The sequence below is a fragment of the Bifidobacterium sp. KRGSERBCFTRI genome, assembly GCF_025908335.1.
On record NZ_CP109653.1, the window covers coordinates 1,249,497 to 1,290,942 of the forward strand.

At 59.7% G+C, this 41,446-nt stretch carries 38 protein-coding genes and 2 tRNA genes (1 of these 40 running past the window's edge); 38 read left to right on the plus strand and 2 right to left on the minus strand.

The window, feature by feature from the left end:
* The 6 genes from argB to argH all read left to right on the plus strand — a co-directional run.
* Positions 1 to 179 carry the 3' portion of an acetylglutamate kinase gene (gene argB, locus OGI63_RS05235; RefSeq protein WP_004218079.1) on the plus strand. 778 nt of this gene lie to the left of the window's left edge, so 179 of the gene's 957 nt are visible here — the last part of the coding sequence; its start codon lies beyond the left edge, outside the window; it ends in the stop codon at positions 177 to 179.
* Complete coding sequence (locus OGI63_RS05240) at positions 169 to 1,422, plus strand: acetylornithine transaminase (protein WP_004218078.1); 1,254 nt, start codon at positions 169 to 171, stop codon at positions 1,420 to 1,422. The genes argB and OGI63_RS05240 overlap by 11 nt, the downstream gene beginning before the upstream one ends.
* An 83-nt stretch (positions 1,423 to 1,505) precedes the next feature.
* Positions 1,506 to 2,468, plus strand: coding sequence for an ornithine carbamoyltransferase (gene argF, locus OGI63_RS05245; protein ID WP_004218077.1), 963 nt, complete (start codon positions 1,506 to 1,508; stop codon positions 2,466 to 2,468).
* 19 nt (positions 2,469 to 2,487) lie between these two features.
* On the plus strand, positions 2,488 to 3,033 hold the full coding sequence (locus OGI63_RS05250) for an arginine repressor (RefSeq protein WP_004218074.1): 546 nt from the start codon (positions 2,488 to 2,490) through the stop codon (positions 3,031 to 3,033).
* A 79-nt stretch (positions 3,034 to 3,112) separates the two neighbouring features.
* On the plus strand, positions 3,113 to 4,351 hold the full coding sequence (locus OGI63_RS05255; RefSeq protein WP_004218073.1) for an argininosuccinate synthase: 1,239 nt from the start codon (positions 3,113 to 3,115) through the stop codon (positions 4,349 to 4,351).
* 114 nt (positions 4,352 to 4,465) lie between these two features.
* The gene (argH, locus tag OGI63_RS05260) at positions 4,466 to 5,962 is read left to right on the plus strand and encodes an argininosuccinate lyase (protein WP_004218072.1); all 1,497 of its coding nucleotides are present in this window, start codon (positions 4,466 to 4,468) and stop codon (positions 5,960 to 5,962) included.
* An 83-nt stretch (positions 5,963 to 6,045) separates the two neighbouring features.
* Here argH and OGI63_RS05265 read toward each other — a convergent pair whose 3' ends face one another.
* The gene (locus OGI63_RS05265) at positions 6,046 to 6,831 is read right to left on the minus strand and encodes an acetoin reductase (protein ID WP_004218071.1); all 786 of its coding nucleotides are present in this window, start codon (positions 6,829 to 6,831) and stop codon (positions 6,046 to 6,048) included.
* A 52-nt stretch (positions 6,832 to 6,883) separates the two neighbouring features.
* On the opposite strand from OGI63_RS05265, the gene OGI63_RS05270 reads away from it, so the two are divergent.
* From OGI63_RS05270 to OGI63_RS05315, 10 genes are all read left to right on the plus strand, one after another.
* Positions 6,884 to 7,471 carry an HD domain-containing protein gene (locus OGI63_RS05270; RefSeq protein WP_004218070.1) on the plus strand — a complete coding sequence of 196 codons (588 nt, stop codon included), beginning with the start codon at positions 6,884 to 6,886 and terminating at the stop codon, positions 7,469 to 7,471.
* A gap of 88 nt (positions 7,472 to 7,559) precedes the next feature.
* A complete protein-coding gene (tyrS, locus tag OGI63_RS05275; protein WP_004218069.1) occupies positions 7,560 to 8,882 on the plus strand; it encodes a tyrosine--tRNA ligase in 1,323 nt (440 codons plus the stop codon).
* 135 nt (positions 8,883 to 9,017) lie between these two features.
* A complete protein-coding gene (locus OGI63_RS05280; protein WP_004218067.1) occupies positions 9,018 to 10,685 on the plus strand; it encodes a hypothetical protein in 1,668 nt (555 codons plus the stop codon).
* A complete protein-coding gene (locus tag OGI63_RS05285; RefSeq protein ID WP_004218065.1) occupies positions 10,682 to 11,722 on the plus strand; it encodes an HAD-IIA family hydrolase in 1,041 nt (346 codons plus the stop codon). The genes OGI63_RS05280 and OGI63_RS05285 overlap by 4 nt, the downstream gene beginning before the upstream one ends.
* Positions 11,723 to 11,751: 29 nt before the next feature.
* Positions 11,752 to 12,540 carry a TlyA family RNA methyltransferase gene (locus OGI63_RS05290; RefSeq protein WP_004218063.1) on the plus strand — a complete coding sequence of 263 codons (789 nt, stop codon included), beginning with the start codon at positions 11,752 to 11,754 and terminating at the stop codon, positions 12,538 to 12,540.
* A 257-nt stretch (positions 12,541 to 12,797) separates the two neighbouring features.
* Positions 12,798 to 14,261 (plus strand): TrkH family potassium uptake protein, encoded by a 1,464-nt coding sequence (locus OGI63_RS05295; protein ID WP_004218062.1) that lies wholly within the window; start codon positions 12,798 to 12,800, stop codon positions 14,259 to 14,261.
* A gap of 90 nt (positions 14,262 to 14,351) precedes the next feature.
* Positions 14,352 to 15,002: a potassium channel family protein gene (locus OGI63_RS05300; protein WP_004218061.1), complete on the plus strand. Its 651-nt coding sequence runs from the start codon at positions 14,352 to 14,354 to the stop codon at positions 15,000 to 15,002.
* 95 nt (positions 15,003 to 15,097) lie between these two features.
* Positions 15,098 to 16,066 (plus strand): NAD kinase, encoded by a 969-nt coding sequence (locus OGI63_RS05305; RefSeq protein WP_004218060.1) that lies wholly within the window; start codon positions 15,098 to 15,100, stop codon positions 16,064 to 16,066.
* 133 nt (positions 16,067 to 16,199) lie between these two features.
* A complete protein-coding gene (gene recN / locus OGI63_RS05310; RefSeq protein ID WP_012619984.1) occupies positions 16,200 to 17,921 on the plus strand; it encodes a DNA repair protein RecN in 1,722 nt (573 codons plus the stop codon).
* Positions 17,922 to 17,932: 11 nt separating this feature from the next.
* Positions 17,933 to 18,616 (plus strand): HAD family hydrolase, encoded by a 684-nt coding sequence (locus OGI63_RS05315; protein ID WP_004218058.1) that lies wholly within the window; start codon positions 17,933 to 17,935, stop codon positions 18,614 to 18,616.
* A gap of 93 nt (positions 18,617 to 18,709) precedes the next feature.
* Here the strand turns inward: OGI63_RS05315 and thrC are convergent, their stop codons facing one another.
* Complete coding sequence (thrC, locus tag OGI63_RS05320) at positions 18,710 to 20,197, minus strand: threonine synthase (protein ID WP_004218056.1); 1,488 nt, start codon at positions 20,195 to 20,197, stop codon at positions 18,710 to 18,712.
* 136 nt (positions 20,198 to 20,333) lie between these two features.
* On the opposite strand from thrC, the gene OGI63_RS05325 reads away from it, so the two are divergent.
* From OGI63_RS05325 to tsaD, 22 genes are all read left to right on the plus strand, one after another.
* Positions 20,334 to 21,647 carry a glutamate-5-semialdehyde dehydrogenase gene (locus OGI63_RS05325; protein ID WP_004269080.1) on the plus strand — a complete coding sequence of 438 codons (1,314 nt, stop codon included), beginning with the start codon at positions 20,334 to 20,336 and terminating at the stop codon, positions 21,645 to 21,647.
* 17 nt (positions 21,648 to 21,664) lie between these two features.
* Positions 21,665 to 22,282, plus strand: coding sequence for a hypothetical protein (locus OGI63_RS05330; protein ID WP_004218053.1), 618 nt, complete (start codon positions 21,665 to 21,667; stop codon positions 22,280 to 22,282).
* Positions 22,279 to 22,983, plus strand: a complete 705-nt coding sequence (gene nadD / locus OGI63_RS05335) for a nicotinate-nucleotide adenylyltransferase (RefSeq protein WP_004269081.1) — start codon at positions 22,279 to 22,281, stop codon at positions 22,981 to 22,983. Before OGI63_RS05330 ends, nadD begins: the two co-directional genes overlap by 4 nt.
* A gap of 91 nt (positions 22,984 to 23,074) precedes the next feature.
* Entirely contained in the window at positions 23,075 to 24,094 is a 1,020-nt protein-coding gene (locus OGI63_RS05340; RefSeq protein ID WP_004218051.1) for a ribose-phosphate diphosphokinase, read from the plus strand.
* Positions 24,095 to 24,181: 87 nt separating this feature from the next.
* Positions 24,182 to 24,252, plus strand: a tRNA-Gln gene (locus tag OGI63_RS05345).
* Positions 24,253 to 24,317: 65 nt separating this feature from the next.
* Positions 24,318 to 25,700 (plus strand): bifunctional UDP-N-acetylglucosamine diphosphorylase/glucosamine-1-phosphate N-acetyltransferase GlmU, encoded by a 1,383-nt coding sequence (glmU, locus tag OGI63_RS05350; RefSeq protein WP_004218050.1) that lies wholly within the window; start codon positions 24,318 to 24,320, stop codon positions 25,698 to 25,700.
* 1 nt (position 25,701) lies between these two features.
* Positions 25,702 to 26,115 (plus strand): ribosome silencing factor, encoded by a 414-nt coding sequence (gene rsfS, locus OGI63_RS05355; RefSeq protein WP_012619987.1) that lies wholly within the window; start codon positions 25,702 to 25,704, stop codon positions 26,113 to 26,115.
* Positions 26,116 to 26,178: 63 nt separating this feature from the next.
* Positions 26,179 to 26,811 carry a histidine phosphatase family protein gene (locus OGI63_RS05360; protein WP_004218048.1) on the plus strand — a complete coding sequence of 211 codons (633 nt, stop codon included), beginning with the start codon at positions 26,179 to 26,181 and terminating at the stop codon, positions 26,809 to 26,811.
* Positions 26,812 to 26,910: 99 nt separating this feature from the next.
* Entirely contained in the window at positions 26,911 to 27,840 is a 930-nt protein-coding gene (locus OGI63_RS05365; protein WP_004218047.1) for a hypothetical protein, read from the plus strand.
* A 139-nt stretch (positions 27,841 to 27,979) separates the two neighbouring features.
* Positions 27,980 to 28,055 (plus strand) — tRNA-Ala (locus OGI63_RS05370).
* Positions 28,056 to 28,189: 134 nt separating this feature from the next.
* On the plus strand, positions 28,190 to 28,594 hold the full coding sequence (locus OGI63_RS05375) for a pyridoxamine 5'-phosphate oxidase family protein (protein WP_004218046.1): 405 nt from the start codon (positions 28,190 to 28,192) through the stop codon (positions 28,592 to 28,594).
* A gap of 98 nt (positions 28,595 to 28,692) precedes the next feature.
* The gene (locus OGI63_RS05380) at positions 28,693 to 29,517 is read left to right on the plus strand and encodes a histidine phosphatase family protein (RefSeq protein ID WP_004218045.1); all 825 of its coding nucleotides are present in this window, start codon (positions 28,693 to 28,695) and stop codon (positions 29,515 to 29,517) included.
* A gap of 140 nt (positions 29,518 to 29,657) precedes the next feature.
* Positions 29,658 to 30,608, plus strand: coding sequence for a magnesium transporter CorA family protein (locus tag OGI63_RS05385; RefSeq protein ID WP_004269082.1), 951 nt, complete (start codon positions 29,658 to 29,660; stop codon positions 30,606 to 30,608).
* 8 nt (positions 30,609 to 30,616) lie between these two features.
* Positions 30,617 to 31,507, plus strand: a complete 891-nt coding sequence (locus OGI63_RS05390; RefSeq protein WP_004269083.1) for a transporter substrate-binding domain-containing protein — start codon at positions 30,617 to 30,619, stop codon at positions 31,505 to 31,507.
* Between the two features lie 85 nt (positions 31,508 to 31,592).
* A complete protein-coding gene (gene leuS, locus OGI63_RS05395) occupies positions 31,593 to 34,559 on the plus strand; it encodes a leucine--tRNA ligase (protein ID WP_004269084.1) in 2,967 nt (988 codons plus the stop codon).
* 111 nt (positions 34,560 to 34,670) lie between these two features.
* Positions 34,671 to 35,447 (plus strand): ComEA family DNA-binding protein, encoded by a 777-nt coding sequence (locus OGI63_RS05400; protein ID WP_004218039.1) that lies wholly within the window; start codon positions 34,671 to 34,673, stop codon positions 35,445 to 35,447.
* Positions 35,429 to 37,195: a ComEC/Rec2 family competence protein gene (locus OGI63_RS05405; protein ID WP_004218037.1), complete on the plus strand. Its 1,767-nt coding sequence runs from the start codon at positions 35,429 to 35,431 to the stop codon at positions 37,193 to 37,195. The genes OGI63_RS05400 and OGI63_RS05405 overlap by 19 nt, the downstream gene beginning before the upstream one ends.
* 65 nt (positions 37,196 to 37,260) lie before the next feature.
* Positions 37,261 to 38,223, plus strand: coding sequence for a DNA polymerase III subunit delta (gene holA, locus OGI63_RS05410; protein ID WP_004269085.1), 963 nt, complete (start codon positions 37,261 to 37,263; stop codon positions 38,221 to 38,223).
* A complete protein-coding gene (tsaE, locus tag OGI63_RS05415) occupies positions 38,220 to 38,849 on the plus strand; it encodes a tRNA (adenosine(37)-N6)-threonylcarbamoyltransferase complex ATPase subunit type 1 TsaE (protein WP_004218035.1) in 630 nt (209 codons plus the stop codon). The genes holA and tsaE overlap by 4 nt, the downstream gene beginning before the upstream one ends.
* Positions 38,850 to 38,924: 75 nt before the next feature.
* A complete protein-coding gene (tsaB, locus tag OGI63_RS05420; RefSeq protein WP_004218034.1) occupies positions 38,925 to 39,767 on the plus strand; it encodes a tRNA (adenosine(37)-N6)-threonylcarbamoyltransferase complex dimerization subunit type 1 TsaB in 843 nt (280 codons plus the stop codon).
* Positions 39,764 to 40,261, plus strand: coding sequence for a ribosomal protein S18-alanine N-acetyltransferase (gene rimI / locus OGI63_RS05425; protein ID WP_004218033.1), 498 nt, complete (start codon positions 39,764 to 39,766; stop codon positions 40,259 to 40,261). The genes tsaB and rimI overlap by 4 nt, the downstream gene beginning before the upstream one ends.
* 40 nt (positions 40,262 to 40,301) lie before the next feature.
* Positions 40,302 to 41,345 (plus strand): tRNA (adenosine(37)-N6)-threonylcarbamoyltransferase complex transferase subunit TsaD, encoded by a 1,044-nt coding sequence (tsaD, locus tag OGI63_RS05430; protein WP_004218031.1) that lies wholly within the window; start codon positions 40,302 to 40,304, stop codon positions 41,343 to 41,345.
* The last annotated feature ends 101 nt before the right edge of the window (positions 41,346 to 41,446 follow it).

Below are 41,446 nucleotides of genomic sequence, written 5' to 3' on the forward strand. Positions count from 1 at the left end.
GCATGCGTCCCAAGATGGAGGCCTGTGTACGGGCCATCGATGGAGGCGTGCAGCAGGCCCATATCATCGACGGCCGTAAGCCGCACTCCATTCTCAATGAGATTTTCACCACCGCCGGTGTGGGCACCATGGTGGAGCCCGGCGAGGGCATGGAATTAAGGAGCTCCTATGACCTCTGAACAAATTGATCTGACGCATGACACCGAACTGATCGGCGAATACGAGCAAGTGCATATGCATGTGTTCGGCACGCCGCTTCGAGTGCTCGATCATGGCCAGGGCACCCATGTTTGGGACGTCGATGGCAACGAGTACCTTGATTTCCTTGCCGGAATAGCCGTCAACTCCATTGGGTACGCACACCCCGCGTGGATCGAGGCCGTGTCCGCTCAGGCCGCCCAGGTCGCCCATGTGAGCAACTATTTCGCCACGAGACCACAAATCTCCTTGGCTGCCAAGCTTGTCGAACTCGCCGGTGCGCCACAGGGCTCCCATGTGTATTTCGGCAATTCGGGGGCGGAGGCGAATGAAGCGGCGTTGAAGCTCGCCAAGCTCTATGGCCGCAGTCTGGGTGCCGATAAGCCGTACCGTATTATCGCCCTGGAACACGGATTCCATGGGCGCACCATGGGCGCGCTTTCGGCGACCTGGAAGCCGGCGATTCGAGAACCGTTCCAACCGTTGGTGCCAAATTTCGAATTCGTGCCGGCCAATGATCTCGATGCGATGCGTGCTGCGTTCGAGGCGACAGATTCGGGTCCGGTGGCGTCCGTGATCATGGAGCTCATTCAAGGCGAGGCCGGCGTGCTGCCGCTGGATCCTGAATTCGTACGCGGTGTGAGGAGTCTGTGCGATGAACATCACGCCAAGCTTATCGTGGATGAAGTCCAGACCGGCATGGGGCGCACCGGCAAGTGGTTCGCCTTCCAACGCGACGATCTCGGAGGCATTACGCCGGACATGGTCACGTTCGCGAAAGGTGTGGCCGGCGGATTCCCGATGGGAGGCATGATTGCCTTTGGCGAGGAGCTCAGCAACCTGTTCTCGCCAGGCACCCACGGTTCCACCTTCGCGGGCAATCCGTTGGGGGCAGCTGCCGGACTGGCGACGATCGGTGTAATCGAACGTGAGGATTTGCTCGTCAACGCCGAGGCGCGCGGGGAACAGTTGCGGCGGCAGATTCGCGCATGCGGCAATCCGCTGTTCGAATCCGTGCGTGGCCGTGGGCTGCTCAACGCGATCGTGCTCACACATCCCTGCGCGCATGCGGCAATGGATTGGGCACTGGAGCACGGGCTCATCATCAATGCCGTGGCACCTAACGCCCTACGTCTCGCACCGCCGCTCGTGGTGAGCGAGAACGATGTTGACGAGGCGGTCCACGTACTGGCTGCGATCCCCTCCGACCTGCCCAATGACTGAAATACGCTAGCGACCCACGCCAGTGGGCGCATACGATTATCTGAGCATCGGTAACCAATCTCTATAGCAAAGGAAGTGTTGCAATGGGCGAACTGCGTCATATGCTGCGCGACGACGACGTGAACCATGAGGAGCAGAAGCAGATTCTCGAACTCGGCATGAAATTCCGTGCCGATCGGTTCTACCATCGACCCTTCGAGGGCCCTCAGGGTGTGGCGGTGATCTTCGACAAGCCAAGCACCCGTACGCGTTCCAGCTTCTCCATCGGCGTGGCTGAGTTGGGTGGTTACCCCCTGGTCATCGACAAGTCCGGTTCGCAACTTGGCCGCGGAGAGCCGGTTGCCGACACCGCCGAAGTGCTGACACGCATGGCCTACGGCATCGTGTGGCGCACGTTCGAGCAGTCCCGTGTCGAACAGATGGCACGTGTCGCCACTGTGCCGGTGGTGAATGCGCTGACCGACGAGTTCCATCCCTGCCAGGTGCTCGCGGATTTCCTCACGCTGGCGCAGTTCAAGGGCGGCGTGGACAATCTGGAGAATCTGAAGATCGCCTATGTGGGCGATGCCGCGAATAACATGTCGAATTCATACCTGCTTGCGGGCGCGGTCGCCGGCATGGATGTGCGTGTCGCAGGGCCGAACGGCTACCTGCCGGACCAGAAGATCGTCGAGGATGCCCAGGCCATCGCCGAGACCACGGGTGGCAGCATCATGGTGACCGTGGATCCAGAGCAGGCGGTCGACGGTGTGGATTGCATCTTCACCGATACCTGGGTCTCGATGGGAGAGGAAGCCGAATACGCGATTCGCTCGAAGCCGTTCTGGCCATATCAGGTGAACGAACGTCTCATGGGTCTGGCCAAGCCGGATGCGCTCTTCCAGCACTGCCTGCCTGCATATCGCGGCAAGGAGGTCACCACTGGTGTCATCGACGGACCGCAGTCGGTGGTCTGGGATGAGGCGGAAAACCGTCTGCATGCGCAGAAAGCACTGCTGACATGGCTCATCGGCAAGCAGCGTGGTGATGAGAGTCTGCTGAGCTGAAAGATTAAGGAGTACGCAGTTGAGTGAACAGACCGGATCGGAGTCAAGCAACGGCGCAAGTGGTGTCGGCCGACCGAGCACGCGTGCAGCGCGTCTGCAGATGGTGCGTCAGCTTTTGGCCGACAATGTGGTGACGTCACAGGCGCAGTTGTCGGAACTGCTTGCACGGGAGGGCTTCCCCGTCACACAGGCGACAATGAGCCGTGATCTCGATGAGGTGAACGCCGCCAAGACCAGACTCGCCGACGGTACCATTGCCTACGCTGTGGCCGATCAGGTCCCCCTGGCCACCGTGCCTGAATCGAATGGTCAGGGACGGGGTGAGCAACAGCTTGCCAAGATTCTCACCGGTCTTGTCGTCTCCGTGGCCCACGCCTCGAATTTCGTGATCGTGCACACGCCGGCCGGCGCAGCACAGTATGTGGCCAGCGGCATCGACAAGCATTCGATTGACGGGGTGCTGGGAACGATCGCCGGCGACGATACGATACTCATCATCTGTTCGGATGACACCACAGCTGGTCGCCGAGCCGAATGGATGCTCAGAATCTCATCTCGATCGTGAGATTGCGTGTCGAAAATGAATAAATATACAGTAGACCGTATATAGTTGTAATATCAACTGCAATCGTGAAAGGCTGAATATGAGCGACAAGAACCGTATTGTGCTGGCATATTCGGGAGGTCTCGACACCTCCGTGGCAATCCCATACCTCAAAGACCGCACAGGCAAAGATGTAGTGGCAGTGTCTCTGGACGTCGGACAGGGTGGTGAGAGTCTTGAGACGATCAAGGAGCGCGCTCTGGCATGCGGTGCCGTCGAGGCATATATTGTCGATGCCCGCGACGAATTCGCCAATGAATACTGCATGCAGGCCCTGAAGGCCAATGCCATGTATGAGGGCGTCTATCCGCTGGTCTCCGCCATCTCCCGCCCGTTGATCACCAAGCATCTGGTTCGTGCGGCGCACCAGTTCGGTGCAGACACGATCGCCCATGGCTGCACGGGCAAGGGCAACGATCAGGTTCGTTTCGAGGTGTCGATTCAGTCCATAGACCCGGAGCTCAAGGCCATCAGCCCGATTCGCGATCTTTCGCTCACCCGTGATGTCGAGATCGCCTATGCGAATGAGCATGACCTGCCGATTGTGCAGACCGAGAAGAGCCCGTTCTCGATTGACCAGAATGTGTGGGGTCGCGCCATCGAGACCGGTTTCCTTGAGGACCCGTGGAATGCGCCCACCAAGGATTGCTATTCCTACACCGATGATCCGGACTTCCCGCCTGTCGAAGACGAAGTGGTCATCGAATTCAAGGAAGGTGTGCCGGTCAAGATCGATGGTCGCGAGGTGACGCCGTTGCAGGCCATCGAGGAGATGAACCGCCGCGCCGGTGCTCAGGGCATCGGCCGTGTCGATCTGATCGAGGATCGCCTGGTGGGCATCAAGTCCCGTGAGCTCTACGAGGCACCTGGTGCCATCGCCCTCATCACGGCCCACGAGGAACTCGAGAACATGTGTCTCGAACGTGAGCAGCATCGCATCAAGCGCGGCATCGATAAGCGCTGGGCCGAACTGGTCTATGATGCGCAATGGTTCTCCCCGGCCGTGCATTCGCTCAACGCGTTCATCAATGACACCCAGCGGTATGTGTCCGGTGAGATTCGCATGGTCATGCACGGCGGCCGTGCCGTGGTGGTGGGACGCCGTTCCGACAGCTCGTTGTATGACTACAACCTCGCCACCTACGATTCCGGTGACACCTTCGACCAGAATGCCTCGAACGGTTTCATCGAGATCTACGGACTGCCGACGAAGGTCGCTGCAGCCCGGGATGTTCGCTTCGGCAACGGCATCGAAGTTCCGCAGAACGACGTAGAGTAGTCTCACGGCGCAGTTCCCATGGAATGCTTATGCGGGGAAGAGGCGTGAAAACGCCTCTTCTTTCGTATTCCAAGCCAACACGGACGGCATGGCCGTCTTCGCAAAAGGAGAGATATGAGCGACGATCACAAGCCCGAATCCCAGGATCACCTGGCTTTGTGGGGAGGGCGATTCTCGTCCGGCCCCTCGCCCGAGCTCGCATTGCTGAGCAAGTCGACTCAGTTCGATTGGCGTCTCGCTGACGATGACATAGCCGGTTCCCGTGCCCATGCCCGCGCTCTGGGGCGTGCAGGCCTGCTCACCGCAGATGAGTTGCAGCGCATGGAAGCCGCATTGGATGAACTGCAGCGTCAGGTGGATTCCGGTGAATTCACGCCGATTGACGACGACGAGGACGAAGCCACCGCATTGGAGCGCGGCCTGCTGCAGATTGCCGGTGACGAATTGGGCGGCAAGCTTCGTGCCGGTCGCTCGCGCAACGACCAGATCGCCACGCTCATCCGCATGTGGATGCGCCGTCATGCCCGCGTGGTCGCAAACCAGCTGCTCAACCTTGCCGATGCGCTTATTGTGCAGGCCAAGGACGCCGGCCATACGGTGATGCCGGGCCGCACCCATATGCAGCATGCCCAGCCCGTGCTGCTTGCACATCAGCTCATAGCCCATGTCTGGCCGTTGCTGCGTGACGTGGAGCGTCTACGCGACTGGGATCAGCGCGTGGACGCCAGCCCATACGGTTCGGGAGCCCTCGCCGGTAACACGTTGGGATTGGAACCCGTGGCCGTGGCCCGGGAGCTCGGTTTCACCAACGTGACGGAGAATTCGATCGATGGCACCGCAAGTCGCGATCTCGTTGCCGAGTTCTCATTTGTCATGGCCATGGCAGGTGTCGACATCTCGCGTCTGTCAGAGGAGATCATCATCTGGAATACCCAGGAGTTCGGTTTCGTGAAGCTTGACGATGCCTATTCCACTGGCTCGTCGATCATGCCTCAGAAGAAGAATCCAGACATCGCCGAACTCGCCCGAGGCAAGGCCGGCCGTCTCATAGGCGACCTCACTGGCCTGCTTGCCACGCTCAAAGGTCTGCCCACAGCCTATACGCGCGACCTTCAGGAAGACAAGGAAGCCGTGTTCGATCAGGTCGACACGCTCGAAGTGCTGCTGCCCGCATTCACGGGCATGATTCGTACGATGCGCTTTGATGAGCAGCGGCTGGAGAAGGAGGCCCCCACCGGATTCGCGTTGGCCACCGACATTGCGGAATGGTTGGTGAAGAACGGTGTGCCCTTCCGCCATGCCCATGAGCTTTCCGGTGCGTGCGTCAAGGTGGCGGAAAACAGGGGGGTGGAGCTATGGGATCTTTCCGATGACGATTTCATTGAGATTTTCCGTGGCTTCGTCGAACCGGATGTCGCGGTGGAGGTTCGGGAAGTGCTCTCCACCGAAGGATCGGTATCGGCCCGAGCCGGCAAGGGCGGCACCGCGCCGAATCGTGTTCGCGAGCAGATCATGAGCGCCAAGACGCTCATCGAGCAGCTTCGCAGCTTCTTCCAGGTGAAGAGCGACGGCATGGCCTACAAGGCCTGCGGCTCGCTCAATAAGCAATGAGTGACCGATAGCATATGAAGCGGCGATGGGGTGCGGGCCGGATTGCCGGTCGCACCCCATCGCCGTATGCAGTGCTGAACCGGCTAGCGGTACTGCATGCCGCCATCGACAATGACGGTCTGACCTGTCACATAGCGGGCATTATCACTGACGAGGAATGAAACCACACCCGCCACGTCATCCGGAGTCTCACAGCGCTTCAATGCGATGGTGTCGACCATGTCCTTGAAATTCTGTCCGAGCGGTTTGCCGTTGAGCTTGCTCATCTCCTCGTCGATGAACGTCCACATCGGTGTGTCCACAATGCCCGGAGCATACCCGTTGACTGTGATGTTGTACGGGGCGAGCTCCTGCGCTGCGGCTTGCGTGAACCCGCGCACCGCGAACTTCGTCGAGCTGTATGCCGACAGGATGGGGAAGCCCTCGAACCCGGCGATCGAGGATGCGGAGACGATGTGCCCGGTCTTCTTGCCGAGCTTGATCATCTTCTTTGCCGCCGCCTGCACACCATAGACCATGCCGAACAGGTTGATGCGGTAAATCGTCTCAAGCTCCTCTTGCGTCACGTCGAGCATCGGCTTGATCTGGCATATGCCGGCGTTGTTGATCATGGCATCCAGCGTGCCGAGCTCATTTACGGTATCGTCAACCAAACCGAATACCTGATCACGCTGTGATACATCGGTGGGGCGGAAGAATGCCCGGCGTCCCTCCTGTTCGATCCGGTGGATCGTCTCCTCGGCCTCCTGCCGCTGACCCTCGAGGTCAGCCACGGCGACGTCGAAGCCGTCCTTAGCGAGTTTGACGGCGATGCCGCGTCCGATGCCGCGCGCCGCCCCAGTCACGATTGCAACCCTGATGTCAGTCATAGCGTCCTTTCCGTCCGGAAGCATGTGCAGACACCGTTGTCTGCGAACGAACATGCCGCCGACCTACATCGAATCCGATTATATTGGAAAAGCGCATGCATCGCATATGCAACTCGCCGCATATGCCGGCACATACCAGGGCGAAGGAGGCGGCATGCTTGATGACGGCGGAATCCATGCCATCGTAAACGCATATGGTGCCGATATTCTCTCCCATGAGCAGATGCAGATCGAGAGGGACTCGTTGCAGCATGGTGCCGTGACCACCTATGAGCATTCCATCGCCGTGGCCTGTCTGAGTGTGAAAATCGCAGATCGCCTCCACCTTTGGCATCATGTGAACCTGCGTTCGCTTGTCCGGGCAGCGCTGCTCCACGATTACTTCCTGTACGATTGGCATGAGAAAGACAACGGGTCGCACAGGCTGCATGGTTTCCGGCATCCGTATACTGCCGAACGCAACGCCCGTGCCGACTTCGAACTCGACGACATCGTGTCCAACTCGATTCGCACCCACATGTTCCCCCTCACACCCATTCCTCCGAAATACCTCGAAGGAGTCATCGTCAACATCGCCGACACCCTGTGCGCCATACGTGAGACCCTGTCGCCCTCCCGTTTCCATGCCGCTAAACCCTAAGCAAATAGAGGGTTCCAGGTGTCGTGAACCTATGACACACTAAGACTGCCCGTCAATCGCGGGATCACAACACACGAGGAGAATAGGTATGGCTCACGTCATCGATTTCAAGGAAGCCGGATTTGATTCCGTGCTCGATGAATTGGAATGGCGCGGCTTGATCTCTCAGTCCACAGATAGGGATCGGCTTGCGCACACACTCAACGGAGAGCCGGTCCACTATTATTGCGGTTTCGATCCGACAGCACCATCGCTGCACATCGGCAACCTCGTCCAGCTCATCATCATGCGCCACCTTCAGGAAGCCGGTCATCATCCGATCGCATTGGTGGGTGGTGCCACAGGTCTGATCGGCGATCCGCGTCAGTCCGGCGAACGCATCCTCAACCCCAAGGACATAGTGGAACAGTGGTGTGAGCGTTTGCGCATCCAGATTGGCGGCATCCTTGAACAGGAGGGCTCCAATCCCGTCACCTTCGTCTCGAACTACGATTGGACCGCCACGATGAACGTATTGGACTTCCTGCGTGACATCGGCAAGAACTTCCGCGTGGGAACGATGATCTCGAAGGACATCGTCGCCCGTCGCTTGAATTCCGAAGAGGGCATCTCCTTCACTGAATTCAGCTACCAGGTGTTGCAGGGCAACGACTATCTGTACCTGTACGATCATTACGACTGCGTGCTCGAGCTCGGCGGTTCCGACCAGTGGGGCAACCTGACCTCTGGTCTCGATCTCATTCACAAGGTTCGCGGCGTCAATGTCAACGTGATGGCCAGCCCGATCATCACCGACGCCAATGGCAAGAAGTTCGGAAAATCGGAAGGCAATGCGGTCTGGCTTGACCCCAACATGCTTTCCGTCTACAAGTTCTACCAGTTCTGGCTCAATCGTCCCGATGTCGAGATGGCCAGCCTGCTCAAGGCGTTCACGTTCCTGCCGAAGGCCGAGATCGAGCGCCTTGTCGAGGCCACCGACACGAATCCGGGCGCCCGTGAGGCGCAGCGGGTGCTTGCCTGGGAAGTCACGAGCTTGGTGCATGGCGATGAGCCCACCCGCAAGGCCATTGACGCTTCGGCTTCGTTGTTCGGCCGCGGCGGCGATCTCGCCGACATCGATTTGGAGACTCTGGAAAGTGTGCTTGACGGTCTCAAAGTCGAGAATGAGGCGGGGGAAAAGGTGTTCGCACAGGCCCTTCCCGGAGACCGGATCGCACAGGCCGGTGTGAGTGCCGGGCTGTTCAAGTCCATCTCGGAGGCGCGCAAGACGATCAAGTCCGGTGGCGTGTACGTGAACAATGTGCGTGTGGAAGATGAGGAGCAGTTGCTTGGCGATGGTGATTTCCTCAAGGGCAGGTTCGTGGTGCTGCGCCGTGGCAAGAAGGCCCTCGGTGTCGTGGCACGCAGCTGATGCCGTGCCTGACACCATTGGCCGCATCGCCTTTTGACGCATAGAAGAAAACAGGCTTGCATGGCCTGCATCAGTTAGACTTAGACCTAGAACACGAAGGCGGGCGAAGGCCCGTCTCTTACGCAGAGGTGCAACATGGCAGACGAACGTGGTTCGCGCAATTCGAATAACTCCCGTGGGCGTTCCTACGGTAACTCGAGGGGCAATTCCGGCTCCCGTGGCCGTGGCAATGGCGGTGGTTTCCACCGTGGCGGCAATTCCGGCTCCCGCTTCAACTCCCATAACCGCAATGATCGCGGCTACCGCCATGAAGGTGACGGTGAGTTCCGTCGGGATGGCAATGGCCGTTACAGCCGCGACGACCGTCGCGATTCCCGTGATGGCAGCCGTCGCGGCAACGGAGAGCGCCGCGGATTCCGCCGCGATGATGACCGCCGCGGTAATGGTGGTTTCAGGCGCCGCAACGATGGCGATCGTCGTTTTAATCGCGACGACAACCGCGGGGATGGTGAACATCGCGGATTCAGTCATGATAACGACCATCGTTCCAACGGGCGTCATGATGGCGAGCGTCGATATGACCGCTTCGACCATGCCGGCCATAACAATGACCGTCGTAACAACCCGCGCTATAACCGCGATGATGACCGCCGCGGCAACGACCGTCATGGCGACCGCAACAACCGCAACGAACGTCGCGAGTTCAACCGTGAGGATCGTCAGGCATATCACGATCGCAAGCGCGATGAGTACATGTCAAAATCGCGCAAGAACTCCGATGGGACGGTGAGCTTCCCCTCGCAGAACCCATACGACCATCTGCGCCCGGGAGAGCCAAAACTGCCGAAGGGACTCGAATGGAGCATGCTCAGCAAGGACGAGCGTGAGCGACTGCGCGGCCTGTCCAAGGAGCATGCCGAAAACATCGGCTTGCACATCCTGGCTGCCTATACCTTGGAGGGAAACGATCCCGACCGCGCCCTAGCCCATGCGAAGTGGGCCGCCAAGCAGGCGTCCCGTGTCGACATCGCCCGCGAAACGCTCGCCATGATCGCGTATCGTCAGGGTGACTACAAGCTTGCATTGCGCGAATTCCAGACGGCGTTCCGCATGAACGGCTACTTGGATTACCTGCCGTTCATGGCCGATTGCGAGCGTGGCCTCGGCAAGCCCAAGAAGGCCATCGAGCTGTGCATGGGTGATGACGCGAAGCATCTCACCGGTGAGGCGAAGGCCGAGATGTTCTTGGTCTACGCTGGTGCCTTGGCCGATCTCAAGTTGTGGAATCAGGCCATTGAGGTCGTGTCCAAGCTCGTGCATGCCAAGGGCCTTGCAGGCGAATACCGTATGCGCGCCGCTCAGGCCGAGCAGTACTTCCTCGAGGAATCGGGACGCAGTGACGAGGCCGTGGCGATGGATGAGCTCATTGACGATCTCGAGGATCGCTATGCCGACGTCGAACAGGATGAGACCGACGATGACTTCGTGGTGGACTACGACGTCGAGGATCTTCCCGAGGATCTGCAGGCCAAGCTGGGTGTCACCCCAGATGACGCCCAGTATGCGCCGTTCGACGATGAGGATGGTGTGAACATGGACGATGAGACGCGCATCCCCGCCGAGGAGCAGCGTGCAGGGGCCGAAATGGACATTGAACCAGCTGAAATGCAGGAGCGCAATACTCGTCGCGACGAGGAGGGTCTGATGGCAGATCCCGATCTGACGGATGCGCAGGACGACATCGACGAGGAGGACGCCGAGATCGGCGATTCCGAGGAGGAGATCAAGGAAGAGACGGAGTGACATTGTTGAAGGCCACCGAAGCACCGTTGAGCCAGACGTATTCCTTGGCACTGCTCGACCTCGACGGGGTCGTGTATCGAGGCAAGGATCCGGTGGCCTTTGCCTCCGAAAGCATTCGTCAGGCCGAACATCTCGGCATGACCATTGAATACACGACGAACAATTCATCGCGGATGCAGTCTGTCGTGGCCGACCAATTGCGTGGTTTCGGACTGGACGTGGAGCCCTGGCAGGTCATCACCTCGTCGGTCGTTGCTGCACGCATGGTGTCCAAGCATGTACCTCAGGGTGCCAAAGTGTTGGTGGTGGGCGCGGAACACCTGCAGGACGAGGTGGGCAAAGCCGGCCTGACACCAGTGCAATACGCCAGCGATCATCCGACGGCGGTCATTCAGGGATGGTTCCCGCAGATGACTTGGCAGATGCTGGCGGAGGCGTCATTCGCCGTCGAGAACGGCGCCATGTATTTCGTGACGAACCGAGACCTGACGATTCCACGCGAAGCTGGCATCGCACCAGGTTGCGGGTCAATGATTCAGGCAGTCATCAATGCCACCGGCGTGCAACCCATCGCCTCGGCGGGCAAACCGGAATCGGCCATGTATGACGAAGCACGCGAACTTGCCGCGCAAGGCGACACAGAACCGGTCTGCAAAGCAAGGAGCCTGGCAATCGGGGATCGTCTCGACACCGACATCGAGGCGGGCAACCGCGGTGGCTACGACTCACTGGCCGTGCTCACCGGTGTGACGAATCCGACCGAACTGATGTGCGCTCCGAAGCATCTGCGCCCCACCTACATTGTGCGTGATCTGCGCGGTCTCAATGAGGCATACCCACGAATCGACGTGGATGAAGCCGGCACTCGGGCAACCTGCGCGCAAGCGCAGGCCAGTCTGACCCATCGGCGACTCACCGTGAACGACCCCAACGATGTCAATGCGCTGCGGGCGGCCTGCGCTTTGACTTGGCAAGCTGCGGACAGCGGGCAGGATGTCGCTGCATTCGCATTGCCTGAATTCAGTCTCGGCGAGTGAGCCTGCCTGCGTGTCGTGGATGAATCAGCATGACCCATATGGAATATGAACACACGGGGATGCGCGAAGAGCGTCTCGACGTCGTGGTCGCCAATGCGACAGGTGAATCGCGATCCAAGGCACAACGTCTGATCAAAACAGGCAAGGTGCACGTCAACGGGCATCCACAGACAAAGCCGGCATACGCAGTGCAGCCGGAATCGACCATCAGTGTGCACATGGCCATGGAAGACGATTATGTGTCGCGTGGCGCACTCAAGCTGCTGGGAGCATTCAACGCGTTCGCGCCAGCGGGATTCACCTCGGTTGAAGGCAAGCATTGCCTGGATATCGGTGCCTCGACGGGAGGATTCTGCGATGTGCTGTTGCGTAGGGGAGCCGCACAGGTGATCGCGCTCGACGTCGGCCACGGGCAGCTTGATCCACGTATCGCCGACGATCCACGTGTCATCGAGATGAGCGGAGTGAACATGCGGTATGTGGGGGTCGACGACCTGCCATATCGGCCGGACGTCATCGTCTCCGACGTCTCGTTCATCTCCCTGACATATCTGATGGCCGCCATTGCCGAGGTGGCAGCCCCCGCCGCACAGATCGTGCTGCTGGTGAAACCGCAGTTCGAAGTGGGACAGAAGGGGAGACTGGGCAAGAACGGCATCGTCACCGATCCGTCGTTGCGAGAGCAGGCACTCGAACGGGTGGAACGCTGTGCGCGCGAACACGGTCTGCAGGTTGTGGCGAGTGCTCCCTCTCCGATCGAAGGTACCCATGGCAATGCTGAATATCTCCTCTATCTGCGTATGTCGCAATCGTCGTGATTCCATATGCTGCGTTATGGAATATAAAACGTGGCGAGCGTCGGCGGTGCGGGACTCCTGCGAGGAGTTGTGGCGACACCTCCTGACAGGCATCTGTTTCGATGAGCGGTGAATTCGCTTTTGGTCCCTTGTGTTCCTACAATGGCTTATGCAAACAGGTGCTGTCGCGTGCCGTTTTGCGGCATGGACCGCTGCGGGCGCGCCGCGACCCAGACCTGCCCGCAGACGAAATTGACCGGTGACGAACAGGAGGACGCATGGCCAATCTCTTGTTCGATGAATCGGCATCCAACTCCGAGACCTCCAAGGGATTCGGTTGGTGGTTCTCTGGTGACACCTTCGAACGCAACGCCTATGAGGAGCGCAATCCTCATAGCCGTTCGCTGTCCTATCGACTGAACTCGCATCCGGGTCGTCTCACCATCATCTACTTCCTCGCGCTCATCACAGTCTCGACTTCATTGCTGTGCCTGCCGATCGCCACCCAGCCCGGCAAAAAGACCTCGTTCTCGACTGCGTTCTTCACCGCGGTTTCCGCTCTTTCCACCTGCGGCATCTCGGTGGTGAACACGACGGACCATTGGACGATCTTCGGGCAGGTGGTGCTGATCTTCTCGGTGCAGATGGGAGGCTTGGGCGTCATGACCTTCGCCTCGCTCATTGCCCTGGCCGTCAACCACCATTTGAAAGCCATGCAACGGTTGCTGGCGGCGAATGAACTCGGCACCAACAAGCTGTCGGAGATCCGCGGCGTGCTGCAGGTGGTGCTCATGACCACGCTCGTCATCGAGGTCGTCACGTTCTTCGCACTGTTCCCGGGATTGCTCTCCGTAAACAAGGGGAACGTGGGGCGCACACTGTGGGAGTCGTTGTTCTTCGCTGTCATGTCATACAACAATGCGGGATTCACACCCGATGGTGCGGGTCTGTACGTGAACAATTGGGCCGTTGGTTTGCCGATCATGATGAGCGCCTTCTGCGGGACGCTCGGCTTCCCCGTGCTGCTCAACATTTTCCGTACGGCGCGCATGCACAAATCACCGAAGCACTGGTCGCTGCACACCAAGATCACGATGATCATGACCTTCGCCATCGTATTCATGTCACTGATATGGTTCCTTGCCGTCGAATGGGATAATCCGGTCCTATTCAAGGACGGTGATGTAGACACCCGCATGCGGCGTGCGATGGTGGCTGCCGTGATGCCTCGGAGCAGCGGCTTCGATCTGTCCTGGGTGCCGGGGGTGAAGGAGTGCACGAAGGTGTTCATGAGCATTGTCATGTTCATCGGGGGAGGCTCCACTTCGACGGCGGGTGGCATACGCGTCACGACCCTGGCTGTGATTCTGCTGGTGTGCAAGGCCGCGTTCACCGGCCATACCGATGTCAATGCATTCCACAAACGAATACCGCAGCATGTGATCATGACCGCCATCTCGATTACGGCCTCTTGCGTCGCCTTGGTGTTCATCGCCTCGGTGGCGCTCATGCTCATCACGGACTCTTCGTTGAGCCATGCCATGTTCGACACCTGCTCGGCTTTCGGTCTGGGTGGTTACACGGTGGGTGTGGCCCAGGAGAACAATCCTGCGTCGCTCTATGTGCTGGCTGCCGCCATGGTTGTGGGGCGGCTGGGTCCGATGACGCTGGCCTACGCCGTGAGCAGGCCGAAGGAACTCGACGTGGTCCGTTACCCAGAAGGCCAGATAGTCGTCGGCTGATGGATTCGATTCCGCGACGGGGGAGAGACCCCACCGGCGGATATAGTGGTGTGATGAGATAAGCGCGTGTTGCGCAGGAAAGGGAGGAACATGCCGGAAAACCGCAGTGTGCTTGTGGTGGGGCTTGGTCGATTCGGAAGTGCCGTCGCGACGACTCTCGATGCGCTTGGACAGGATGTTCTTGCCGTGGACAAGGATCCGGAGCTCGTCAACCGATGGTCATCGCAGATTCCCACCGTGCAGGCCGACATGACCGACGTGCTCGCCATTGAGCAGCTCAACGCCTCCGACTTCGACACCGCCGTCGTCGCCATCGGCGATTCGGTGGAGGCCTCCGTCATCACGGCAGGCAATCTGCTGGACGCGGGCATCTCCGACATCTGGGCCAAATCCGTGTCGAAGGAACATGCCCGTATTCTACAGCGCATCGGTGCCCGTCACATCATCAACGCCGAAACCGACGCCGGCAAGCGCGTCGGCCACCTCGTCTCAGGCAATTACCTCGATTACATCGAGCTCGAAGGCGCCTACAGCGTTGTCAAGATCCATACGCCACCGCAATTCGTCGGGTATACGATCGGTGAGGCGAAGATTCATGACAGGTACGGTGTGACGATTGTCGGCGTGAAATCACCGGGCCATGAATTCCAATATGCTTCGAACGATCTGCAATTGAAACGCAACGACGAACTGATCATCATGGGCAAACAGGACCAGATCGACCACTTCATTCGGGGCTGACTGAGAGCCTGTGTGACGGTTGCCGTTCCGATTCCACGGAACGGTGCCTAGCATGTATTGGGCTATGATATGCGAAGAGCGTTTGCGAGGTGAAGATGGCCAAGGTACGACATGCAGTTGTGGTGACCCATAAGAAATTGCGTGAGACCGGCACCATTGTGCAAGACACATTGCTGCAGCTCGAACGTGGCGGCTTCGATGTCACACTGGTAGACACGGACACCATTCCCGATTTCGGCACGCTGCCGCAGACCGTTCCTCCCGAAACCGAGATCGTCGTGGTGCTGGGCGGCGATGGAACCATTCTGCGTGCCGCGGAACTGGTGCATTGCACCGATGTGCCGATCATAGGCATCAACATGGGGCATGTTGGTTTCCTTGCGGAATTCGAAAGCTTCCAGCTCGAGGAGGCGATTCGGCGCATCTGCGACCATGATTACCGGATAGACGAACGTATGGTGGCCCACGTCGACGTGTGGTTGCCGGGGACCACCGAGGCTTTGAGCGACTGGGCCTTGAACGATGTGACGATAGAGCGTGCCGACCGCGGCAAGATGGTGGAGATGAGCATCGGCATCGATGGAGTGGCCATGAGCTCGTTCGGATGCGATGGTGTGATCGTCTCGACTCCCACCGGCTCGACCGCCTATGCGTTCTCTGCAGGAGGGCCGATCATCTGGCCGGATGTGCAGGCTCTTCTGATGGTGCCATTGGCCGCCCACGCGCTGTTCTCCCGGCCGATTGTGATCGGTTCCACATCGACACTGCAGTTCACGATCCATGACGACTCCACTTCAGGCGGCTGGATCTGCTGTGATGGGCGCCGTCAGCTGGCATTGGCGAAGGGGACGCGCGTGGAGATTCGCCAATCTGCAAGCAAACTCCGACTGGCGCGGCTCTCCGACGTGCCGTTCACAAACCGGCTGGTCACCAAATTCAATCTACCGGTGGAGGGCTGGCGTGAACAGAACGCCTCCAAACATGAGGACACCGACGGACGCCTCCTCACCGATCCGCAGGGAACCTCACTCAAAGGCGAAGGGGATGAGGTGGATGAGTGCTAGGAGCCGCTCGTCAGCCGCATCAGCCTGGCCAACTAAGAGGTGGCACGGTATACTGTGAAGCTGCAGATTTCAGCGATGCCGCGGCGGCGAAACCAACCGGCGGCAGTGTGAGTAGACGACATGGATGGTGAACATGCTTGAGGAGCTCGAACTTCGAGACCTGGGGCCGATTGATTCAGCGACAATCACTCCCGCGCCGTCGATGACGGCGATTACCGGAGAGACCGGTGCCGGAAAATCCATGCTACTCAACGCATTGCGCATGATTTCCGGAGGGACTGCGGATGCGAGTCGCGTGGCATCCGGAGCAGACCAGGCATGGGCCCAGGGGATTTTCGCGCTGGGGGAGCGGGATCCGTTGCGTGCCATGCTTGCCGAGGCGGGAATTCCGGTCGATGACGATGGGCTCTTCCTCTCGCGTAGTGTGCCGGCGAAGGGGCGTTCGCGTTCCGTGCTATGTGGCAAAAGCGTGCCGCGCTCATTACTCGGCGAAGTGGCGTCGAACCTGATCACCATTCATGGGCAAACCGATCAACTGCGCATCGCCTCGGTTGCCCGACAGCGTGAATTCATCGATGCCTATGCCCGCGATGACAAGGCCCGTGAATCGTTCAACCAATCCTATGAGAAATACCGCAGTGTGTGCGAGCGGCTGCGCAGGCTGCAGACGCAGGAGTCGTCCATGCGCCAGCAGGCGGACTATCTCAGGGATTCCATAGCACGCATCGACCATGTGGATCCGCACGATGGCGAGCTCGAGGAACTCATGGACCAGCGTGACCGCATCGAACATGCCGAGCAGATCACCAGCGGTGTCGAGCATGCGTTGGCATATTTGGATGCCTCGCAATTCGAGAGTGCGGAAGGCGCAGCCGGTGTTGGTCAGCTCATCGCCGGCGCGGTGCAGTCGTTGCGCGGCATCCATGCGGTGGGGGATTACGAACAATTGGCCGAACGTCTTGAATCGGCAGGCGCTGAAATAGACGACGTCGTGTTCTCCCTATCCCGTTCCCTCGATGCGGACGGTGAGACAGGTAATCTGGATTCAATCAACGGGCGCATCCATGATCTCAATGAGTTGGCACAGCGTTGGGGGCCCACGCTCGCCGACGTACTCCAATGGCGTGATCGCGCGAAGATCGACGTAGAGGATCTCGACGCGTCGCCGGAACAGTTGCATTCCCTGGAACAGGAACGTGACCGGCTGCGAGATGAGGCGATAGCCCGCGGGCGGGCGTTGTCGAAGGCGCGAACCGATGCGGCGAATGCATTGAGCGCCCAGGTGAACCGTGAGCTCGGACAGCTTGCCATGTCCGGAGCGAAACTCGACATCGTGGTCACACCCCGCAACGGGGAAGGGATGCTCGACGCCACCGGCATCGACGACATCGAATTCCTCTTCACCCCCTTCCCGGGATCGGCGTCCCTTCCCATGGGCAAAAGCGCATCCGGCGGTGAACTGAGCCGTCTTATGCTCGCCTTGGAGCTCTGTGCCGCGGATTCCTCACAGGAATCGGATTCGTCTCAGAATGCGAGCGCGGGCATGACGTTCATTTTCGATGAGGTGGATGCCGGTGTGGGAGGCAAGGCGGCAGTGGAACTTGGCAGACGTCTCGCCAAACTTGCACGCCGTAATCAGGTGATCGTCGTCACACATTTACCGCAGGTGGCATCGTGGGCCGAACGCCAGTATGTGGTGAGTAAGGAGACCGGTAAAGAGGGTACACACACCACCGTGCGTGAGGTGAGCGGCGGTGAACGTGTGCGCGAAATCGCACGCATGCTCGCCGGCAGCGAGTCGAAGACATCCCTGGAACATGCGCGCGAGCTACTGCACGAATCCGAGATTGAATAGGGGGGGGGCACATGGCGAATATGGTGAATGCAGCCGGAGTCAACAGTGGAAGGGCGGCGATCTTCGACCTCGACGGCACGCTGCTCGACTCGATGGGCGTATGGGACGCGGTGGATGTCGAATTCCTCGGCAGACGCGGATTCGACGTGCCGGCAGACTACATGCAGAAGGTGAGTGCGATGCAGTTCCACGACATCGCCGCATATACGATCCGCAGATTCGGTCTCGACGACACGCCCGAGGAACTCATGCGGGAGTGGAACGATCTCGCCTATGAGGCGTACACCACGACAGTCGAGCTCAAGCCGGGCGCGCGGGCATATCTGGAATGGCTGCGCGCAAGCGGGGCGCGGCTGGCGGTGGCCACGTCGATGCTCCCCTCACTGCGGGAGCCGGCGATGCGTCATGCGGGCATCTACGATCTGTTCGACGTGGTCGTGGGCACGGGTGATGACGGCAGCAGCGGCAAGGACAACCCGGTCATCTTCCTCCACACGGCGCAGTTGCTCGGCGTCAAGCCAGCACATTGCACCGTGTTCGAGGATCTGCTCACGGCGGTGGAATCTGCGAAACGCGCCGGCATGCATGTGTGGGGAGTGCAGGACGACTCCTCGGCCATGCACTGGGAACGCATCTGCGAAACCGCTGATGGCGTGCTGTTCGACTTCACCCAGGCACCGCGTCAGCTCACATGATTCAAGAAAAACACGACAGTCCGATTCTCGTTGACTAATATGATGGGGCCGGTCCCTCCGCGGAGGGACCGGCCCCATATGCATCGCGCATGACTATAGCCGGTCGGCGCATTCCTCGACGTAGTGGCCCATGTCGCTCACCTCGACGCAGTCGCGGAACCGCACCTCGGCATTCTCCAGATTCCGCAGCATCTGCGGAATCGGCGTGCCTGATTTGGCGTGCAATTCGTCCATGCATTCGAAATCGGTGCCATCCGCCTTCAGCCCAAGCGCCTCATTGACCACGCGCGGGAACTTGTACGGGCTGGCAGTGGACAGCAGCACACGAGGCACCTGCGGATCCGCTGGCATCTGCTGCATCACGAAATAACCGCATGCGGTATGCGGGTCGATCACATAGTGGTTGCGATCCCAGCAGTCGGCGATCATCTCGCGCACCTGATCCTCATCGGCCCAACCGGTGGCGAACACCTTGCGAATCTCCATGAGCATCTCCGGAGGCACCTCGTAGGTTCCCCATTCGGCGAGATCGTTCATGAGATAGGTGATCATACGCGGATCCCTCTCGCTCATGTAGTAGAGCATGCGCTCCAGATTCGAGGAGACGAGAATGTCCATGGACGGCGACGTGGTCTCGAAGAACGGCCGCTTGCTGTTGTAGGTGCCGGTGGTGAGGAAGTCGAAGAGCACATTGTTGCGGTCGGAGGCGACGACGAGTTGACGTACCGGCAGGCCCAGCAGTTTGGCGTAATATCCGGCAAGCACATTGCCGAAATTACCGGTGGGCACCACGAAGTCCACCTGGTCGCCCACATTGATCACCTGCTGTTCAAGCAGCTGTGCGTAAGCGGAGAAATAATAGACGACCTGCGGTACGAGACGCCCCACATTGATCGAATTCGCAGAGGAAAGGCGAACATGCGCGTCCGCCTCAAGGCGTGACGCGAGATCACGGTCGCCGAAGATGCGTTTGACCGTGGACTGGGCATCATCGAAATTGCCATCCACCGCGCATACGTTCACATTGGACCCCTGTTGCGTGGTCATCTGCAGTTCCTGAACGCGGGAGACCTTGCCCTGCGGATAGAACACCGTGATGCCGGTGCCCTGCGCATCCGCGAATCCGGCAAGCGCCGCCTTGCCGGTATCCCCAGAGGTAGCGGTGACAATCATGATCTTCTCATCGCAATCCCCGTCCGCCGGAGTGGTGCGGGCCATCAGCCGGGGAAGGATCTGCAACGCGACGTCCTTGAACGCACAGGTCGGCCCGTTGAACAATTCCATGATGAAGTCGTTGCCCAGCGGTTTGACCGGAGTGATGCGCTCATCGCTCCATTGGGAGCCGTATGCCTCGGCGATGCACTGGGAAAGCTCCTCCTCGGTGTAGTCGTCAAGCAGCACCGACAACACCGTCAAAGCAATCTGCTGGTAGCTTTTACCCGCAAGATCGCTGATGTCAATCTTCGTCTCCCCAAGGGCGTCGGTGACGAACAGGCCGCCATCGTCGGCGATGCCCTTGCGTATCGCCTGCTTGGATGTGAATGCCTCGTCGCTGCTGCGTGTGCTGTGGAAAGTGCTCATGCGTTACTGTGTCCTTCGCCGATAGACGGATTGCCGAGTCACATTATAAGTGGAGCGTATGGAGCACACCGACACGCGTCCGTCCAATGGAACAAACCGTTGTGCGCTGTAGGCAACTGCCATTACTCTTGGGTCTATGACGAATACGAATGAGCTACAGACCCCGGTGAGCGGCGACGTGCAGCAGGCAGTGAACGCGCTCGCCGACGCGGCGGCCATAGCACAACATGAACTGGCGCAAGCGACCGCCGACACCAAGAACGGTGTGTTGATGGCGATTGCCGATGCGTTGGATGCGCATGCAAGCGATATCGCCGACGCCAATGCCATGGACATGCAGGCCGCCTTTGACGCAGGCATGGATCAGGGCAAGCTCGACCGACTCAAATTCGACGTCATACGTGTGGCCGCAGCGGCACAGGGTGTGCGCCATGTAGCCACCCTGCCGGATCCGGTTGGTGAGATTGTGCGAGGCTATGATCTGGGTAATGGGCTGCGATTGCAGCAGCAGCGTGTGCCACTTGGCGTAATCGGCATGATTTACGAGGCACGTCCGAATGTGACCGTCGACGTGGCGGCCCTGTGCCTCAAGTCCGGCAATGCGGCAATACTGCGTGGCGGCCATGCCGCGGAGCGCACGAACGCCGCTACGCTACAGGTGATAGACGAGGTGCTGCAGGAATTGCATTTCGATCCGGCACTTGTGGCATCGGTCGACCGCTATGGCCGGGAAGGTGCGCGTGCGATGATGCGAGCCACCGGTCATATCGATGTGCTCATCCCTCGGGGTGGAGCCGGTCTCATTCAATCCGTGGTGCATGAGTCGCGCGTTCCGGTGATTGAGACCGGGGCTGGGAATGTGCATATCTACGTCGATTCCTCTGCCGACATCGACAAGGCGATCGACATCGTGGTCAATGCGAAGACGCAACGCGTGGGTGTATGCAATGCCGCGGAGAAACTCATCGTGCACAGGGACATCGCCCGGCAGTTCCTGCCGAGAATGGCTCAGGCATTGGCACGTGCTCATGTGACCATCCATGCGGATGAGCTGTCGATGCGGATCATGGGAGATGCAGACATCAAGGACATCCAATTGCTCGCCGCCGACGAAGCGGATTGGGGCACCGAGTATCTGGCATTGGAGATTGGCGTGCGCATCGTCGATTCGCTCGACGAGGCCATTGACCATATCAACCGGTACTCCACACATCACACCGAATCGATTCTTTCCCAGGACTACACGAACATCGAACGCTTCACGAAGGCCATAGATTCCGCCGTGGTGATGGTGAATGCCTCCACGCGTTTCACGGATGGCGGGGTGTTCGGCTTCGGCGCCGAACTGGGTATTTCCACCCAGAAACTTCATGCACGAGGCCCCATGGGGCTCCAGGAGATGACGACGACGAAATGGGTCGGCTACGGCAATGGGCAGGTGCGCGCATGAACGGAGTGCAGGAAGGGATGGAATGGTTGGATGAACGCGAAGACGGTGCCGGCGGCATGACCGAGGTGGTGTCTGACGCGCCCGTCAACCCGTGGGGGCTTGACTTGGATGACCCGTTCATCGCGCTCCGACTCACTGCCGAGCGGTTGAGCCTGGTGCGGTATGTGTTCGTGGTGCAGATCGAGGACGGCATTGCGACCGCAGGGCAGCGCGCGTCGCTTGAGTATGCGGATGCCGTGCTCATCGGTTGGCCGGACGAGCACGCAAAAGGCCTGGACGCGCCGACCGATGAGGACCGGCGCACCATCGACGAGCAGATTCGCCTGATGGAGGAGTATGTCGACAAGTTCCGCACGATGGAACAGGATGGCGATATCGACGGCATGACCGACACCCTCATTCGCATCACCGAACGAGTGGCACGTGTACGCAGCATCTACCAGCCCAAGTTCCTGCTGCCCACATTCGCGGAAATCCGTCGTGTGGTGCAGGATGAATGGGATGAGGACATGGGCAAGATCGATTCCGACACCGTGATGAACGACAACGGGGAGAGCGGTCTGGCCAAGGATGTGCAAAAAGCCGCCCTTGATGCCGATGAAGCTGGTCGCGGCACGGATCGGGCCAGCGAATGAACGGCACCACGCCCATGGATCGGAGCATGTCCGAGCTGTCGCCCTATGCACAACGCGAGGTGGAGCTCGTCTCGCAGCACGGGCGACGTTCGGCTCGGGGCAACTGGCACGCCCATGCGCGTATCGGCATCATGGGCGGCACCTTCGATCCGATTCACAACGGGCATCTGGTGGCGGCCTCCGAAGTGGCGTGGGTCTACGACCTTGACGAGGTGATTTTCGTACCCACCGGGCGTCCGGTCTTCAAGCTTGACAAGCATGTGACGAATGAGGAGGACCGGTACCTGATGACGGTCATCGCAACCGCCTCGAATCCGAAGTTCGTCGTCTCGCGTGTCGACATAGACCGCCCCGGCGTCACCTACACCATCGATACGCTGCGAGACATCCGCGCCCGCTACCCCGATGCCGAGCTGTTCTTCATCACCGGTGCCGACGCCGTCGCTGAGATCATGCGGTGGAAAGACGCCGAGCGCATGTTCGACATCGCCCATTTCGTGGCGGTGACGCGCCCCGGTTACTCTTCGAAGGTCCCGCTGCCGGCTGGCAAGGTAGACATGTTGGAGATTCCCGCACTGGCCATTTCCTCCACCGATGTTCGTCAACGTGCGCGCAACGGGGAACCCGTGTGGTACCTGGTGCCGGATGGCGTGGTGCAATACATAGCCAAGCACGGCATCTACGACGAGGACGCGAAGTAGCGGCACGTCACCGGCTCTGGTATCGCGCCGCTCAGTCGAAACAGCGATTTATGATTGGACGCGTAACCGACGACCGACGTTTGGAGACACGGTGAGTGCAATTCTCGAGGGGAAACCCGATAAAAATCTCATTCTCGTAACAGGCAGGGCGCATCCCAAGCTGGCCACCGACGTTGCGGACCAGCTCGGCATCGATGTTCTCGAGACCACCGCCTACGACTTCGCCAATGGCGAGATGTATGTGCGCTACACCGAATCCGTTCGCGGAGCCGACGTGTTTGTGCTCCAGAGTCATTGCACTCCGGTGAACAAAAGCATCATGGAACAGCTCATCATGATCGATGCACTGAAGCGCGCTTCAGCCAGGTCGATCACCGCTGTATGCCCATTGCTCGGCTATTCCCGTCAAGACAAGAAGCATCGTGGCCGCGAACCCATCTCCTGCCGTCTCGTCTTCGATTTGCTGCGTACTGCCGGCGCCGATCGCGTGATGAGCGTCGATCTGCACGCGGCCCAGACCCAGGGCTTCTTTGACGGACCTGTGGATCATCTGATTGCCATGCCGGTATTGGTCGACTATATTCGCGATCGTTTCGATGGTCATCTCGACAATGTCACCGTCGTCTCGCCAGATGCCGGGCGCATCCGTGTCGCTGAGCAGTGGGCGCAACGCCTGGGCGGCGGTCCGCTGGCCTTCGTGCACAAGACCCGTGACATCACGCGGCCGAACCAGGCCAAGGCGAACCGTGTCGTGGGCGATGTCAAGGGCAAGGATTGCGTTCTGGTCGACGATTTGATCGACACCGCGGGAACCATCGCCGGGGCATGTCAGGTGCTTCGTGAAGCCGGAGCCAGGTCGGTGACCGTGGTGGCCACCCATGGCGTGCTTTCCGGACCGGCAGTTGATCGTCTCAAGTCATGCGGCGCTCGTGAGGTGGTGCTGACCGATACCGTTCCGATTCCCGAGGAGAAGCGGTGGGACGGTCTCACGGTGCTTTCCATCGCGCCGTTGCTTTCCTCCGCCATCAAAGCCGTATTCGAGGACGGCTCAGTGGCCGAATTGTTCGACACCTACCCTGAACATCACGGGCAGGGATTCCTGTTCGCCTGATTGGTCGCTGTGCAGATGTGAAACACACCGGCGGCGAAAAGTCTGGGCATATGGCATAATGAACACTTGGCGGAGTCACTCCGCCGTTCCCCCATGGTGTAATGGCAGCACACGGGTCTTTGGAACCCTTTGTCTTGGTTCGAGTCCAGGTGGGGGAGCAATTGGACGCCTGGTCCGCATACGCGGATTAGGCGTTCGTCGTTTATAGGTTTGGAGGCATTCCATGACGTTGACCGCGGCAATCGTCCTCGCAGCAGGGGAGGGGACGCGCATGCGTTCCCGCAAACCGAAAGTGCTGCACGAATTCGCAGGAAAGACCTTCCTCAACAGGGTCATGGATGCGGTCGGGGCGCTCGATCCCGAGACGCTCGCCGTTGTCGTGCGTTATCAGGCACAGCGAGTGGCCGAAGCGGCCCGCTCCTATGATGACGCTGTGCTCATTGTGGAACAGGATGAGATCCCGGGTACGGGACGTGCTGTGCAATGCGCGATGGAGCAGCTCGGGGAGCAGGGGCCTCTTTCTGGCACTGTGCTCATCACCGCGTCTGACATGCCGCTGCTCGACACCTCCACACTCAAGCAATTGCTGGATTACCATCGTGACAGTGGTGACGGAGCCACCGTGCTCACCACCGTGCTTGACGACCCGACTGGATATGGTCGCATCATTCGCGATGCCGACGGCAACGTGCTCAAGATCGTGGAGCAGAAGGATGGCAACAGTTCCGAACTCGCGGTCCGTGAGGTGAACACATCGGTGTACGTGTTCGATGCCGCGGTGCTCGAACAGGCCATCGCCAATCTGAATGCCGACAACGCTCAAGGCGAGTTCTATCTGACGGATGCGCTCACTGTCGCGCGGCAGGTGAGCAAAGTCGGCGCCTTCGCCGCGCCCGACCCCTTGAGCGTCGAGGGCGTCAACGATCGTGTGCAGCTCGCGTCGCTGGCCAAGGCGCACAATCTGCGTGTATGCAGGCAGTGGATGCTCGACGGGGTCACCATCGTCGATCCGCAGACCACTTGGATAGAAGACGAGGTCGAGATGGAGTCAGATGCTGTGATTCTGCCGGGGTGCTTCCTGCAGGGACACACCACAATCGCCCATGACGCTGTGGTCGGCCCCTACACCACGCTCATCGATGCGACGGTCGAGCCGGAGGCCCATGTGGAGCGTTCCCGCGTGCAGGAGAGCCGCATAGGCCGGGAAGCGAACATTGGACCATGGACGTACCTGCGTCCGGGAAACGAGATCGGCACTGGTTCAAAGGCGGGTGCATTCGTCGAGATGAAGAAGGCGCACATCGGCGATGGCAGTAAGGTGCCCCATCTGAGCTATGTGGGCGATGCCGATCTCGGCGAGAACACGAACATCGGAGGCGGCACCATCACCGCTAACTACGATGGTGTGCACAAGAACCACACCCATATTGGTTCCGACGTGCATATCGGCGCCGGCAATCTGTTCGTCGCGCCGGTCAATGTGGGGGACGGTGTCACCAGCGGTGCGGGATCGGTCATCCGACATGATGTCCCGGGCGACGCGATGGTGTACTCCGAGAACACGCAACATGTTGTAGACAACTGGAAACCAGCTTGGGAGCGTTGAAATGAATGCTTTGGAACAATCCATCAATTCGGTGCGCGTCGCCGCGACTGCGGCCGATGGCATGAAGGCGGAGGACGTGGTGGCCTACAACGTGGGCGACAAACTCGGCATCTGCGACCTCATGATGATCGCCTCCGCTTCGAACGAACGTCAGGTTCTGGCCATTGCCGAGGAGGTTGAGAAGCAGCTGTTCCTCAAGGATGGAGGCCGTAAGCCGCGGTCCAGGGAGGGCGTCGAGGAGGCGCAGTGGGTGCTGCTCGACTACGGTGATTTCATCATTCACATCATGCATGACGAGGCACGTGACTTCTACAATCTCGAACGCCTGTGGCGTGATTGTGAACCGGTTGACCTCGAACTGGAGCATCCGGAAAGCCGGGGCATCAAGTCCAGCGACGCCGATACCGAAGAGTGACGGCGGACGAATGGAACCGTACGCACGCCATGGCCGCACCTCATACAACAGACACAAGGGCTGGTGCAGGGATCGATCGACATTCCGCTCGATGAGGTCGGGCTGTGGCAGGTGAACCAGTCCGCGCAGTCACTGATTAAGCTATATGTGCTCCCAGACCCATCTCGGCACCAGCTCGTTGTGTCCTCCGACCTCGAACGTTCGATGCAGACGGCACATGCCTTCGCCGATAGACTGGGGTCCGAAGTGCATGCCGACGAACGGTTGCGCGAGCGGCATTTCGGTGAATTCGAAGGCCGATCCGGCGCATACCTGCAGGCCAATTTCCCGCAGGACTTCGACTCGTGGTGCCGGGGCATGGGCGGCGAGATGAATCATGGCGCCGAATCCCACGAACATGCCGGTGTCCGCAGCATGGAGGCCATGAATGATTGGGCCCATGAATGCGATGACGACACCGACTTGTTCGTATTCTCCCATGGCGCGCTCATCGAAAACGCGCTGCAGGTGCTGTTCGGCATCGAACGACGATACCCGGATTTCACGCTCACCTCGATGTGCAACGCGCACTGGGCCAGACTGAGAAGGGCCGATATCGACATGGACAGCCGGTGGATCATGGAGGACTACAACCATGGACCCGCCCTGGCCGATACACAGTATTGGGAGCGCCCAGACACTTTGCCAGCGAAATGACAGGACACCTCAAGTCTTGGCGTGTATGCTGTGAAGACGAAAACTATGAGGCGCGGATGACGAACGCGCCTCCAACCATATCTGAACATTGAAAGCACCGTGAAAAACTTCTTCAAAGGAATATCGTTCTCGCAGCTGCTGGCAGGCGCCTTGGCCGCGGTGACATCGTTTCTGCTGTCGTCGAAGATCGGCATCGCAGGTTCGGTAATCGGCGTGGCCGTGGCCTCCATCGTCTCCACTGCGGCTTCCCAGCTCTATCAGAACGTGATTGACGCGTCGAGCAAGAAACTCCAGGATGCCGCACAACAGGTTGGGGTTGCTCCGCCGCATGCCAATGCACATACAGGCGACCACTCCACGGCCGATATCGACGACACACAGACCATCGCACCTGTACATTCCGATAGCTCCCGTGGCGCACGCACCGTGGTCTCCGGAACCCATGCCACCGATGCTTCGAAGCACCCGCAGGCTGGTACGAAGCCGCAGATGACCAAGCATGACAAACGTGTGGCCGTGATTGTCGCACTGATTTCCGGTCTGGTGGCGGTGGGCATCACCGCAGGTGTCATCCTCGCCTTGACGGGAGGCAAGGGCACCGACTCCGTGGTGCGTGACGTGGTCAGCCCCACTTACTCGCAGACGCCGGCCGAGATGCCCACCCAGACGCCCACACAGACACCGGCGCCCACGCAGAGCGGAGAGGGAAGTGATACCGATTCGCGTCATACGAAGGATTCTTCGACATCGGACAGGAATGGACAATCCTCGGGATCCTCTTCGGGCAATGCGAATACTGGTTCGGGGAACTCAGGCTCTGACTCATCGAACCCCGGATCCTCAGGGTCGTCCGGGTCCCAGAACTCGAATGGGTCTGGGACTGCGGGCACCGGTTCCGCTGGTCAGGACGGCAATTCGGGTGATACGCAGAACACGGATTCCGGCAATGGTGATTCGGGAGGTTCCGTCAATGACGGAACCAATTCAGGCACCACCCAGAAGAAAGACGGTTCGCAAGCTCAGCAATAGTAGGCATATATGGGGATGGCCGGGAATCGATTCCCGGCCATCCCCATATATGCTCCGCCCGAACGCGTCAATGCGACACGCCGATTTGCTCATCGAAACAGAATGTTGTAATCTAGCACAGGTTCGTTCGAAGAACGACGGGGCTATGGCGCAGCTGGTAGCGCATCTCCATGGCATGGAGAGGGTCAGGAGTTCGAATCTCCTTAGCTCCACCACCAACCCGGCTATGCCGGGTTTTTGTTTTCGTCTTCTGAAGTATCACATTCCCCATATCCTTCCACAGCGCAAACCCGAATATGCCGCCATGTCATCGCGTAGTGTGATAGTCATACATGACGAAAGGAACATCATGGCGCAACTGACTGAAGATATGAAGGAATTCATCAAGAACAATCTGGCATGGGTGGCAACCGTGAACCAGGACGGCATCCCCGACCTCGGTCCGAAGATGTCGATGTTCGTGCTCGACGACAACCATCTTGCCTATCATGAGCGCACTGCCGGACAGACCTACCGCAACCTCGAGAACGGCAGCCCGTTGGTCGTGGCGTTCGCGAACTTCGAACAGAAGAAGGGCTACCGCTTCCGTGGTGAAGTGGTGCTGCACACTGACGACGCCATTTACGACGAACAGGTCAAGCTCGCCAACGAACGTGGCACCAAGGTTCCCGCCTGCGTCCCGGTGCTGGAGATCAGCGAGATCGAGGACCTCTCCGCAGGTGCAAAGGCCGGCACGGTGATCTCGCACGACTGAGCCATATACCGAAAATGCCGAAGCCTGTCGTCTGGCTTCGGCATTTTTGTTCCATGCGGATCGATGCCGGGTGATGGGAACAGAAAGGACGGGAAGAAATGATCGATGAAGTGATGTTCATGCGCCACGGGCGCACCGCATTCAATTTGCAACGGCGCTTGCAGGGGCAGATCGACATTCCACTCGATATCGTGGGGCAGTGGCAGGTGGATATGAGCGGATTCACACTCGCCCAACGGTTCTATTGGGCCAAGGTGTCGAATATCGCCCGGCATCCGGACAGGCTTTCCCAGCCCTCCGATCCCCCGATTCGTCGCAGCGACATCACGGAATATGAGCAAGCCCCTGCGTCGCGACGCCGCATGGTGGTCGTGAGCTCGGATCTCTTCCGGGCCCAACAGACGGCCCATGCTTTCGCCGACCCGCTGGGATTGGACGTGACACTCGATTCGCGTCTGCGCGAACGTGATTTCGGCCAATGGGAAGGGATGAGCCGAGAGGAGATTAATGAGCGGTACCCGGAAGGATATGCGTCGTGGAAGGCCCATGAGGGCGGCGAGGCGGCCTATGGGGTGGAAAGCCGTCCCGACCTTGGCAAACGTGGCAGTTCCACGATCCGTTCCTATTGCGACGACCCCCAGTACATGGATGAGCCCACCACGTTGTTCGTCGTCTCCCACGGTTCATGGATCGCCGCAACCATTGGAAACCTCATGGGTCTGCCAGATTCGCAGCTTGACAATCTGACCGGTATGCGCAATGCGTTCTGGAGTCGTATGGAACCCCAGTACACTTCGAATTCCGTGCTGTTCCATCTTACGGAATATGACAAGGGGCCGGATGTGGCGGACGCCGTTGACTGGGAGAACGGCCCGGCGTACCTGCGCAATCCAGACATGCCGATGTGGAAACCGCTGATTTAGGCCGATGCTGCCCGGCTGTCTCAACCCTGCGACTATGCTGGTGCGTTGGCTTGAAAGCGACCGTGACGCATGCACCCCTTACGTGTGGCGTCGCGGGTCCAGTGGCGAATGCCGGACACGATGAAGGCGGGTGATGCCCCATGTTGCGTATGTTCAGTACCGTTGACGGCCAGGTACGGCAGATTTCGAAACCAGAGAACGGCTCTTGGCTGGCGTTGGCCGATCCCACCGATGTCGAGCTCGCCACCGTCTCGCAGGAGACGGGCATCGACCTCGCCGATCTGCGTGCCCCGCTCGATGACGAGGAACGTTCGCGCGTGGACGTGGAGGATGACTACACGATGATCATCGTGGACATTCCCACCGTGGAGGAACGCAGCGGCAGGGATTGGTACGAGACGATACCATTGTCGATCATCGTGACGAAGACGATGATCATCACCGTGTGCATGCAGGACACCCCGGTGCTCCATCCGTTCATGGAAGGCACGATCCGGGGATTCAACACTTTCATGCGATCCAGATTCATTCTGCAGATCCTCTATCGAAACGCGACGATGTACCTGCGGTACCTGCGCATCATCGACCGGGAGACCGATAAACTCGAACTGCGTCTACGCCACTCCATGCAGAACCGCGAGATTCTCATGCTGCTCGAACTGAGCAAGACCTTGGTGTATTTCAACACGTCGCTCAAATCGAACGAGATCGTCATGGAGAAGCTCATGACGCTCACACGCATTAAGCAGTACCCGGAAGACGAGGATCTGCTTGAAGATGTGATCACCGAGAACAAGCAGGCCATCGAGATGGCGAACATCTACAGCGGCGTTCTCGCGAACATGACGGACGCGTTCGCCTCGATCGTGTCGAACAATCTGAATAACGTGATGCGCATCTTCACGATGATCTCGATCACGCTATCGATTCCGACTCTCATTTTCTCCATGTATGGCATGAACTTCCAACAGGGGATGATCGGCATGCCGTTGAGCGATTCAAAATGGGGGTTCCTCGTCATCGTCCTGCTTGCCTGCGTCTTGGCAGGAGCGGTGATCTGGTTCCTCACACGCTCGCGACTGTTCAAGTGAGGCGCGCCATGCATGCAAGACTGAGAACCATCTCCCGTGCGATCCTCACAATCTCTCTCGCAGTGGGGCTTTGCGGCTGCGGCACCTCGGTGAATGTCAGCGCCCCGGGGCAGGCGAAGGGGCCGGTCATGTCGATCGGCGTGCCGGCCGATGAACCGGGGGTTGGTTGGTACCATGACGGCGAATACAGCGGTCTGAGTGTCGAAGTGGCCAAATATGTGGCAAAGGTGCTCGGCTATGGGGACGAGCAGCTCTTCTTCCACTCCCAGACCCCCGCCACGCGCTTGGACAGGCTTGACGATGGTAGCGTCGATTTCGCTATGGTCACGTTCGCCTATGACGGTGGCAAGAATGCGTTGGAGATGGACCATACGCAAACGGCGGATGGCACCCGGTACGAGGTCTCGGGCCCATATCTGGTCGCTCGCAACCAACTGCTGGTTCGTGCCGATGACGCACGTCGGCTGCCGGATGTGCAGTCACTCGATGGCAGGACCGTGTGCACGGTCGCCGGCGAGTATTCCGGGGAACAACTCCATGACCGTCACCCACGGATCAAGATCCTGCAACGTGCCGACTACAGCGAATGCTCGGCATCATTGCTGGTGGGCCAGAGCGATGCCATAGCCGGGCCACAGCCGATTCTGGCGGGACTGCGCAAGGACGGTGGCACCCGATACCTGCATCTGCAGGAGGACAGCTACGGCACCCAGGCTTTCGGCATCGCAGTGAAGGCGGACCAGCGCAAGCTCATGGAGCTCATCGACACCGCCCTGCAGCAGATGGTCGATGACGGCGCATGGGACGCCCAGATCGACGCAATGGAAACCGAGTTGGGTATGCATGTGGATCTGAGTCTCAATCCGGTGACGGTTGCACGCTCGCAGGACGACGAATAACGGGCGCATCCCCTCCCGGTGCAACCGGGTCGACTGGTGGACATGACGCCCCCACTGTCCAGTTGCGTCACGATAATCGTTGCCTATGAGTGAGAACGATACGAACGCGCAAGCAACATCGAATGCGCCGGCTACGCCACAATACCGCTATACGACGGAAATGGCCCAGCGCATTGAGGAGAAATGGCAGGACATCTGGGAGAGCGAGGGCACGTTCTGGGCCGCGAACGTGAGCGGCGAACTCACTGACAGCAAGGGACGTCATGCCGATGGCCGTCAGTCCTTCTTCGCCATGGACATGTTCCCCTACCCTTCGGGCAAAGGATTACATGTCGGTCATCCGTTGGGATATCTGGCCACCGATGTGGTGAGCCGATACCATCGCATGAAGGGCGAGAACGTCCTGCACGCCATGGGCTATGACGCATTCGGGCTTCCCGCCGAACAGTATGCCGTGCAGACGGGCCAGCACCCGCGCATCACGACCGAACAGAACATCGCGAATATGCGGCGACAGTTGCGCCGCATGGGGCTGAGCTTCGACGACCGCCGCTCCTTCGCCACGATCGAACCGGAATACGTGCGTTGGACCCAATGGATCTTCTCACGCATCTACGATGCCTGGTACGATCCGGATACGAGAAATCCGAGTGGATCCATGGGGTGCGCGCGCCCGATTTCCACCCTGATCGGACAATTCCGCGCCGGCACACGTCCGATTGACGGACATGAGGACAAGGCCTGGGATGAACTCACCGAGATGGAGCAGACCGAGGTGCTCAATGAGTACCGACTCGCCTACATCTCCAAATCGCCTGTCAATTGGTGCCCTGGGCTTGGCACGGTGCTCGCCAATGAGGAGGTCACTGCAGAGGGGCGTTCCGAACGTGGCAATTTCCCGGTGTTCCAGCGTGAGCTTCGTCAGTGGTCGATGCGCATCACCGCATACGGGCATCGTCTCATAGAGGATCTCGATTCCATCGACTGGCCTGAGAAGGTCAAGCTCATGCAGCGCAACTGGATCGGGGAGTCGCATGGCGCCTCCGTGCATTTCAAGGTGCCGGTCGACGGTGAGATGGCAGATATGGAGATCTACACCACACGACCCGACACGTTGTTCGGTGCCACGTTCTGTGTGGTCTCTCCCGAACACCCGATGCTGGAGCATGTGCCCCAATCCTGGCCGGAAGGTGTGGACCCGGCGTGGACGGGTGGCTATGCCACGCCGAGCGAGGCCGTATCCGCATACCGTGAGCTCGCGGAGGCAAAGACCGCGGCCGACCGTGTGGCCGACAACGGTGAGAAGACGGGTTTGTTCACCGGCCTGTACGCGATCAACCCGATCACCGGTGCCAAGCTGCCGGTGTTCACGGCCGACTATGTGCTCATGGACTATGGTACCGGTGCCATCATGGCCGTTCCGGGCGGTGACCAGCGAGACTACGATTTCGCCGTCAAGTACGGTCTTCCGGTGATCTACACGGTTGCGCCGCTCCCTGATTCCGGTGACGATCTGGCCAATTATGAGGGTACCGCCCCGTTCGTTTCGCATGACGGCATCGTCATCAATTCAGCCGTCGACGCGACGTGGGCCCGTGGCGACGCGCTCTGCCTTGACGGCATGCGTGTGGATGATGCGATTGCTGCCGTCACCACGTGGCTCGAGGAGGCCCAGGTGGGCAAGGGGGCCACGAGCTACCGTCTGCGCGACTGGCTCTTCAGCCGCCAACGGTATTGGGGTGAGCCGTTCCCGATTGTCTACGATGAGCATGAGGTGCCCCATCTGGTGCCCGACAGCATGCTGCCCATCAATCTGCCCGACGTTCCGGATTACAGCCCCAAGACCTTCGACCCGGAGGATTCCCAGTCGAGTCCGGAGGCCCCGTTGAGCCGCAACGAGGATTGGGTGAATGTCACGCTCGATCTCGGTGACGGTCCGAAGACCTACCATCATGACACGAACACGATGCCGAATTGGGCTGGTTCCTGCTGGTACTACATGCGTTACCTCAATCCCCATGACACCGAGCACATGGTGGAGCGCGACGAATACGACTATTGGATGGGTCCGAAGCACTCCCCGGCGGCCGGGCAGGCCGGAGGCGTCGATCTGTATGTGGGCGGCGTGGAGCACGCGGTGCTACATCTGCTCTACTCACGGTTCTGGCATAAGATCCTGTTCGACCTGGGGTACGTGGATTCGTTCGAACCGTTCCACAAGCTTTTCAACCAAGGCATGATCCAAGCGTATGCCTACACCGATGACCGCGGTCAGTATGTGCCGGCCGAGGACGTTCAGGAGAGCGAAGTGGACGGCAAGACCGTGTACACCTACGAAGGCGAACCGGTCAACCGTGAGTTCGGCAAGATGGGCAAGAGCCTCAAGAACATCGTGACCCCGGACTACATGTACGACCATTACGGCGCAGACACATTCCGCCTCTATGAGATGAGCATGGGACCGCTTGACGAGTCACGTCCATGGAACACCCGCAATGTGGTGGGCGGCATGCGATTCCTGCAGCGTTTGTGGCGCAATGTGATTGATGAGAACACCGGCGAGGTCACGGTGACCGACGACGCGATGGACGAACGTACGTTGAAACTGCTCAACAATACGATCGCCGAGGTGACCGGTGAGATGGAGGCCATGCGTCCAAACACCGCCATCGCCAAACTCATCGTGCTCAACAATCACCTGACCGGCATGAACGGCGTGCCCCGCGCCGCCGTGGAGCCGCTGGTGCTCATGGTGGCTCCGATCGCACCGCATATAGCCGAGGAGCTGTGGAACCGGCTCGGCCATGATGAGTCGTTGGCCCACCATCCATGGCCACAGGCCGACGAGCGTTATGTTGGGCAGGACACCGTCACCGCCGTGGTGCAGATCAAAGGCAAGGTGCGGGCCAAACTCGAGGTGAGTGCCGACATCGACCCGGATGAACTGGAGAAGATGGCCTTGGAGGCTGTGGCTGAGCGTCTTGGAGGCAAGCCGCCGCGCAAGGTGATCGTCAAGGCCCCGAAGATTGTTTCGATCGTCCCGGGCGAATGATCGCACGCAGGTCGTGCACCTGTGGATGACCTGCGTGGTGGATATCACGTCCTCCGACCACAGGTGGCCGTCCTCGTTGCAATGCCCATGCCGTCATGATTAAGTGGCGGCATGGGCATTGTCTATTCCGGACGGCGTGAAAGCCCGGACGCCGTCATCGTGCTGAGGGAGGGGGCTGTGACGCGGCTGCGCCATCTGGGAGGGCCATCGTCTCGCAGCATGGCAGCCGGTTCATCCACCGGTCCAGGCTTCAGCATTCAGATGCCGTCGGTGCCCCTGCCACCGCCTCCCGGTGTCCAGGAGCCATCGGTCACGGCAAGCAACGAGCAATCATCGGGTGGTGTGAGGGAAGTTTCTGGAGATGACCAGAAGGCGGGCGCACTGCTGTCGAGCCTGACCGTGGTGAACGACGACGATTTCGAAGCGGAACGTGGAGTCCGCCGTCTGGAACGACCCCGATTCGAACTCGAACCGAAGCATGCGCTGCTGTGCATCATGGTGTTGGTCTGTGCGCTGGCCACCACCCTGACCCTCCTGGTGCAGCAGGCCGCCAACATGGGCGCCTTGGACACGCAGGCCACCACAAACGCGTCATCTCATACGACGGCCACGGCATCGCCATCCGACCGGGATTCGACGCCTTCCACGGCTGCACCGGAGCCGTCGCCATCGGCATCCGACAACAAGCAGGACACCTTGGTGAACATCAACACGGCAGACGAGGCACAACTGCAGGAGATCAAGGGAATCGGACCGGTGACGGCCGCGAGGATCATCGAATACCGCACCCAGCATGGCGCCTTCGCCAGTCTCGACGACTTGGTGAATGTGCCGGGCATCGGCATGAAGACCGTAGAGAAGCTGAGACCATGGGCATGCGCGCAATGACGGCACCGGCATGCGACCGGGAGCACAGGGGAATCGCAGGCAGCCGAGACCTGCGCATGCTGCCGGTGGCTGCGGGCGTTTGGAGCGCCACACTGCTGACCCGATGGGTATGCTCCCAACACGGATCGGGGCACGACGTCTTCTGGCAGCATGGCCGCATGCTGCAAATGGCGTGCCTGGCGGTGGCATCGGCAGCCATCTTCATCGCACTGGTGCTCATTCCCCTCACGATGAACGGGGCGGGGAAACACCATGGATTGGCCGTGGATCGCGCCCACCGGATGCTGTACACACTGCTAACGGTCTGTTTCGCCATACTCGCGGCCACACTTGCCACGGCGGCGCGAAGCCTGACGGAGCATGCCGACCCGGTGAACATGTCGGCATCTTCCTCCACGGAGCGTGTGAATCTGACGTTCACGGCGCATTCACTGCCGTTGGCGACGTCGATGGGGGGATACGACTGCCAGGTCGACGGCAATGCCCGGTCCATCGTTCGCCATGACGTTCGACGTCCATCGTCCCGCGGTGTGCGGGTGTTCGCCCGACAGCCGGCCTGTGGGCGCATCGCGCAGCAGGGGGACTACGCCATCGTCGGAACCATCCAGGCGGCGGCATATGGTGAGATGCCCATATGGGTGCTTGCAGACGGTGACATGATGGCCGTCAAGGAGCCACCGGCGCCATGGCGTGCGGTACATCGGATACGCATGGCATTCCTGCAAACGACCCGCGGACTCGACAATCCGGGCGTTGTGTTGGTTCCCGGCGTGACCCTGGGGGTGCTCGGACACGATGCGATGGTGCACTGCGCAGATGGTGGAGTGGAGGACGAATACGCCGAACTCCTGCAAGAGCAGTGTCGCCGTGCAGGCATCATGCATCTCATGGCCGTATCCGGAGGCCATTACGCCCTCGTCGGCACATTGGTGATGGGATTGGGGGCACGGCTCCATTGGAACCGTTTTGTGAAGGCAGGCGCGCTCGCAATGGTCTACCCGATGCTCACGATGGTGCTTGCCCCCAGCAGGTCGGTCACACGGGCGATGCTGATGTCGATGCTGTCTCTTGGGTTCCTGATGTTGGGCCGTCGTCGGCAAAGTGTGCATCTGCTCTGCCTGACGGTGGTGTTCGGATTGCTGCTCGATCCGTCATTGGCTTCGAGTTACGGCTTCGCGTTGTCATGTGCGGCGGTGTTCGGCTTGTCGACGGCATGCACGCGTATGACGGCATGGGTGTCGCATCTGCTACCGGACCGTTTGGCCAAGCTGTTGGCGGCTTCATGCTGTGCACAGCTATTCGCTGGTCCCGTACAGATTCTCATGGACAACGAGGTGTCAATATGGTCGCTGCCAGCGAATCTGCTGGTTGCACCATTCGTCGATGCCGCGACGATTCTGGGGCTGTGCTCGTTGTTCGTCGCATGGATGGCGCCGGGCGTCTCACGATTCCTGGCATGGGCGTGCTCACAATGCACGACGGTCATCGAATATGCGGCACGTCTGTTCGGCTCGGAGGAGTCGAGCACCTTGGCATGGATGGAGGGTATACCCGGCGCTGCGGTGCTCATCGTGACGGAACTGACCACATGGGCGCTGATCGTATGCATCGGGGACCTGCTGCGAGCCTATGACGACACGGTCACCAACGGTGATGGCCGTCCCATGCGCATGCCGGTCAGGGAACGCCTCACCCAATGGTTCGAACATACGCTCGAAATGATGGGGTGGCTGACATGGCGCAGATGAGACGAAGGATGCAGGCAAAAGCCGGTGTCGCAAGACTTGTCCAAACATACGTCGACATTGAAGATATGACCGCAGCAACACTATGCCTGCTCATCTACGGTGGCGATGAGTACCTGAACGAACAGAACGCCCGGGATGCCGTGTATCGCCTGCTTGAGGAACATAGGGATGCCGAATTGGCACGCGTCGACGCCCGCAGCGCCGACGCCAACTCCTTCGACGAGGCGGTGAGTCCCTCCCTGCTCTCGCAGAGGTCGGTGGTGTGGGTCGAACATGCGGAGGACGCCGACTCCGGACTGCTCGACGCCATCGTGGCCTACGCCAACGAAACAAACCGGGACCCAGAAGCGTCGCCGGTGGTGATGCAATGCGCCGCAACGCTAAAAGGCCGTTCCGTGGAAGCGCTCATGCGCCGCAACAACATTCCCGTCGACACGGTTCCCAAACTCGACAAGGCCAAGGACAAACTCAACTATGTGTACCAGCAGTTCCAATCGCGTGGCAGGCGCATAGACCCGCAGGCCGCACAGCAACTGGTCAATGTGCTCGGCGACCATGTGGGAGAGCTGGCCGCCATGATCAGGCAGCTATGCTTCGACTTCGATGACGACCCGATGCGAGTGAACCGTGTGAACCAATACCTCACAGGGAACCCCAAGGTCACCGGCTTCAACGTGGCCGACCTCGCCATGGGCGGGAAAACCGCACGTGCAGTGATCGCCCTGAGATCCGCGCTCGCCCAAGGAACGGAACCGATTGCACTCATCGGCGCGCTCGCGTTGCAAATGCGCAACCTCGCCAAAGCCGCGGCCATTCGTCAAGGGGACATCTCGAAAACCAAGGCGGCGGTGAACGAATGGGCGCTGCGAACGGCCAACGGACGTCTGGGAGGGTGGACATCGCAGGGCATCAGCGCCTGCATGCAACGACTCGCCTGGGCGGACGAACAATGCAAGAGCCGCGGAGGCGACCCCATATACGCACTTGAGAACACCATAGAACTCATCGGAGCCAAAGGAATCCAATGAACACCATCCACCATATGCTCGAGCCCAACCCGTCACCCGCACCACGACAACCTGACAGCACGATTACCTTGCAAGTGCCGACCGCACAGGCCATGCACGAGCTGGGCGAGCGACTCGCCCGCAGCCTGCACGGTGGTGAGGTGATCCTGCTTTCAGGGCCACTCGGCGCAGGCAAGACCACATTGGCGCAAGGATTGGGGGAAGGCCTGGGCATTCAAGAACCCATCGTCTCACCGACCTTCACCATCGCCAGGGAACTCGACGGCACCCTCGCGGACGGCACTCCCGCACATCTGATCCACGTGGATGCCTACCGGCTTGGATCCAATGACTACGCCCCAGGTCAGGCACAGGCCGACCTGCTCCTCGACGAACTCGAATCCCTCGGCCTCGACGAGGAACTCGAAGAACCGGGCACACGCACCATCATCCTCATGGAATGGGGCGAACAAATGGCAGTTGCGCTCGCCGACGAACGCTTGGAGATCCGCATCCAAAGACCCACCGACCATGTGTCTGCCCCCATAGGCCGGAACGAACCCACCGCAGATGGTGAACGCATCGTCACCATCACCCCAGTGGGAACACGATTCGCCCTGGCGGAACCAGCCGACACCCAAGCCTGACGACGCCGACGGGCAACGCATACGATACAAGAACCGCACTCTAACACAACACACGAAACAAGCGACACGAGACACATGAACACGTTAGTCATCGACACATCATTCGGATCCACAGTAGGCATAACCGGGCATGAACCAATCTGCGAACAGGATTCGCGCACACACGTGGAAAAACTGCAGCACGACATTGCGCAAGTCTGCGCAGAGGCGAAAATACAACCCCACGACATCGAACGCATAGTCGTAGGAATAGGCCCGGCACCCTTCACCGGACTACGCGCAGGCATCGTGGCAGCCAAGGCAATCGCCTATGCCACCGGGGCACAACTCCTCGGACAGGATTCCCTAAGCGGACAGGCCGCCATGATGCAAGCGGCCTACAACGGCGATCCGAACCTGCTGAACACAGCCATATTCGGCAACTGGAATACACCAGCCAATGCGGGCACCGCGTTGCACCTGACCCTCAGCGTCAACGACGCGCGCCGCAAACAGCTCTACTACACCCTGCTCGCAAACACCAACGCAGACACCAAAGACGAACGCATCCAACTCGACATGAACATAGGCACGCCATCGAACATCGCGGCCAAAGTAAGCGCAGCGGTCGCCACCATACAGCAACGCCATCCCGACCAGCCGGTCGCCGTCGACATCGTCGGACACGGTGCAAGCAAATACGAGCAAATCTGGAGCGAACAACCCTGGCACGGAATCACCCTCGACCATTCACTCCTCGACACCGGCGCATGGGGGGTGAAAACCTTCGCAGCACTCGCAGAACACGATACCGAAGCCGACGCCAATCCACGCCCCATCGAGCCCCTCTACCTGCGCAGACCCGACGTCAGCGTGCCCAACCCGCTCAAACATGTGCTCAACCACGAAGGAGCACATCGCAACGAGGCAAACGCATGATCGTCGACGCCAACACGCTCGACCGCGCCACGGTATGCTCGCAAATAGCCAAGATGGAACTACAACTGTTCGGCAAAGGGGCGTGGAGCAACACACTCATAGATGAAGAGCTCAGCGCGCCACACCGCAGCTACTATGTGAACGTGGACGACCAAGGAACCATAGACGCATACGCCGGCCTCTGGTACGACGGATATGACGCACAGATCATGACCATAGGCGTCAGCCCCGAACGCCAACGACAAGGCATAGCCACCCAACTGATCAACCAGCTCATCGCCAAGGCCAACGAACTCCACGCCGAACGCATGCTGCTCGAAGTGCGCGTCGACAACGAACCGGCACTCACCCTGTACCGCCACTTCGGATTCGAAACCATGGGAATCCGCAAACGCTACTACCAGCCGGAAAACAAAGACGCCTACACCATGAGCCTCACCCTGCGCGATTCCCGACCCGCAGGCTTCGCCATACCATTGAACACACAATGCTGATCCCAACAGCGCCACGCCAACAAGCCCAGGAAAGAAAACAATGAGCAACCAAATCATTCTCGGCATCGAATCCACCTGCGATGAAACCGCCGCCGCCGTCGTGCAAGGCAAGACACTGCTGGCGAATGTCGTCGCCTCATCCATGGACGAACACGCCAGATACGGCGGCGTCATCCCCGAGATCGCCTCCCGAGCGCACGCACAGTCATTCGTACCGGTGGTATCGAAAGCGCTCGCCGACGCGAACATGACCATCGACGACGTCGATGCCATCGCCGTCTCGGCGGGTCCCGGTTTGGCAGGGTGCCTTGCGGTCGGCGTTTCGGGGGCGAAGGCATTGGCCTGGTCAGCCAACAAGCCGATCTACGGCATCAACCACGTCATCGGGCATGTGGCCGTCACGCAACTACAGTTCGGCGACCTGCCGGCCAATACGATGGCGCTCATCGTCTCTGGCGGACACACCTCGCTACTGCATGTCAACGACATCGCGCGTGATGTCGAGGTGGTGGGGACGACATTGGATGACGCGGCAGGAGAATGTTTCGACAAAGTGGCCCGACTGCTGGGATTCCCATATCCCGGCGGCCCATACATCGACCGGCATGCCCAGCATGGCGATCCGCATGCCATCAAGGTGCCGCAAGGACTCACGCAAGGTCGCGCGGGCAAGGAGCATCCGTACGATTTCAGCTTCTCCGGGGTGAAAACAGCCATTGCCCGTTGGATCGAGGAACGGCAGGGGAGCGGGCAGGAGATTCCGGTGGACGATGTATGTGCGTCGCTGGCTGGATCAGTGGCACAGGTGCTTTCCCGAAAGAGCATGCGAGGATGCGAGCAGTTCGATTCCACCACGTTGATTGTGGGCGGTGGGTTCTCGGCGAACTCGCAGCTCCGGGAGGCGCTGATGGAGGTTGGGTGCAATCACGGGGTCGACGTGCGCATACCGCAGATCAAACTGTGTACGGACAACGGTGCCATGGTGGCGATGCTTGGTTCGAATTTGGTGGAGGCCGGTGTGGCGCCGTCTGACATGGAATTCCCCATTGACTCTGCGATGCCGCTTACCAAGATCTGCATGTGAGGTATTGCAGTGGTTATCTCCGGATTGGTGCGGCATCCCGCCGGGGATACGGTGCGACACGCGTTGATTTGCATTTTTCGACTCACCCGCTAAACTAAACA

What these genes read in the sequence shown, in the direction of transcription:
- OGI63_RS05240 (WP_004218078.1), top strand. Translation starts at nt 169, where the DNA reads ATGACCTCTGAACAAATTGATCTGACGCATGACACCGAACTGATCGGC.
- argF (WP_004218077.1), top strand. Translation starts at nt 1,506, where the DNA reads ATGGGCGAACTGCGTCATATGCTGCGCGACGACGACGTGAACCATGAG.
- OGI63_RS05255 (WP_004218073.1), top strand. Translation starts at nt 3,113, where the DNA reads ATGAGCGACAAGAACCGTATTGTGCTGGCATATTCGGGAGGTCTCGAC.
- argH (WP_004218072.1), top strand. Translation starts at nt 4,466, where the DNA reads ATGAGCGACGATCACAAGCCCGAATCCCAGGATCACCTGGCTTTGTGG.
- OGI63_RS05265 (WP_004218071.1), bottom strand. Translation starts at nt 6,831, where the DNA reads ATGACTGACATCAGGGTTGCAATCGTGACTGGGGCGGCGCGCGGCATC.
- OGI63_RS05270 (WP_004218070.1), top strand. Translation starts at nt 6,884, where the DNA reads ATGCCGCCGACCTACATCGAATCCGATTATATTGGAAAAGCGCATGCA.
- tyrS (WP_004218069.1), top strand. Translation starts at nt 7,560, where the DNA reads ATGGCTCACGTCATCGATTTCAAGGAAGCCGGATTTGATTCCGTGCTC.
- OGI63_RS05280 (WP_004218067.1), top strand. Translation starts at nt 9,018, where the DNA reads ATGGCAGACGAACGTGGTTCGCGCAATTCGAATAACTCCCGTGGGCGT.
- OGI63_RS05290 (WP_004218063.1), top strand. Translation starts at nt 11,752, where the DNA reads ATGACCCATATGGAATATGAACACACGGGGATGCGCGAAGAGCGTCTC.
- OGI63_RS05295 (WP_004218062.1), top strand. Translation starts at nt 12,798, where the DNA reads ATGGCCAATCTCTTGTTCGATGAATCGGCATCCAACTCCGAGACCTCC.
- OGI63_RS05300 (WP_004218061.1), top strand. Translation starts at nt 14,352, where the DNA reads ATGCCGGAAAACCGCAGTGTGCTTGTGGTGGGGCTTGGTCGATTCGGA.
- OGI63_RS05305 (WP_004218060.1), top strand. Translation starts at nt 15,098, where the DNA reads ATGGCCAAGGTACGACATGCAGTTGTGGTGACCCATAAGAAATTGCGT.
- recN (WP_012619984.1), top strand. Translation starts at nt 16,200, where the DNA reads ATGCTTGAGGAGCTCGAACTTCGAGACCTGGGGCCGATTGATTCAGCG.
- OGI63_RS05315 (WP_004218058.1), top strand. Translation starts at nt 17,933, where the DNA reads ATGGCGAATATGGTGAATGCAGCCGGAGTCAACAGTGGAAGGGCGGCG.
- thrC (WP_004218056.1), bottom strand. Translation starts at nt 20,197, where the DNA reads ATGAGCACTTTCCACAGCACACGCAGCAGCGACGAGGCATTCACATCC.
- OGI63_RS05325 (WP_004269080.1), top strand. Translation starts at nt 20,334, where the DNA reads ATGACGAATACGAATGAGCTACAGACCCCGGTGAGCGGCGACGTGCAG.
- OGI63_RS05330 (WP_004218053.1), top strand. Translation starts at nt 21,665, where the DNA reads ATGGAATGGTTGGATGAACGCGAAGACGGTGCCGGCGGCATGACCGAG.
- nadD (WP_004269081.1), top strand. Translation starts at nt 22,279, where the DNA reads ATGAACGGCACCACGCCCATGGATCGGAGCATGTCCGAGCTGTCGCCC.
- glmU (WP_004218050.1), top strand. Translation starts at nt 24,318, where the DNA reads ATGACGTTGACCGCGGCAATCGTCCTCGCAGCAGGGGAGGGGACGCGC.
- rsfS (WP_012619987.1), top strand. Translation starts at nt 25,702, where the DNA reads ATGAATGCTTTGGAACAATCCATCAATTCGGTGCGCGTCGCCGCGACT.
- OGI63_RS05375 (WP_004218046.1), top strand. Translation starts at nt 28,190, where the DNA reads ATGGCGCAACTGACTGAAGATATGAAGGAATTCATCAAGAACAATCTG.
- OGI63_RS05380 (WP_004218045.1), top strand. Translation starts at nt 28,693, where the DNA reads ATGATCGATGAAGTGATGTTCATGCGCCACGGGCGCACCGCATTCAAT.
- OGI63_RS05385 (WP_004269082.1), top strand. Translation starts at nt 29,658, where the DNA reads ATGTTGCGTATGTTCAGTACCGTTGACGGCCAGGTACGGCAGATTTCG.
- OGI63_RS05390 (WP_004269083.1), top strand. Translation starts at nt 30,617, where the DNA reads ATGCATGCAAGACTGAGAACCATCTCCCGTGCGATCCTCACAATCTCT.
- leuS (WP_004269084.1), top strand. Translation starts at nt 31,593, where the DNA reads ATGAGTGAGAACGATACGAACGCGCAAGCAACATCGAATGCGCCGGCT.
- OGI63_RS05400 (WP_004218039.1), top strand. Translation starts at nt 34,671, where the DNA reads ATGGGCATTGTCTATTCCGGACGGCGTGAAAGCCCGGACGCCGTCATC.
- OGI63_RS05405 (WP_004218037.1), top strand. Translation starts at nt 35,429, where the DNA reads ATGGGCATGCGCGCAATGACGGCACCGGCATGCGACCGGGAGCACAGG.
- holA (WP_004269085.1), top strand. Translation starts at nt 37,261, where the DNA reads ATGACCGCAGCAACACTATGCCTGCTCATCTACGGTGGCGATGAGTAC.
- tsaE (WP_004218035.1), top strand. Translation starts at nt 38,220, where the DNA reads ATGAACACCATCCACCATATGCTCGAGCCCAACCCGTCACCCGCACCA.
- tsaB (WP_004218034.1), top strand. Translation starts at nt 38,925, where the DNA reads ATGAACACGTTAGTCATCGACACATCATTCGGATCCACAGTAGGCATA.
- rimI (WP_004218033.1), top strand. Translation starts at nt 39,764, where the DNA reads ATGATCGTCGACGCCAACACGCTCGACCGCGCCACGGTATGCTCGCAA.
- tsaD (WP_004218031.1), top strand. Translation starts at nt 40,302, where the DNA reads ATGAGCAACCAAATCATTCTCGGCATCGAATCCACCTGCGATGAAACC.